This is a genomic window from Ochrobactrum chromiisoli, assembly GCF_026241335.1.
Lineage (GTDB): Bacteria > Pseudomonadota > Alphaproteobacteria > Rhizobiales > Rhizobiaceae > Brucella > Brucella chromiisoli.
Window position 1 is genome coordinate 1 of sequence record NZ_JAPHAV010000012.1, and the last position, 57,671, is coordinate 57,671.

The window sequence follows — 57,671 nt, forward strand, 5'->3', positions numbered from 1 at the left end:
ACTGGCCAAAGACTTCGAGAAAACTATCGCTTCTTCCGAAGCGTGGATATACATCGCAAATATCCGCTTCCTCACACGGCGTATCGCAAGAGCCTGATATCATTACATTCATTATGATTCAGGCTCTAAGACTTGTGAAGTCACTTTCAAATGTAGCCGCTTTTGTGGATTACTCCGAAGCTGAGGCTGTATTCTTCGGAAAAAATAAGCTGAAGCTGCCGATCAATTACTCTTCGAAAGATTTAGTGACGCTAAATACTTTTGATGTGGACGAGCTCGAACGCTTCGTACTTGAAAAAATTCATAAGGATCAAAAATCAACTATTTTGTCCTCCGTTTTATTCGAATTTTGTAAAGACATCCCGGAGGCGGATCGTTTCCGTTACATTGTTAAGAATATAAGGAGAATTCTGAATGACGCGCAAGAGGGCTATAATCTCTTTGCCTCGGAATTCTCTTATGAGAAAATTAAAAGTAAAACAGAAGAGGCAATCAGCGAATACGCCAATAAAATTCACAAAACGTTTCACGATATACAAAACCAGATACTTGGCGTTCCATTGGCAACCGTCATTGTCGCAGTTCAGTTGAAAAAAATTACGACGTGCGGAAATGAATTCTGGACCAATACAATGATCGCAATCGGAGCAACTCTTTTCGCTGCGTTTTTAACACTTGCCATTTTCAACCAGATTATGACCCTTACCAGCATCAACAGCGATCTCACGCGACAGAAAGAAAAACTTAAAGCGCAATACGCGCTTATCGCTGAACAGTTCATCTCGCTTTTTGACAAGTTGAATGGTCGGGTATTCATGCACAAGATCGTTTTGTTTTCCATTGCAGCGGTGGCTTGGATTGGCGTGGCGGCAACCTGGTACGTGCTTTATCGCTTGAATTCAGTTGATCCGATCGCATGCGTTTAGAACAGACGCATCCGCATTTTCTATTCAATCCTTGAGATATCTCAGTACATCCAAGGTCCTGTTAAACTGACCACCAACTTTTTGCGACGGAGCAATATGTATCTTATGACATATACATCGCGGATGCAGATACTCACTTTTTGGCAACTACTTCGCAATTTATCGAGCGTTTTATGATAATTAATGTGCCCACTCCTGCGAAGTTAAATGACGTCTCACTCAGACTTTATTTTTCGGCGTGGTCGTCGCTAATTGAAATCTGGTCGGATTTCTGCCGTGAGTTCGAAGGGTTCGGACCCCTGGATTCTGCAGGGTGGGATGACGAATGGATGGAGTACCTCCAAGCTTCCCAAGCGGAAATGCAATCAATATTCTCCTTGGTGCAGCATTCGAATGAGCTCGCCTTGAAGGCAATGGTCTGTGAAGTCAGTCCTTATCTGCTACTGATAGGAAACGATTTGAAACTTAGCAGTGCACTAACGCGCGATTTGGCATTTTCAGATTTTCGCACCATCGACGCAGTCGACCTCCCCGCAGCTGTAAATAATTTCTGCCCACGTAAGCTTACAGCCCGATTTGTTCAGACATATTCCGACATTCGCGCGTTTCGAAACAGGTTTGTTCACTTGGGTCTCAGTGACAGGAGCCTTGATCCTTTCGAACTACTACGATCAATGATAGCAATATATGCAGAGTTATGGCCCCAGCGGAGCTGGTTGAAAGATAGAGTTACTTTTGCTTCTCAGGAACGGATTGCATTCTTTGCTGATGGAAGGGTGTTTTCCGTTCATGAGGTTGTGATGGAAGAACAAAAATTCAACATCGAACTTTTCACAAAGTCAGAATTCAAAATAGTATTTGGAGACGCAAAATCGAAGCGCCGTTATTTTTGTTTTGATTGCGTTGATGCCGCTAAGACGAAGTGGTTTGAAAACTACGACGATTCCTCAAAGACGGCATTTATATCATCCGATAATAACGAACGGTTACGATGCGCGATGTGTTGCAAAACATTCACCATTAAGCGGCTTCCATGCGGTCACGACAGCTGCAAGGGAAACGTGATTGGCGACCACAACGATAACAACGAAGGTAGATGTCACTCGTGCGGCGAATATCAAAACGAAGGGAACGACTAAATTTAAAAACGAAACAGCACGTTCTTATAATCTATTTACTTGCGTATTTCGCCTATATTGATCGGGACTCATGTTTGCGTGCCGACGAAACATGGAAATGAACGACGAGGGAGTATTGTACCCAAGTTGCGAAGATATTTCCTGAATTGAAAAACCCTTGCGTAGAAGCATTAATGCGTTGAGAAAACGTAGTCTCTGCCTCCACTCATTAAAACCAATTCCGACAATGGCACGAAAGCGGTGTGCTAACACGCGCTCGACTGTATTGAGCCGTTCGGCCCATGCAGCCAAAGTATCACAATTTCCTGGATCTTTTTGCAATCGTCTGATCATAGGGGCAAGCAGCGGATCACTTGTTGTTGGCAGGTAACTTTGCAAAGCCCCCTCTGACTGCAATTGGTCAATCAATACGTTCATTAATCGTTGATCCCTTTCGTTAGACGGAACTGAAATGTTCCGCCTGATCAGGTCGTCAGAGATTGCCTTTACAATAGTTGGTATTCTGAGCGTGCAAGCCTCCAACGGCATGCCCTCGCAAAGTTCGGCGGCGACATGAATCGAAGCGCATCGTCCCACCGCTAGCGAACGCGAGGAGTGAATTCGTTCTGAAGGAATCCAAATACCGAATTGGGGAGGAGCCAGTAATGTATAGCCTTCGACATCAAGTTCGAGAACGCCGTTCACCGAATAACTGAACTGGCCGGAAAGATGCCGATGAGAGACGAAGCAATCGTCAGAACTGAAATCATTGGCCTCAAATTGAATGGACCAAGGCATTTCCAACGTTGCTGCGTCAGATACGAAACATTGAGACATCATCTCTTCGGTTCACCATCAACGTTTCAATGCACGGTAGCGAGCAGGTCAATCGCGTGATCTCACACACGTATCTGAATTCGAGCGTTCCGCATTAGCAATCAGGCCCAGATAGTGCTGAATACCATTGGCTGTTCGCCTCGCATGAGCATTCGCTTCTTCCGTCGTCACCAACTTAAACACGATTTTTGTCTTTGGCCGAAGTTGTGCAATCCTATCAGTGTCGGCATCGACCATCGTCGCCAATTTCGGATATCCGCCTGTGGTTTGATGATCCGCAAGCAACACGGTGGGGATGCCGTCACCAGCTATCTGTATAGAGCCCCGAACGATCGGTTCTGAAGGGATATCTAACTCACCAATTGGCTTAATAAAGGGACCTCTAAGCCTCATCCCCATCCGGTCGTACGCTGGGGTGACCTCGAAACTGCTCTCGAAAAACATCCGAATGGTTGCATCCGAGAAAAAACGATCTTGCGGCCCAAGTATGACTTGGAAAATATTTGATGGTCGAGCCGATATAGGGAAAAATATGGAACCTTCACGCGACTTACGAACTTCTGGGTTCGCGATCATCAATGCCTTACCCGTCACAATTTTCCCGCCTCCAAATCCGGATGATGCATGGGTTGCGTGGCTCTGCAGCCATGGCTCCGCTTCCATAAACCCGGCGAAAGCGAGGTAAGTCCAGTTCCCCCAAAAGCCGGGCTTTATCGCCAAGGTTTCACCTTGACGAAGAGTACTGACGATCCACGACCTCTTTCGTTCGCCTGCATGCTCGACGATGAAATCACCGCCAGCGATTGCAAAGGTCAATTCGCCCGTAACACACTCCAGTTCCAGTCCACCAGTCGAGATTTCTATGACAGGGTTGTTCTGTTCGTTTCCTAGCGCTGCATTTGCCGCAGCCGCAGATAGTCTGTCCATTGGGCCCGAACTCGGAACTCCGAAGCGCATAAATCCCGAACGACCAGCATCCTGTATGGATATAAGAGGCCCAGAGGCTTTCACGGCGATCTTTACAGAGGTCAATGATTGCTCTTCTTTTCGAAATCTGCGCGACTAATTCGTCGGAAAACGACATCGTCGCCAACGTCAAACAGAAACGGTCTATCGCCATCCTTGTCGAGAATTCTCGTAGGTGAGCGGCCAATTATCCACCAACCCGTCGGCATAGTCATTGTGGTAACAAGGCACTGGGGCCCTGCAATCAAAACACTTCCGGCTGGGATATCGCGTACGGCGGATTGTTTTCGCGGAAGTCTTATTTGTTCGGGCACTCCAGCCAGATATGCATAGCCCGGAGCGAACCCATACATGAAAACGCCATATTCCGCCGAACTGTGTGCAGCAATCACCTCGTCGCGAGAAAAACCCGTCTTCATTGCTACCGCAGAAAGATCAGGTGCGAATTCGGCATCGTAACAAACTTCGACGACACGCTTTTCTCTCGGGCGGATCGAGGGGGATGAAGATTGAATGAGCTTTCTAACGTCGTTCTCGATTATATCGTGGTCGGTTAAAAGCGGATCGAATCTCACCAGTAGGCTTGTATAAGCTGGCACCGCTTCGAAAAAACCGAAAATAGACGCAGTACTTAAGGCTTTATCGAGAGAAACGACATGCTCATGCGTTTCGTTGCAGATTACATCACCGAATTCGACCAACAGAGAATGGCTTCCTGCTGGCGAGAAATGAGGGAAAATTCGGGGCCGTGATTGGTGAAAGAACACTTCAGTCCAAGCCTTCGACCAACATGAAATCTGCCTCCGCTGCTCCTGTACGAAAAGCCTTTGCCTTTGCGTACTCTGTACTATCCCAAAACGATTTTGCTTGTGAAAAGCTATCGAACTCGAAAATAACGGTTCGGTTTTTGGGCGATCCTTCCACGACAGTTAACGTGTCTGGATTGATAATGAGCCGCGCTCCGCATCGCTTTAACAAATCGCCCGCAGCTTTGCTGTATTCAGCATACGCCTCTGGATCTGTAACAGTAACTTGAGCAATCAGATAACCCTTAGCCATTGCTGTATTTCCACCTATTAAGCCAAGAACGATTGAGTTCGGATGTTTGCGGCGGCGAGTTTGCAACGGATGTGCTTCGCCATAGTCAAAGCACTCGGACTATCACCATGAACACAGATGGAATGAGCTACCAGGTCAATTTTTCCACCCTCAATTGTGGGCATTTTTCCCTCAGCCAAAAAATCCAGAATACGATTTGCCGCCGCCTCTGGGTCGTGGATCATCGCGCCTTCCTGAGAGCGCGGTACTAACCGTCCGTTCTCCAAATATCCGCGATCCGCAAAAATCTCGCTGAAGGTTTGCAGCCCTGCATCTTTCGAAGCAAATTCAAGCTCGGTTCCAGATATTGCGAGGACTGACAACTCTCTCGATACAGCTTTCGTTGCCCGTGTAATTGCGATGGCAACCGATCGATCATCGGCCGCCCAGTTTCCCAGCGCACCGTGGGGCTTTACATAGCGAACTGGAACCCCTGCCAATGCCGCCGCCCCCATCAAAGCGCCGATTTGCGTTGCAATCAGTTGCTCTACTTCTGAAGTGGTCAATCTGATGAGACGCCTTCCGAACCCTTCACGGTCTGCGAATCCTGGATGCGCGCCAATTATCACCTGTTTAGCTTTGGCAATTAAGGCGGTCTCAAACATCGTCGTTGGATCACCAGCATGACCACCACACGCGATATTTGCGCTGCTCACCAATTCGAGCATGGCTGCATCATCGCCCATTTTCCAGGGACCGAAACTCTCACCCAGGTCTGAATTCAGATCGATGGCTGTCGGCATAGTTTAACCAGCCTTTGGTGTGGCACGCGTCAAGAGGTTTACACCTCCATCAGCGGCAGTATCATAATATGTAAATCCAGTGCCATTGGCCCGTCGTCCACGCATCAGTATCGACAATCCGTTCGACGTCGTTTCCTTTTCAGCGGCGTTCGCATCCGTTACTTCAAACCCGACGTGAAAAACGCCCTCGCCTTTTTCATCAAGAAACTTGCGCTGGGGACTTGGATTATCGTCCGGCTGGCAGAGTTGGAACTGAATGTTCGGCAAGTTGCACACCCGATAGATCAGGTTATGGAAGCCCTTCTCGTCAGGCACTTTGAGATCCGTATACTCCACGAGCGGAGGATAATCCTCCCACGGTCCAATGCCAATGGCTTCATACCATGCTTGCGAAGCATCTATATCTGACACGACGATGCAGATGTGGTGCAGTTTATCAAACGTTCCCATCTTATTTCTTCTTCTCTGGCATAACGTAGTTCAAAACGCGGCGACCGCCGTCGGGATAAATTGTCTCCCCAGTAAAATATGAAGCATCATCGCTCGCCAAAAATGCAACAACGGCCGCAATTTCATCGGCTGTTCCATATCGTCCGAGAGGAGTGCGGTCCAGAATTGCCTTATCGGTGGCACTCGAAACAAAGTCACCACGGACCATCTCTGTGTCGATCGTTCCAGGGCCAATTCCAACGACTCGAATACCGTGTGGAGCGAATGCTACAGCGGCAGTTCCGGTCACCTGATTCATTCCACCTTTGCTGATTGCATATGTGGCAACATTCGGATTAGCCAGCCCAGAGTTGATCGAGGACATATTGATTATCACGCCGCCATCGCCTTGGGCGATCATTTGACGACCAGCGGCCTGCGTCCCCCAGAAAGCGCCTTCCAGGTTAATACTCAGCACATGATCGTAATCTTTCTTGGTGATCGAAAGAAAATCTTTAACAGGTGCGATGCCCGCGTTGTTGACCATTATGTCCAACCGCCCGAATCGTTCGACGGCAGCGCTCACCAGCGCTTCAACCTCATCCTTTTTACTGACGTCGGTGATCACATAATGAAGAGTTTCAGGCGTACCGATGGCAGCTGCAGTTTCCTCAAGTCTCTTTGCGTCTATGTCCGCTATCACAACTTTGGCTCCTTCCGCCAACAATCGTATAGCGGAAGCTTTGCCAATGCCCTTCGCTGCACCGGTAACAATAGCAACCCTGTCTAAAAGCTTCATAGCCAGTTCCTTTCAATTCAAACTAATAAACAACAGTCTCATGGAGCGGTGTTCCTGCCCTAATTCGGGAATAACCAAGCGGCGACAGGTCCAGACTGCGATATTCTCCATGGGTGATTAATTCTGCAACGCCGCGTCCCGTAGCCGGGGCGTGCATCACACCATGTCCCGAGAACCCCGTTGCGAAGATCAGGTTCTTGATCTCATCGTGAGGTCCGATAATTCCATTGTGGTCCAGGGAATTCACTTCGTAGTGGCCCGCCCAGGATCGTTCCAGTCTCAGCTGTTCTAGCGCCGGAATTCTATGGGCCAACAATGGCCACAAGGAATTTTCGAGCAATTCATGTGCAGGCTCAAAGTCGTCATATGCGTCGCCATCCTCGGCTTCTGAAGGAGCAATACCGCAGATAAAGCCCTCCCCTTCTGGTCGAATCCAAGCGCCTGAGCTGTCAAAGAGCATTGGAAAATTGTGGGTTGCAAGTGGTGCCCGGATGCAGAACACGGTTCGCTTCTTCGGTGTAATCGGGAGTGCTATTCCAAGATCCTTCACAACCAGTGCTGATGTGGCACCCGCTGCGATGACGCAGGAAGTCGCTGCGATTGTCGTACCATCTGACAAGTTTACACCGGTCACTCGATATCCATCCACTTTGAGTGAGCTCACGTGACCTTTAACGTATTTGACGTTTTTTTGCCGCCCCGCTTGCCGAACGATCGACATCAGAGACCATGCGTCGAACCAACCCTCGTCCTGCAATGCTGTTGTCGCGATACCAACGTCGCTGACATTCAACCAAGGAAACCTGACTTTAGCTTCCTCAGGCGACAGGGCAACCACTTTCGCGCCTTCAGATGACTGCATTGCTATACCTGCCTGGCGCTCGGCCACAACTGCATGATCACCCAAGATAAGATATCCTCGCTCAGTAAAGCCGATGTCTGCATCTTGTCCGAAACGTTCTTTTATGGAGCGGAAGAATCCTGCGCCATACAAACTCATATGGATATTTACAGGAGTACCAAATTGCGTCCTGATTGAAGCCGCAGAAAGCGCGGTTGAACAACGCTGATAGGTTGGGTCGCGTTCGACCACAGTGATATCCCCAACGAAACCCTGATCCCGCAAAAAATAAGCTACAGAGCTACCCACAATAGCTCCGCCCACAATAACTACGCTGTCGTTCCCCGGTTTCAATTTTCCTCCTTGGGCGGCTCCGTTATTTTCATTCTTTGAAGTACGCCCATACAACGTTATCTAATCACAAATGGATTAGCGGTCTCTCCAACTGTATCAATCCAAACTGTTTTGGTCTGAAGATAAGCTTGTATCGCCTCCTGACCGCTTTCACGTCCCACTCCACTTCTCTTGTATCCTCCAAACGGAGCCATGTAGCTGACAGCACGATATGAATTCACCCATATGGTTCCCGCTTCCAGTACGGATGCACCACGAAGAGCGCGTCCGATGTCAGCTGTCCAAAGACCAGCCGCCAATCCGTAGGGGCTGTCATTGGCGATTGCATAAGCTTCGTCGTCGTCATCGAAAGGAATAACTGACAAGATCGGACCAAACACCTCTTCTCTTGCAATGCGCATCTGGTTGTTAACTCCAGTGAAAATACTGGGTTCTACAAACCAACCATCTGAGAGACGCGGGTCCTCGGGTACTCCACCACCCAGAACGCATTTAGCCCCTTCGTCGCGGGCGATATCAATGTAATCGAGCACTTTAGTGCGCTGAGCAGTGGTTGTTATCGGCCCGACTTGCGTCTCGGCAAGGGCCGGATTCCCGATCCGAGCAGTTGAAGCCAACTTCACCAAACCTTCGACCACTTCATCGTGAACTTTCCGATGAACGACCAAGCGAGATCCAGCGATGCAGGTCTGGCCGCTGGCCGCAAATATTCCCGAAATGGCCCCGTTTACGGCGCTCTTGATGTTGGCGTCTGGGAATACAAGATTTGCTGACTTGCCACCTAGTTCAAGCGTTACGGTTTTGAGCCCCTCGGCAGCCGCTTTGTAAACCGCGATACCACCAGGTTCACCACCGGTGAATGCGATCTTGGCAACGTCCGGATGGGATACAAGCGGAACGCCAACTTCCAATGGCATACCCGTAACGGTATTTACGACACCCGCAGGGAAACCAGCTGCTGTGAACAATTTCACCAGCTCTAGTGTTGAAGCGGACGTATACTCGGAAGGCTTGATGACAACAGTGTTTCCGGCAGCCAGCAGAGGTGCAAGCTTCCACGTCAGCAACATGAGTGGCGAATTCCACGGAACGATAGCTGCGATCACACCGATAGGCTCACGTTTCGTGAAGGTGAACATCCCGGGCTTGTCGATAGGAAGAACAGAACCTTCAATTTTGTCTGCAAGTCCGCCAAAATAACGATACCATTCCGGTATGTAACGCAACTGTGCGGTCATTTCCGAAATGAGCTTGCCGTTATCTCTTGTTTCAATCGCGGCTAGACGCTCCGCATTGTCCGCTATCAGATCAGCAACGCGGATCAGGAGTTTGCCGCGCGCGGAATTCGACAACCCTGACCATTCTTTCGATTTGAAGGCCTGTTTTGCGGCTGCAACGGCTTGATCAACCTCAGCTGCGTTGTTTCTGGGAATTAACGCCCACGGTTTGCCTGTAAATGGATCATAGGTTTCAAATGTTGTCCCCGATGGCAACAATTTACCAGCAACCGTGTTCTGAAATGAAATCAAAAGAGCCTCCCTAACAGGTCGCCAAACCTAGGTGCGCCCTGAATCTGTTCTTGATAAACGTTGCATCACGTGGAGGAAGCGACCGTGGCAAATTCTCCGCAGTGATTTTCAACACGAACAATCTCGGACCAATTGGCTGGCTTCTTAAACGAAGGCTCAACTGATCCACCTCTTCCAGACTTCTCAACTCAGCGGTTTCCACAAACCCGCATGCATTGGCAACTTTATCGAGTTGAATGCCGCGTCCTGTGTGGCTGGTTTGCATCCCTGTTTCACCAAAGTGTTGATTATCTAGGACAATCACGTCAAGATTCCTGGGCCTAGCCACAGCAATAGTCGCTAATGCGCCAAACGCCATCAGCTGTTCGCCATCGCCTGTAATCACCATCACTCGTTTATCAGGCTGAGCTTGAGCAAGACCAAGGCCGACAAGCGCTGCCCCACCCATTGCACCCCATAGATAATAATTATCATCGCGATCCCCCGCAGCATGGACATCGTAACTGGGCGATCCAAGACCGGTGACGACAAGAACTCCATTTCGATTTTCAAGGAGTTTGTTTACAGCCGCGCGACGGTCAAAAGTTGGAAGAGACATATCAATTACCACTTCTTTTTTCCCAGAAGACGCTGACCAATCAGCACAGCGATCTGTTGATCCGCCTCGAATGCCATTGTGGCGGCCTGCTCCACAACTTCGATCAGATCCTGCCCGGTTTCCGCCCGTAGAACCGTGACCCCTATGGCTTCCAGGGAGGCCTGCGTAGCCTGGCCCATTGGCACTTGCCATGGATTAAACTCTGCCCATTCACCTCGCATTGTCACAAGCATGAGAAGTGGAAAACGTCCCTGTACAGGTAGGGAAAGCATGTTGATGCAATTTCCGACGCCCGAAGACTGCATCAAGATCACGCTCCGCATTCCGCCGAGCCAAGCCCCTACGGAAAGTGCAATCCCTTCTTCTTCGGTCGTCAGTACGTTGGTGACGACTTCGTTGTCTTCACCGAATAACCTTATAAGCGTCGAATGTCCGGCATCGGGTACGTAGGACACCTGCCCTACATCAGCAGACTTAAGAGCATCATAAAGTTCCAGCGGCCAATCCACGGATAGATCGCGTGTCGGGCGTTTCGTCTGGGCGGATATCACATCAGCGGCGCTCAAGGCTCGCCTCCCCTGAAGAGTTATTGATAACCGCTTTATGCCTTATCAAAAATGTTTCTACATCGACCCTTTTGCACGAACAGTTATAGCGATATTGTATAGGTATGGATATATCGCAACTTCGAACATTGATTCATGTAGCTGAGCTCGGAAGCCTCTCCAAAGCCGCCGATCGGCTGCGTATTGCGCAACCAGCCCTGAGCAGACAAATTAGACTCCTGGAACAGGAATTAGGAGCACGGCTATTTGATCGTCATGGCCGTGGGATGATTGCAACCGAGAAAGGTCATGACGTTCTACGTCACGCTCAGCGAATTATGGCTGAGATGGAAGAGATCCGCGCGGTCGCCCAAGACGAAAATGCGCCGCTAAGGGGACATGTTTCAATCGGGATGCCTCCCACCGCTTCTGATATTCTATCGGAACCATTAGTGTCAGCCTTTCAAGATACCCATCCGGACGCGACATTACGCATAGTCAGCGCCTACTCCGGTTACTTGCTCGACTGGCTCCATAGAGGCGATATCGATGCCGCGATCCTGTATGATCCGAAGAATGCAAGGTCGCTTCGGATCCACCCGCTTTTGGAAGAATCGCTGTTCCTCATCGGGCCCGCAGGCTTTGATCAAAAAAGGCGTCACCACATTGCTTTTAGCGAGTTGGATGGGGAACGACTACTTTTACCCAGTATCGGGCATGGCTTGCGGTCACTTCTTGAAAAATACGCACAAGACACGGGTATTGCCCTCAACGTTAAGATTGAGGCTGACAGTTATTCAACATTGAAATCACTTGTCCAGAATAATCACGGTGTGACTGTACTTCCTTTAGCTCCGATCAGAGAGGAGCTAAATGCTGGACAACTGTGTGCAGTACCAATTGTAGACCCTATACCGGTGCGCCGCCTGATTATTTCATATCCGACGGACCGCCCTGCCTCCCGACTCGCTCGTTTCAGCGGCCAGGTAATCGCGTCCACTGTCGAAAAGCTGGTAGAAGAAGGTGTTTGGTCAGGTCGCATGCTGAAGGACATCTAATCGTTCTCTCAATGCGTAAGCTATAGCAACAGGGCATATCTGTTCTCACTTCTATTTCCTTGTCGATATGGGTGGCGAGATGTAGCTGTTGTCTCGTAATGATGAGGAGATCATGGGCATGCACGTCGCAGTCGATAATTACGCTGACATTCGCGAGGCCGTTGCGAGGCTTTGCCAACGGTTTCCGGGCGAGTATTGGCGTAAAATCGATCGCGATATGGCTTACCCTACCGAATTTGTGAATGCGCTGACCGAGGCAGGATGGCTTTCGATTCTTATTCCCGAAGAGTATGGCGGATCTGGCTTGCCACTTTCTGCGGCGGCAGCCGTGCTGGAAGAAATACAACGGACAGGGTGCAATGGCGGCGCATGTCACGCCCAGATGTATACGATGGGCACGCTTCTGAGGCACGGATCGGAAGAGCAAAAAGCACGCTATCTGCCGAAAATCGCGACTGGTGAGCTCCGCTTGCAAGCGTTCGGCGTAACCGAGCCAACCAGCGGAACGGACACTGGCGCACTTAAAACCACGGCTCGTCGGGATGGGGATGATTTTGTCATCAACGGTCAGAAAATATGGACGAGTCGCGCAGAATACTCAGATCTCATGTTGTTGCTGGCGCGAACATCGCCTCTGATTAAGGGGATGAAAAAAACTGACGGCCTTTCTGTTCTGATCGTCGATATGGCGCAAGCGAAGAATAATGGTCTGACAATCCGTCCTATTCGAACGATGATGAACCATGCCACGACTGAAGTTTTCTTCGACAATCTTCGCGTACCTGTATCGAACTTGATTGGCGAGGAAGGCAAAGGCTTTCGCTATATTCTTTCCGGAATGAACGCGGAGCGAATTCTGATAGCAGCCGAATGTATTGGCGATGCAAAATGGTTTACCGAGAAATCAGTAAATTATGCCAAAGAGCGTTCGATATTTGGACGTCCGATCGGTCAAAACCAGGGTATCCAGTTCCCAATAGCGAAAGCTTATGCAAACACAAGAGCCGCTGAACTTATGGTGCATGCTGCTCTTGCTCTGTATGAAGCGGGCCAGAATCCGGGTGCTGAGGCAAATATGGCAAAAATGCTCGCCGCCGATGCGTCATTTGAGGCCGCAAATGCCTGCATTCAAACTCATGGCGGTTTCGGATTCGCTGAAGAATACGATGTCGAACGCAAATTTCGCGAGACTCGCCTCTACCAGGTCGCACCAATCTCGACCAACCTTATCCTCTCATACTTGTCCGAGCATGTTTTGGGCATGCCTCGTTCTTATTAGGAGTAGTTTCCCTTGAACGTATTAATCGTTTACGCCCATCCTGAGACCAAATCTTTCAACGGTGCAATGAAGGACATAGCCGTTGCTACGCTTGAAGCAGAAGGGCACACTGTCACAGTAAGCGATCTGTACGCGATTGACTTTAATCCCGTGGCGGGCAAGGGCGATATTGTCGGCGATCTTACCAACAACGATTTCTTCAGTCTGCCTAAAGAACAGACCTCCGCCTACGAAAATGGCAAGCTGGCACCGGACATCCAAGCTGAAATCGAAAAAGTCAGGGCAGCAGATTTTATCATTTTCCAGTTCCCGGTGTGGTGGTTTGGAATGCCAGCGATCCTTAAGGGGTGGGCAGACAGGGTCTTTGCTCGTGGCTTCGCCTATATAGCAGGCCGGAAATACGATACTGGTATGTTCAAGGGCAAGCTCGCCATGGTGGCTGCCACGACTGGAACCTCCGCAGACACATATGCGCCTGATGGCATAGACGGCGATATCCTTACGGTGCTCTGGCCGATACACAACGGCCTTTTCAGATACAGCGGTTTTGATGTCCTTCCGCCGTTTATTGCCTACATGCCCGGACGTGTAGGCGATGACGGCAGAACCGCATATCTGGAAGCTTTTAGAAAGCGGCTCACCGAGATCGAGACAACACCTCGCTTGTTCTTCCATTCTGCCGAAGATTACGGAGCGAACGAGCGTTTGAAACCCGGAGTTCTGGCGAGATCGGGGGTACAGAGAAATGTCTGATACCAATCTGCCACTTGACGGAGTCCTCGTTGTTTCAATTGAACAAGCCGTGGCCGCTCCTCTTTGCACTCTCAAACTCGCCGACGCTGGCGCAAGAGTCATAAAAATCGAGCGTGTCGAAGGGGAAACAGCGAGACATTATGATACTACAGTTGAAGGGGTTTCGGCTTATTTCGTCTGGTTGAATCGTGGCAAGGAGAGTGCAACTTTAGACCTGAAAAATGCCGATGATTTAGCACTTCTGCATCGCATGTTGGAACACGCAGACGTCTTTGTTCAAAACCTCGCTCCGGGTGCCATCGACCGACTGGGCTTGTCGAAAACCGAACTAACTGAGCGCTATCCGACGCTGATCGCCGTGAACATTGTAGGATATGGCCAAGATACGCCTGCGGCCGAAATGCGCGCCTACGATATGCTGGTCCAAGCGGAGAGCGGGCTATGCTCTGTCACCGGTTCACCTGAGACGGCCAGTAAAGTCGGCGTATCCGTGGCAGATATCGCTACCGGTATGAACGCCCACGCGGCTATATTGGAGGCCCTTCTCCAGCGTGGTCGTACAGGACGAGGACAAGTGATAGAAATCTCGATGTTCGATGGCATGGCAGATTGGATGTCTGTGCCATTGTTGCATTACGAATATGCCGATCGGGAAACGAAGCGATACGGCCTCGCTCATGCTTCTATCTATCCGTACCGCCCGTTTAATTGCTCAGACGGCAAAGCGGTGGTGATTTCGATTCAGCAAAATAGTGAATGGTATCGGCTCTGCACCAAAGTGGTCGAACGGCCCGATCTGGTTGATGATGAACGATTCAAAACCAATTCGCTTCGGGTAGCCAACCGAGAACTTCTCGATTCAGAGTTGGAGCCCGCATTCGCTTGCCTTTCCCTTGAGGAAGCAATCTCGAAATTAAATGCAGCGCAGATCGCATGGGGTCGCGTAACGAATGTGGCTGACCTGCCAAAACATCAAGCACTGCGACGAATTGAAGTGCTGTTGCCAAGTGGCAAAATTATCTCTCTCCCCCGCCCTCCGGGTTACCGGGTTCATAAAGATGGACCTCGTCAAGTACCAGCGCTGGATCGTGATACTGCGCAAATAAGAACTGAGTTCTCCGGAGCTCTCCCCGCATAAAGGATATGAAAATGGCGGAGTTCGAGAACTGGATTGGCAAGAACACCATTGCTGTGGACTTACCAACCGAGCGTCTGGTCGCAAGTTTCAGAAGTACACTAAAACCTTATCTGTTTGATGCCGATAGCGACACAATTCCTCTTGGTTTTCATTGGTGCCTCGCCCCCGTAATTGCCGATTTGGATTCACTTGGTCGTGATGGTCACCCTGCAAAAGGCGATTTTCTCCCACCAGTTCCGTTACCCCGTCGCATGTGGGCCGCAGGAGAGCTGGCTTTTCTCAAACCACTTTGTCTTAACCAAACAGTCCAGAAACGTTCAGCGATCGAAAACATTGAAGAAAAGCAAGGTCGGACGGGAAGGCTGTGCTTCGTCACTTTAGGACACATAATATCCTCGCTCAGCGGCGAGGCCATCCGGGAAAAACAGATACTGGTATATCGCGACGATATGAATCTCGAGCGTTCCTCATCAGCGCCTACTGAAAACCACGCTTTGAATCCGATTTATCAAATCGAGATCGATATCAGCCCGCTAATGCTCTTTCGATATTCAGCTCTAACATTTAACGGTCATCGCATTCATTACGATTATCCTTATGCCAGGGATGTCGAACATTACCCGGGTCTTGTAATCCATGGTCCTCTACAAGCGACGCTTCTTCTGAATATCGCTGCCAGATTCTTTGGCCGATCTCCGCAAAGTTTCACTTTTCGAGGCATTAATCCTGCAGCAGGAGTGTCTTCATTATTGTTTCGGATCGTGGCGCAATCTGGCGACAAGATTGATCTTGAAGCTGCGACTTGCGAAGGTACGATAACAATGAGAGCGAGTGCCGCATGGTGAAATTCGCCCCGCCGATAGCGCCGCTGTTCGTACCAGGCTCGAGATCTGATCGGTTTGAAAAAGCTGATACGAGTGGCGCAGATTCAGTCATTCTGGATCTGGAAGACGCAGTAGCTCCTAAGGATAAAGATGAGGCTCGCCATGCTATCGTAGCAAAGGTAGCAGATTTTCAATCGCCCGTAATCATTCGAATTAACGCAGCCGATACTCCGTGGCACGATGCCGATGTTAGCGCAGTATCTGGACTGCATGGGGCAACGATCATGTTGCCTAAAGCCGAACGTCCCGAGACGATCCGTCAACTCGTTGGAAAGATCGGCATAGATAAGCCCGTGATTGCCCTGATAGAAACTGCAGTGGGTCTTTTAAACCTTTCCGAAATCCTGCAGACGAATGGTGTCGTATTAGCAGCATTTGGATCAGTTGACTTCGCTCTTGACGTCGGCTGTGAACATGATCGCATGGCTTTGGCATCTGCTCGCAGTGAAATCGTATGGCGTTCGCGCGCGGCGCGCCTCTTGCCGCCATTGGATGGTGTTTGTACTTCCATCAAGGACAGGGAGGCATGCGTGGATGAATGCGAATATGCTGTGAAACTTGGTTTCGGTGGCAAACTCGCCATTCATCCAAGTCAGATCGACACCATTTTCAAATCATTCAAGCCAAGCGATAGCGCTATTCGTTGGTCCAAACACGTGCTTTCACTTGAGCAGAGCGGCGGTGCCAAACAGATTGATGGCGAGATGATAGATCGACCGTTGGTGGAGCGAGCGAGGCGGGTTCTGGAGCGAGCCAAATTGTTTGAATTGAAGCGGTCTTGACTCGTAGGCATCTTTTTGCTTTCAAAATCACCGACAAAGTTGCGCAGTTTGGGAAGAACAGACGTCCGACGGCATCTATGGCCGCCGGATAATCTTTATTCATAACTCAACGTGTTTGTTCTCAGAGCCAGACATCAGAGACCTGATGCCCCCGGGGATAAGGATCCGTTGGATCTACACCATACTGGCCAACACTGGTAATCCAGGCCTGCCCCGCAATGGTGACGATCACACCCGGATATGATCCGACCTTGCTGGACGCGACGATACGACTATCAAAATGCGTACCGGTGATAGAATGATTTCTGAACAGCTCATCTTGCTTAATCTGCCCCTTCGCAGACATAACCGCCAATCGGGATGTTGTTCCAGTTCCCGTAGGAGATCGGTCCAGTCTTCCATGCAAACAAACTGTGCCATTCTTGCTTACATAAATGCCATCGCGCCGTTCGACAGGTCCCTCGAAAATAACATTTGAAACATTCCGGATTTTCTCGTTCTCGGGATGCACGACTTCGAGTTGCTCGTTGACAGCGGCTTTGATCCGCTTACCCAACAAAGACATATCTCGTGCTTCATCCGGGCGTATTTCAAAACCCAGAGCCTTTGCGTTCACGTGAGCGAAAGTCATACCGCCATAAGAAGTATCAACCAGCACTGTTCCAAGGCCCTCCACTTCGACAGGTGTATCTAGATGAAGTGCAAAAGCCGGAACATTCGTAAACTCTACTCGTGTAACCTTTCCATCCTTACAAGTGCACTTGGTTTCGATAATCCCTGCTGGCGCTTCCATTCTCAAACGTGTTTCGGGTTCCTGCATTCGAACAATACCGGTCTCCAGCGCGACCGTGGCGACACACATCGTGTTCGAACCTGACATTGGCGGATACTCAGTACTCTCGACTATCACATAGCCCAAGTCAGCTGTCTTATCACAAGCAGGTAGAATGATGTTGGCATTCACATACGGGGCACCGCGCGGCTCGAACAGGAGCAGCCCGCGAATTTCATCCATATTTTCTTCCAAGTACTCTTTTTTCTCAAACATTGTCTCGCCCGGAACATCGACTATGCCCCCGACAACAACGTTCCCTACTTCTCCTTCTGCATGACAACCTACGACTGTAAAAGTTCTGTTCCAACGCATATCAAGAGCTCCTCACCAACCAGAATATGGATCGTTCATCGACACAGGACCGAGGCGTTGAAGCATCCGAGATGCTTCAACGCCTGACGAATCCACTTATGAAATGAGCTTTCGCTTTCGTATCGCGAATGCCGCGATCAACGACAGTGCGACCGTAATCAGAACGTAGACCGCAACCGCGTGCCAGGTTCCATAGTAAGACAGCAGCCATGTTGCTATCAGAGGTGCCGTCCCACCTGCCAACGCTGCTCCGACCTGATATCCAAGTGTAACACCGGTATAGCGTACCTGCGGGCTGAAAATTTCCGATGTTAATGGCCCCAGTACCGCCGTGATGGGTGACCAAAAGATACCAAACATCAGCACGGTAGCAAGCGTTAATAAGGCGATACTTTGGCTGTTCACCATATAGAAATAGGGGAATATGAATGCTCCAACCAGGAAGGCCCCGGTGGAGAAGACAGTTTTCCGACCGATATGGTCCGACAGCCACCCCATCGTTGGTATCATCACCGAGGACACCGCCGCGCCAATCATAACTGCAGTGAGAATGCTCTCCCGTGAGTAACCTAGATTGCTGACGGCATAGCTTACAACGAAGGTGGTGAAGATATAAAACGGTGCTGTATCCACAATCTTGAGCCCAGCGGCGATCAGGACTTCCCGCCATTGCGTCTTGAGAGTCACTGCGAGCGGAAATTTAACGATGGCACCAGCGGCCTTAACTTTCTTGAATTCTGGTGTTTCGTCGATTCCAGATCGGATCCACAACCCCAGGAACACAAGCGTAGCACTTAGCAGAAAAGGAATTCTCCAACCCCAGGAGAGAAAGCTTTCTTCCGGAAGTAGCAAGAGAATTGCCGTGACGCAAAGGGTCGCCAATAACATTCCAATCGTCACCCCTGTCTGTGGAATACTACCATAAAAGCCTTTCTTATTCTTCGGTGCGTACTCCACCGCCAACAAGAGCGCACCGCCCCACTCCCCGCCAATGCCGAGCCCTTGAACCAGCCGGAGCAGAATGAGCAGTATCGGAGCCCAAATGCCGATGTGATCATAGGTAGGCAATAAACCAATCCCGATCGTAGCAATACCCATCAATGACAACGTAATGACGAGCGTCTTTTTGCGACCAATCCGGTCACCAACGTGAGAAAATATGATGCCACCGAACGGCCGGATAAAAAATGTCAACGAGAATGAAAGGTAAGACAATAGTAAAGCAACGGTTGGATCCTCTGCAGGAAAGTATAACTTATTGAAAACCAGGGCTGCTGCCGTACCGTACAAAAAATAATCGAACCATTCAATTGAGCTACCGATAAGGCTTGCAATCAATGCTTTCCTTCGTTGTGTCGACGAAGGCTGCGTTTGCGCTTGCGCGTCCATTAAATTTCCCCTTTTGAATAGAGTTGTTTACAAAGCTCATAAATCAGCCTGATTAATTCACTAGCGCCGCTGTCGAATGGAAGCGTTCACATAATTTATGCATTCATGGTTGCTTGATCCGGTGAGATCATTGCGATCAAGCTCTGCTTCAGCGTCACGCTAATTGGAATCCCCACGTCTGCCGCCTCGGTACGAAACGCAAAGCGGCGTTCTCCCGGCAAACGTTCAACACCACTGTTTCGAATAGTTTCGATGAGTTGCTGCACCCGCTGTGCAGTTGGCGGTAGGTTTCCAGCTCCGTAACGAGGATCAACGACTATTACCGTTTGCCCAGTACGAGGTGTGTGAGCCCCTGGTTGCTTTGCCAGATCACATTCAGAGGAAAACTGTCCACCCGTAAGAGCTGCACATAGAATCTCGCACATTATTGATAGAGCCGCTCCTTTATGTCCTCCGAACGGTAGAAGTGCGCCACCGTTCAGGATCGCTGACGGATCGGTAGACATTTTGCCGAATTGATCTACGCCTGCGCCTGGAGGGGCCGATCTACCGTCACGAGCAAGGACACTGAGATCTCCATGCGCCATAGACGAGGTAGCCATATCAAATAAAAAGGGAGGCTCCTCACTACGAGGAGTTGCAAAAGCTATCGGATTTGTTCCGTAAACGGGTTGTCTTCCACCCGGATGAGTGACGACCGCCATAGAATTCACCACCGACAAGGCAAGTAGCCCCTGCTCAGCATATGGTTCAACGTCCAGATAGAGAGCACCCAAATGATGGGAGTTTCTGATTGCGATAATTGCTACGCCTAACTCCTTGGCACGTTCCACTGCCAACGGCTGGACATCTGCGTGAGCAACCACTGCGAAGCCATTTTGTGCATCAACCCGGATCAGCGCTCCTCCGCAATCTTCGATCACTGGCTGAGCTCGGCCGTCAACCCACCCGCCGTTCAAGGAACTCACGTAACCAGGCATGCGAAACGTTCCGTGACTGGTACTTCCATCTCGTTCAGCACACGCGCAATTATGCGCCAGGATTTCTGCTGTATATTCCGAACAACCGTTTGATAAAAAGACAGTCGCCAACAGAGCTTTTAGCTCTGCGAAGTTCATTCGGTGCTCCACGGTTTCCCCTGTTCTCCATTGAATTTCGGATCAAACAGGTCGACCTGCATCTAGCGAATGGATGCATTGTTTCCTATTTGCTTTTTTGTTTCCGATAATGAACACCGCTTCGGAAGTGGAGTCAATTGGAAATATCAGCTATGACGTCCAACTGATGAATGCGGTATGTTACGAGCAACGCTCTGGCTATCGGCTTTATAATATCGCGGTAATACAAAGTCTTAGCGAAACATATTCGGAGCTGTAAAAGTGGTCTCCAAGGGCAAAGCACTTAATGATTGAACCAAACGACGTCGACATTTCCCCAGACGATACTGAGCTACATAAACGGATGCGCGAATTCGGTGAGCGTATCCGAGCTTTACGACAACAGAGGGGGTGGACCGTGAGAGATTTGGCGACTCGCGCTGGCCTCGCGGCCTCAACCATATCAAAAGTTGAGAACGCACGGATGTCACCTACATATGACAATATGTTGCGCTTGGCACACGGACTGAATGTGCATATCGAGGCGCTGTTTAATGACTCCGCGAGCCTGATCGGCGTTGGGCGTCGAAGCGTGGTGCGTAAAGGTGAAGGCATCCATATTCGCTCAAAGCATTATCGCTACGAAATCCTGTCTTCGGACATCGCACAAAAGAAGTTTTTTCCTGTAATTGCAAAGATTGATCCAAATATTGATGGTGACCGCTTGAAATCGTCACGTCACCCTGGAGAAGAATTCGTCTACGTCATGAGTGGCTCGGTGAATTTGGCGACCGAACACTACTCGCCCACGGTTCTAAACACCGGTGATAGTTGCTATTTTGACAGCACAATGGAACACTCGCTCACATCAACGACCGATACCCAAGCGGTCGTCCTGTGGATATCATCTTTCCCGGCTACCGGAGATGACGACAGCGACGTCATTGTTGCGCCTGAATAAAGAGGTCTCTGTTCACCAGGTGAATGGCTTGTCCAGTTCAACGCCTTCCTTGTCGACGACTCTTTTGACACTATGAGATTTGGGCCCGCTTCTCTAACCATCGGAAGCCCATCGCCATTGCGCTGATCATAAGCAGATAAATGACAGCGACAGCAAACCATATTTCTACTGCCCTGTAGTTCTCCGTCATGATTTCCTGACCCGTTCTGGTAAGTTCTGCCACCCCGATGACAATGAGAAGCGACGTATCCTTCAATCCTATTATAAACTGATTGCCTAAGGCAGGCACCATTCTACGAAATGCAATCGGAAGAATGATGAGAATCAGAACTAGACGAAACGGTAGCCCAACCGCAAAGCCTGCCTCTTTCAAACCCTTTGGAACGGATAAAAGTCCACCTCGCACAATCTCGGCGAAATAGGCGGATGAGTTGATAATCAATCCTATTATGCCCGCAGACGTTGCGCTCATTCTTACACCTGCAAGCATTGGCAGCGCAAAGTATATGAACATAATTTGCACCACCAGAGGCGTCCCTCGAATTGCTCCAATATAGGCTTGGGCAAACATGGAAATGTATCTGGGGCCGTATGTCCTGATCAGACCCATGATTGTTCCGGAAACGATCCCGGCACTCAGGGCGACCACGGCAATCCAGATGGTGTTTCCCGCACCTTTCAACAGTTCGGGTAAAGCTTGTATAATTGCGGACCATTCAAAAATCATACTGCTGTCCCGAAACTGGGATGGGCAACCAAGGTTTGCAGGATTTGGAAGTGTTGCAAGGTGCCAGGTTGCCATCCTGAATGTATAAAGCGACAGTAAGAGCGCCCAGAAAACCGATCAATCAGTTGCGCTATTTGGCGATGATCCGAACCATTTCTTGGCTATCGCATCGTACCTTCCATCGCTTCGCATGCTTTTCAGTGCCTCGTTAACCGGGCCTACAAGCTTGCTGCCCTTAGGAAAAGCGATTCCAAGTGAAACCTGATCCCCGATGGGCTGTTCCAATAGCCGGACCGTTCCCCCTGCTTCATTCTTTGCGTAATAGGCTAAAGATGGATAGTCATATAAAACTGCGTCTACTCTTCCACTTCGCAACTCTAGATATGCGTTCGCGATTGTGGGAAAGAGTACAACACTGGCATTGGGCGCGTTCTTTTTTATCCAATCTGCAGCTGCGCTACCAGTCAGGGAAGCAAGGCGTTTGCCATCTGTGTCTCCAGCAGATTTGATTGTGTCATTCTCTTTAGCAACCAATATTCCATTTGCGCTGAGATAATAGGGATCTGAGAAGTCCACTGCGGCTTGGCGCTGTGGGGTAATAAAGATGCTCGATATTGCAACATCGATGTTAGCTGTCTGCAATGCTGGAATTAGCGCGCCGAAATCCATTGCCGCCATTTCGTAATCATGGCCGATTTCCTTTGCGATCTCGCCCCAGAGATCCTGGTCGAACCCCACATTTTTACCCTTTTCTATGAAGTCAAAGGGCTTGATATCGGTAAACGTGCCAACCGTGAGTTTTTGCGAATGAGCGTACGTCGCGCTCAAAGTCAGACTTGTCCCGATCAATACTGCAATAATTGCGTGGTTCCGCATGAACTTTCCCCTTTTGTGATTAGCTTTGTGCATGCCCCATCGACATCGCGTTCAATCGCGAATGCCGGAAGTTGCAAAAAAGATTCACTGAAAGCGATTGACCCTTGTTATTTTCGATTTTTGGGGTCGCCTTACTCGTCCCATCACCAAACTATTGCTATAAAAAACCGTTTAGGATACTAGAATTCGACTATAAGAGATATACAGGATTTTTATATCTCGCCATATTGAATCGTCTGGCACAAAAAAAACGGCGATCCCAATATCGCCGCCTGGTATCTTCAATCAGCAAGTGAACGACTACATGTTCATATAGACTGGCCCTTCGCCACCTTGTGGCGGCACCCAGTTGATGTTCTGGTTCGGGTCCTTGATGTCGCACGTCTTGCAGTGCACGCAGTTCTGCGCGTTGATGACGAAACGGACGTCCTTGGCGCTTGGATCAGCAGCCGAATTTCCGTCCTTGTCCACCCACTCATAAACGCCTGCCGGGCAATAGCGCGTCGACGGGCCAGCAAAGACATCATGCTCCGAGGTCTGCTGCAGCTTCATATCAGCGACCTGCAGATGCACAGGCTCGTTTTCGTCATGGTTGGTGTTCGAAAGAAACACTGACGAAAGACGATCAAAGGTCAGCACACCATCCGGCTTCGGATAATCGATCTTCTTGTGCTTTGCTGCTGGCTCAAGGCTTTGCGCATCGTTCTTGCCATGCTTCAGCGTGCCGAAAAATGAGAAACCAAACAGCTGATTGGTCCACATATCAAGACCACCGAGAGCAACACCAACAACCGTGCCGAACTTCGACCAAAGCGGCTTCACATTACGGACCTTCTTGAGATCCTTGCCGATGGCGCTGTTACGCCAGCTGTTTTCGATTTCAATCGGCTCATCATTGGCACGACCAGCGGCCAAAGCTTCCGCAATCTTGTCGGCAGCGAGAATGCCCGACAGAACTGCGTTATGACTGCCCTTGATGCGGGGAACGTTGACGAAGCCAGCCGAACAGCCGATCAGCGCACCACCCGGGAAGGACAGTTTTGGCACTGACTGGAAGCCACCTTCGGTAATCGCGCGCGCGCCATAAGAAAGGCGTTTGCCACCCTCGAATGTATCGCGGATCGCCGGATGCGTCTTGAAGCGCTGAAATTCCTCAAACGGCGACAGATACGGGTTCTTGTAGTTGAGATGCAGCACGAAGCCGACTGCAACCATATTATCTTCAAGATGATAGAGGAACGAGCCACCGCCGGTCTTCATATCAAGCGGCCAGCCAAATGAATGCTGTACCAGACCCGGCTTATGCTTGGATGGATCTACCTGCCAGAGTTCCTTGAGGCCGATACCGAACTTGGATGGTTCACGACCTTCATCAAGCTTGAACTTCGCGATCAGTTCCTTGGCAAGCGAACCGCGCGCGCCTTCACCAATCAGCACATATTTGCCGAGCAGGGCCATACCGCGCGTGTAATTCGGACCATGTGTGCCATCGCGCTCGACGCCCATGTCGCCAGTTGCAACACCAATCACTGCGCCTTCATCGTTATAAAGCACTTCAGTTGCAGCAAAGCCTGGATAGATTTCAACACCAAATTCTTCAGCCTTAGTGCCAAGCCAGCGGCAGACATTGCCAAGCGACACAATGTAATTGCCATGATTGTTCATCAATGGCGGCATGGCGAAATTTGGCAGACGCACCGAACCCGCAGGACCAAGCAGCAGGAAATGGTCGGCGGTCACAGGGGTCTTGAGCGGATGCCCCTCTTCCTCACGCCAGCCTGGCAGAAGCTGATCGATACCACTTGGATCAACGACGGCACCCGACAGGATATGCGCGCCAACTTCCCCGCCCTTTTCAAGAACGACGACTGAAAGCTCCGGCTTGATTTGTTTGAACCGAATAGCCGCAGCAAGACCTGCAGGGCCTGCGCCGACGATCACTACGTCGAATTCCATGCTCTCGCGATCAGGCACCCCAGTATGCATAACCTAACTTTTCCTGTTGAGTAATTTGTCGCCAAAACTAAAAGCTAACCGCCTGAACAAGTCCACAATGGGGAGTTCGAAGACACGCCTAAGTAATGATTGTCAGGATAATATCCTATTATTTTTTATACAATACTGAATTTTCGTATAATATTATCTTGTGGCAAAAATGCTATCTACCTCTGCGACGCATGACACTCATCCCACCCACAATGCCCAGAATGCCAAAAGTGGTCGATTAGTCGATCTCATAGCGTGAAGGATTCCCGGCGGATTGTAGAATGATCCACCCGGACCAAGTGCAAACCATTCATTGTCAGACTGCTTGAAATGTCCTTCCGATAATACGAGGTAGGTCTCCTCGGGAAAATGAGTATGGTCAGGATATCGAACATTTGGTGCTAGCAGCGACGCGCCAATTGCAACATCAGGCCGATCTTCGAGACCTCCCGGTCCAATGACCATGCAGTTTCCGTGACCGTCAGGAAAATTTTCACTTGCTGTTGCGGCATCATATGAGAGCCTGCGTACCCAGCTCAAATCCGGTTCGAGCGCCAGGAAGCTCTTTACGAGTTCGAGGAGAGTCTGGTTGGAGGTCTCAACTTCGCTCGCATCAGATAGAAAAGCACATACCGGTAGCTTGATACAATCTTTATTGATGTGTCCGGATTCTGCATCGATCGCACCGAATATGCGATCGACAGAAACGCGCCCGCTGTCATTAGTTACAAATTCTTCGAATGCATTTCGCGCGACCTCAACAAAATGGGCCAATTCAGTGGTTCGATCAACCATCGTCATTCTCCTCAAAGGTCAAAATGCCGGGTTAGATATCTTTCACCAGTCGCAGTGCATCATAAATCGCCGCATGCGTGTTCCTGGCAGCTACTGCATCGCCGATGCGGAACAATTTGAATTTGCTGTCGTCGTCGCTCTCATCGGTTTGGGCTTGGCCATCGATAAGCTGGGCATAATTAACAGCACCCAAATTGCGAGAAAGCGGCTTTAGATCGTGATAAAGGTCATCATTCGGACGAGTGCCATGATTAACGATGATCTGATCATGACGCTGTTCTTTTCTCACCCCGCCGTAGTCGCTTCCGATTGTTGCGAATAATTGATTACCTTCTTTTCGTACACTTTCCAGAAGGTAGGTGACGGTAAACTTCACATCCCTGTTCTGAAGTGCACGCATATAGGGAACCAGATTCATCGCCATTACTTCCGGCGAGAACGATCGATCGCGCGTCATTATCTCAACCTTTGCACCTGTTTGCGCGATGATTTCCGCTGCTTGCAGCGCGACGTGATCGCCTGCGTCGTCGTAAATCAGCACATCAGTCCCTGGTTTGATATCGCCGGAAATGATGTCCCAAGCGGAGCAAACCAGTTCATTTCCTTCAACAAGTACATCAGTATGGGGCAAACCGCCCGTCGCTATGATCACGACATCCGGATCTTCGCTCAGCACCGTGTCGGAGTCCGCCCAGACATTATAGCGGATCTCTACGCCCAGCTGTTCGCACTGAGCCAGCCGCCAATCGGCTATGCCCAGCATCTCCCGTCGTCGAGGACTTTGAGCCGTTAGCAGGATCTGACCACCTGCCTTGGCAGCGGCCTCCATAACCACAACCCTATGGCCCCGTTCACCAGCAACGCGTGCGGCTTCCAAACCTGCTGGTCCCGCACCAACGATAACAACCTTCTTTTCAACATCTCCCTTCGGGACGGAGTGCGGCATGGTTTCCTCCCGGCCACTGGCGGGGTTATGGATACACAAGGCCATTCCACCTTGATAAATTCGGTCCAGACAATAGTTCGCTCCCACACAAGGACGGATATCGTGTTCCCGTTTCTCCAGGATTTTCCGTACAATATGAGGATCTGCCAGATGCGCTCTGGTCATACCGATCATATCGACTTTACCTTCTGCAATTGCATAACGGGCAGTGGCTACGTCCTGAATTCTGGTTGCGTGAAATACGGGGAACTTCGTTGTAGCCCGCACCTCTCCTGCCAGTTCAAGATGGGGTGCGCTTGCCATTCCCATGATCGGAATCTGATCCGTCAGTCCAGCATCGGTCTCGATGTGTCCTTTGGTGACGTTCAGGAAATCAATCAAGCCACTGTCTTTCAGACGGCGGGAAATTTCCAACCCTTCATCCTTGCCGTATCCTGTAGCAACATCCTCGTCAGCCACATAACGCACGCCCAGGATGAAGTCGGGTCCGACCCGCTCGCGCACGGCGGCAAGCACTTCGAGTGAAAACCGCATACGATTTTCAAGTGAGCCGCCATATTCATTGTCTAGGTGGTTGCTCATCGGCGACCAGAACTGCGACAATAAATGACCGAAGGATTCGAATTCCACCCCGTCAACATTGGCTGCCTTCATTCGTTCAGCCGCGTCAGCAAAATCCTTCTTGATCCTGTCGATATCCCATGTCTCGATCAACTTGGGAAAAGCTCTGTGGGCAGGTTCGCGCTCCAAGGTCGGCGCGACAACAGGCAACCAGTCGGCTTTATCCCAGCGTGTACGCCGCCCGAGATGCGTCAGCTGGATCATAACGGCTGCGCCATGTTCATGACATTCGTCGGTGAGTTCACGCATCCAGCGAACTACTTCATCCTTATATGCCAGTACATTATTGAAAACAGGCGGACTGTCGCGCGAAACCGCCGCCGAACCAGCCGTCATTGTTAAAGCAAGGCCCGCTTTCGCACGCTCTACATGATAAGCACGATATCTGCCTTTCGGCATCCCATCTTCTGGATAAGCAGGCTCATGAGACGTAGTCATGAGTCTGTTCCTGAGCGTCAAATGTTTGATTTTGAATGGCTGGAGGAGTGGGTCGTTCGACATCTTGTTTTCTCCGCAGTAGAACCCTCAAGCGCGTTCGTATTCGAAAATAGACATAGCTGTCAAACTTAAAAGTCACTCGACTGTCAAAACTAGACACTTATGATTATTTTTGTTGCGGCTATGTCTATTTTTCTGTTAGGAGAAGCTCATGACACAAACGATCAATGAGACCGGATGGCGTGGATCGCCTGATGTGTGGTTAACAGCAGCTTACGAAGCTCTGCTGGAATCCGGGATCGATGCGGTCAAGATTCAGCCACTCTCAAAACGTCTCAGCTTGTCCCGAGCTAGTTTCTACTGGTTCTATAAGGATCGCGACGAACTGCTGAATGCCCTCGTGTCACTCTGGCGCGAGAAGAACACGGGCAATATTGTTAAACGCTCAGAGGCCTATGCAGAGACGATAACCGAAGCGATCTTCAATGTTAGCGACTGTTGGTTTGACAGTGATCTTTTCGATCCCAAACTCGAGTTTGCGATGCGCAGTTGGGCCCTGCAATCGGACGAAATTCTTGCTGAAGTTCACACGGCTGATCAGGTCCGATTGAAAGCCCTGACTGACATGTTCTCGCGGTTCGGTATTTCAGGTCTGGCGGCAGATGTGCGCGCGCGCACGATCTATCTTCTTCAAATCGGCTACATCTCAATGCAGACCAACGAAGATCTGAAACTGCGCTTGTCAAGAATGCCCGAATACGTGCGCGTCTTCACAGGAAACAAACCAAAAAGAAAAGAGCTCGACCGCTTTTTCTCTCGCCACGGCATAGAACTGGAGGAGGATTTCTGTGACGATTAATGCTCGTCTCGGCGTCATTGGTGGTACCGGTTGGCTGGGCAAGGCGATAATTCATTCGCTTTTCAGGCGGAATCTTCTCGACCAGAGACACCTTAGCGTAGCTAGCCGAACTCTTCGCAAGGAACTCTGGCCTGCTGCCAGACATACGACCGATTGTCAGGAACTCGTCGACAACTCGGACATCGTTATCCTGTCTGTCCGCCCCGAACAATTCTCCTCGTTAAAGGCGGTTGCGACAGACACCCTGATGATTTCCGTGATGGCGGGTGTGTCGATGCAGGCCATTCAGGAAACAATGTCGTCGCAACGGGTGGTACGTGCCTTACCAAACGCCGCCGCCGCCGTTGGACAATCTTATACACCATGGATTGCAAACTCTTTGTGCTCCGAAGATGACCGCAAGCAGGTCAGGCTCATATTTGATGCATGTGGCGTCACGGATGAACTGAAGAATGAGCAAAGTCTCGATTATCTTGCGGCAGTAACTGGGACAGGACCAGCCTATCCCGCGCTATTGGCTGAAGCATTGCGGAAAGACGCGATTAAGAACGGAATTCCCCCTGAGATCGCTCAAAGAGCCATGAATGCTCTTCTTGTTGGTACAGGCCACATCATCGAAAGCACAGGCAAAAACACTTCCGAGATCGTGTCGGAATATCTGCATTACCAGGGGATGACAAGCGCGGCGTTGGAAGCAATGGAGCATGCCGCGATCGACGATCTGGTGAGAAAAGGTGTCGCGGCGGCTCTTTCCAGAGCAGTCATGTTCAGAAGCTAACCGAGGACGCTGGAAGACCGATTGGTGCGGCAGAACGGTCTTTTTTTTGGGAAGCCGCTAAATAACGAGGGAACAAAAAATGAAGTACCTGTTGGTATCTACGATTTTGCTCGCTGGGTCCATGTGCTCAGTGCCATCTGCTTTTGCAGCAGAATGCGGTTCACTTACTATTGCGAGTATGAACTGGCAAAGCGCCGAGGTGTTGTCGAACATCGACAAGATAATCCTTTCCGATGGTTATGGCTGTGACGCAGAAGTAATTATCGGTGATACGGTGCCGACGATCACGTCCATGGCGGAAAAAGGAGCGCCGGACATCGCCCCGGAAGCCTGGGTGGATATGCTACCGGATATAGTCAAGAAGGGCGTGGATGAAGGCAAACTTATTACAGCGGTAAAAGCCTTGCCTGACGGAGGAGTGAATGGCTGGTGGATCCCCAAATATCTGGCTGATGCTCATCCAGATATCAAAACAATCGGAGATGCTCTAAAGCATCCAGAGCTTTTTCTGGACCCGGAAGATCCTTCAAAAGGCGCTGTCTACAATGGCCCCCAAGGTTGGGCAGGCACGGTTATAACATCGCAACTGTATAAGGCATATAAAGCCCAGGAGGCTGGCTTCACTCTCGTCGATACGGGTTCCGCTGCAGGCCTTGATGCGTCGATTGCGAAGGCTTACGAACAGAAGAAGGGGTGGCTTGGTTTTTATTGGGCCCCCACCGCACTTCTGGGCAAATACGAGATGGTGAAGCTCGACTTTGGAGTGCCTTACGATCAGGAGGTCTGGTCTAAATGCATCACCGTCGCAGATTGTCCTAATCCGACACCAAGTGCCTGGCCTGTCGACAACGTATATACGCTGGTTTCCTCGTCCTTCTCTAAAAAAGCGAGGCCAGAGATCATGGATTATCTCAATAAGCGCGCATGGAGCAACGACACGGTCGGCAAACTCATGGCATGGATGACGGACAATCAGGCAACAGGTGAGGAAGGTGCGAGGCATTTTCTTCAGGAAAACTCTGACATCTGGACCAAATGGGTTTCGCCTGAAGCCGCCGAAAAAATCAAATCGACTCTCTGACTTAAAGCTTGCGGCGCGGAACCGCGCCGTAAACGCCCAGCTCAAGCAAGATAAAAAAAGCCAGGCTCGCTTAAAGAGAGGAACTACAATGGAATGGTTTTATAAATTTCCCCATATGAACGACGACACCCTACGAGGCCTGAAAAAGGCCATCGATGACGGATTTCGATCGTTCACTCGTGCGTATGGAGATTCGATCGAGTCTTTCTTTTCCCCATTGCAGACCTTCCTTATACAGTCTGAGCGTTTTCTAACTCAAACGCCCTGGCCAATCATAACTGTGATCATTCTCGGGATCGCATGGCTGGCCAGCAGAAACTGGAAGATCGTTGTTGGATGTCTCTTTACACTTCTGGCAATTGGTTACCTCGATATGTGGGACGACACGATGCGCACTGTGTCGATGATCTTTGTCTGCACAATACTGTCCATTGTTATCGGTCTGCCAATTGGCATTCTCATGGCACGTTCAGACAGCATCCAAAGGATCATAAATCCCATTCTTGACGTTATGCAGACCATGCCGAGCTTTGTTTATCTTATTCCTGTTGTGATGTTGCTGGGAATTGGCAAAGTTCCAGGATTAATCGCAGTCGTCATCTATGCTATTCCACCCATGATCCGCTTGACGAACCTTGGAATCCGCCTAGTTGACAGAGACGTTCTTGAGGCTGCAGATGCCTTTGGATCGTCTGACGGTCAAAAACTTCTAAAAATTCAGCTTCCTTTAGCTCTTCCTACCATCATGGCGGGTATCAATCAGACAATCATGATGGCTTTGGCGATGGTCGTCGTCGCGTCAATGATCGGCGTTCAGGGTTTGGGCCAACCCGTTCTCAAAGCGATTGCGAACCAATACTTCACATTGGGCGTATTCAATGGACTCGCAATTGTCGGCATTGCGATCATGTTTGACAGGGTAAGCCAAGCTTATGGCAAACGCCTACAAAAGCATCAGGAGATGAGCCATGGTTGATAAGAACTTTGGCGGCATTAAAATCCGCAACTTGTATAAGATCTTTGGTCCCAATGCGGCTGGATATGTCGATGCAGTATCCAAAGGACTGTCGAAAAGCGAATTAAACGAGCAACACGGACACATACTGGGGTTACGCGATATCAATCTGGATATTCCATCAGGTAGTATCCAGGTGATAATGGGCCTTTCCGGCTCAGGAAAGTCTACATTGATCAGACATATAAACCGTCTGATTGATCCGACGTTCGGCGAAGTTCTTGTGGACGGCGCTGACGTCGTAAAAATGACGTCAGCGGAGCTTCGCGAATTTCGCCGACAGAAGACCGCAATGGTCTTCCAGAAATTTGCTTTGCTTCCTCACCGCAACGTGTTGGATAATGCGATATATGGCCTCGAAATCCAGGGCATCCCACGAGGAGAATCCTTAGAAATCGCAATGAGTTGGCTTGAACGTGTTGGTTTGAAGGGTTTCGAACAAAAATATCCCAACCAACTCTCAGGTGGCATGCAACAACGCGTTGGCCTCGCGCGGGCGCTGGCAAATGATGCCCCGGTACTCCTCATGGATGAGGCGTATTCCGCGCTTGATCCGTTAATTCGAACAGATATGCAAACGGTCTTGCTGGATCTCCAAAAAGAGATCAAGAAGACTATCGTCTTCATTACTCATGATCTGGATGAAGCTTTGCGATTAGGCGATCAAATTGCAATTCTGCGCGACGGCGAAGTTATTCAGCAAGGCACCCCTCAAGATATTGTATTGAAGCCAGCAGACGATTACGTGGCAAATTTCGTTAAAGAGGTTAACCGTGGTCGCGTAATTCATGTCGATTCAGTCTTATCTCCTCTAAATGAATCAACCATTCTGACAGAGCTTCGGGTGTCTTCTGGAACAACGGTTGAAGATGCACTTAGGATACTGTCAGCTACAACAGCAACAGATACAGCAATCGTAGAAGCCAATGGGAAGCCGATTGGGTCAGTCAGCTTGGCCCAGCTTGCGGCCGCAATGGTAAATTCTGAAATCCCCTCCTTCGATACAAGAGCTATTCAATTCAGGTAACAAGATCGACACTGAACGGTTTGATCAGCTGTTCAGTGTCTTGTTAAAGCGAGGTAATGAAGTGCTTCAATGTGCGAACTACGAAGGCAACTTCGCCTCTATGTTCATTTCTTACACACATGCGAATTTCATATTCAGGAAGCTCGTCAAAGCCATCATTCGGCGCAAGCAAGCCCATTCCCGCACTTATACACCACGCAGGAACTGCAGTCACCGCAACATCAGCTGCAACTGCTGCGTAAACGGCTGATGATCCGACACCTTCTAAAGCAATTCGATATGGACGACTTACCGCCTCCAACTGCCCAATCGTTGCTTTCCGCCATATACAGTCCTCGTTGAGAACAGCCAAAGGAAGTGGTCGGCGTTCTGGAGCTTGACCATTTTTAGCTGCAGCCCAGATTAGCTTTGGTGTTTTCAAAAGTAATCCGTGGCTCTCGCTCGCGCCCACTGCGCAATTCAGAACTACGACGTCAAGTTGGCCACTCTCGAAGAGACGTAAAAGATTGGAGCCGGTGTCAATAACGGCCTCAACTGACACCTGCTCATTCTCATTTCCCGCCTTTACCAAAAATTCTGGTAAAAGCTTTGCACCAAAATCTAGGGGTGCACCGAGCTTAACAATCCCACTCACCCGTCTTGATATTATTCGCCTCGTAGCCTCTTCCGCGACGTCTAGCATTTCAAGCGCATAGCGATACATCACTGTTCCCTCTGCGGTAACCCGCACATGAGAAGGTGTACGATCCAGAAGTGTCACTCCTACGCGCTCTTCGAGCTTACGAATTTGAAATGAGACCGTAGACAACGCAAGTCCTAACTCCGCTGCCGCCTTCGTAAAACTCTGATGCTTTACAGTTTCGACAAAGGTAAGAAGAATTGGCAGATCCAGCGAAATAAATGATCCTTTACTCACTGGAATTCCTTTTTCTGGACGGATCAAAAGCCACCTGGCAGTGAACTGCACCACTTCGGTCAGAATCTTTTGTACATCCCGTAAATCCACTTGCGAAACTGCTAAATAGTATATAATAATTTTCTGATGTATACAATCCGATTGTTTTGGATATCAATCCGCAGTCTGGCAGAATGCCAAATCCGCTAAAGCGCAAAAAAACAACGGGGAATATGATGGACACGAAAGGCAGTCAGCCAGGAAATGGGCGAGAACTCGTTCAAGAATATCGTCCACTGGGAATACCAGCAGTAATCGCTGCATGTACGCTCACTTTCAAAACTTCTAAAAGCAACAAAGTTGTTACGAGCAACAGTGACCGTCGAACTCGAAAAGAGACGAATAGCGACGTAATTTTTTATCATACGGACTGATCAATGGGGCCGCTAACGTGTCTTGGCCACGTCCGGAGACGACATGCCCGCTTCGGATCCTCTTTTCCAGCTAAAAATAATCAATCGAGAAAGGACTATCCATGCCGTGGATACGAGTTGACCTCTCTACAGGTCGAACAGAAGAGCAGAAGCAGAAGACTGCAGAGGCAATTACTGAAGCGTTGGTCGAACACTGCAACTGCACACCCGAATCCGTGAGTATTGTATTTAACGATGTTGATGCTGAGAACTGGGCGATGGGCGGTACTCTTCTTTCCAGAAAAAACAAGGTCTGAGTACCATTCTGTAAGCTATCAACCTTGCATCATGGCACGTGGCACAGGACGTCATTAAATGTCAGCTCTGGGCGGCAGCCGAAAGAATATCAAGCCTGCCGCCCAAAACCACGAACAGGCAGAAATGCAGCAAGAACTGAATGCTGAACTTCACGCGCGCCCGTCGATATATTTTTCAGGCCCGGCCTTAGTGGAGCATATCGCGTTAATGCCCGTTAACGGCGAGACTCTCGAACAAGAGAATTTGGATCTTGTGGAGCAATTAGACGAAAAGGTGACTATCAGAACGCAGTTAGAATTTCACACCGAGTTCGTGACGGTCACTCGCGTAACCCCACTGGATGTTAGTCCCCCCCATTGGCCAATTGGGAACTTGTCGCTCAACGAGGCGCGGAGTCTCTCAAAACTGAAGAACGCCGAACTCGTATATCGTTCCAGTATACTGGTCCTGAACGGCATACCTCGTGAGTTGGGGGTGGTTTTAAAACAATTTGATTTTGCAGATACGGCAGCTTCGTCAGTTGGCGCTGGATCAGCTCAAGTCTGTTCAGATTTTCGCACGCATCTCAATTTCGGATCTCGTTTGCTGTTCTTTAACGAGCAATTGAATTCATACCGCCTGGGTCGAATGGTTCGAAGGCTCTACGAAATCGAAACATATCGTGCAATGGCATTGCGCTCACTTCCCATAGCGCGACGGCTTGCCCCTCTTTTGAGTAGATATGATAAGGGAATAGCAGAAGTCGCAACCAGAAATGTAGATGCGTTGCCAGAAAACCATAAGGCGCTTCTGGACCAGATAACAGCATTGTCGGCAAAGATCGTTTCGGCCTCGGCTGACACACGTACGCGGTTTGGTGCGACCATTGCATATGCGAAAATCGTAGAAGAGAGAATTCTGGAACTGCGTGAAGGACACATAGCTGGGTTTCAAAGGTTTGGCGTGTTCGTTACTCGACGGTTCAGGCCAGCTATCCGTTCATGCGAGGCAACAGCATTGCGGCTCGAGCAAATGTCTCACGCAACGATGCATCTGATTGATCTGCTCCAAACTAAAATCCAAGTTGAAGTGGAACTTCAAAACTTGGTTCAGATCAAGGAAATGTCTGAGCGGACGGCGGCACAAGTCAAGATTCAGCGTGCTGTCGAAGGTCTATCCATCATCGCAATCAGCTACTACTTTTTGAGCCTATTGAAACTCGCCATGGAGGCCCTCGATTATGCTGGTTTTCATATATGGCCGTCTATAAAACTAATGGCGATACCAATCACTATCGCCGCAGTCGTGCTTTCAATCTCAAAGGTTAGAAAAGCAATATCAAAATAGTCAGCAGATGGTCATCCGACCTACCTGACAACTGAGCGGAATTCAGGTAACTGAGGCTCAGAGCCGTCAACGAGCTGGCGCTGCCAGTTCAATAGATCGTTCTTTGGCAGCTGACACTGCTTTGTCCAACAATAACTGCAAACCGTTGGAATTGGACATCAGAACACTTAATGCAGCAGCTGTGGTTCCGTTTGGACTTGTTACAGCTTCTCTCAATTGGCCAGGACCGTTCTTGCCTTCGTGAACAAGTTTTGCAGCCCCGAAAACAGTTTGCTCGGCCAGAACCTTAGCAAGCTCTTCTTCCAATCCGGCGTTTACTCCAGCTGCAGTCAAAGCTTCGATAAAATAGAAGACATATGCTGGCCCCGATCCAGAGACGGCAGTAACAGCGTCCATTTTGTCTTCCTGCTCCAAGAAAGCCAGACGTCCTACTGCAGACAGCAGTTTTTCCGTCGTTTCCCGTCCCGCTCCGCTTACGTTACCGTTGGTACACGCGACGATCATACCCTCACCAATGGCAGCGGGTGTGTTCGGCATAGCTCGAACAATCGCCGCAGTCTGGCCCGCACGCGCTTCCATTTCAGGTATCCGCACACCTGCTGCCACGGAAATGAAGAGACCGCGCTCTGCAAGATGCCCCGAAAAGAAATCGATGATATCGCAAACAAACTGGGGCTTTGTAGCGATTACAACGACATCAAATAGCAATCCTAGCGGTAATTCTTCTCTGCTCCCAAAAGCCCTGGCCCCAACTTCTTCGGCCCTTCTCCGAAGTAGTCCATCTGGTTCTACGACCCAAAATTGATCACTGGCTTCCGTCGTCCATTTCTTCAACATGGCGTAGCCCATGTTACCAGCTCCAACGAGCAAAATATTCATCACGCCGTCCCCTGTAGCATTTGCATTTTACTGATCAGAGCCCATGCCTCTTCGTCTATTTCTAGAAATTCAGACGAAACCTGGCGGGATCGCACACGGCGATCACCGGGAATGTGCGACTGCCCTGCGTCCAGAAGCGCGCTAATCAGTGCTTCAATCCTGTTCGAGAATGAGGCACGCCCTGCATCCCCCTTGCTAGGATCAATAACGATTATTGTTTCACCTGTGCGTGCAGTTTTTGCCCCAGGCGTATCATTCCAATTAACTTCAAACGAAAAATCCGCCCCAACCAAACCTGCACATAATATCTCCACCATTAATGCGATCGATGCGCCCTTATGCCCACCGAACGTAGCAATGGCTCCTCCGTTTAGGATCTTGTTTGGATCGTCCGTGAGGTTTCCGTCTTTACAAATGCCACTTCCCCAATCCAGCTTTCTGCCTTCGATTGCGGCTAACTGAACGTCACCGTGGGACATAACGGATGCAGATTGGTCGAAAATTACTGGCGCGCCATTCGCACGAGGACAAGCAAAGGCCAGGGGATTTGTCCCATATATGCCTTTCTTGCCTCCTGGAGGACTGACAACCGGAATGCTGTTTGCCAAAGCGACAGCGATATATCCAGCCTCCGCCAATTCCTCTATGTCCAGATACAGGGATGAAAGATGATGTGAGTTCCGAATTGCTAGGATAGCAATTCCATTTTGCGTTGCTTTCCGCATCAAGGTTTGCTTAGCGGTATCCAATGCGATCTGAGCAAAGCCATTATCGGCGTTTACGCGAAGAAATCCAGGAGCAACGTCTTCAATAACAGGGGTGGGATCACCGTTCACATATCCGCTCTTAATTGTCGAAACATAGTCCCCGATACGAAACAGACCTGTACTAATGTAACCATCTCTGTGAGCTTTCACACAGTTATCAGCGAGAATACGTGCCGATTTCGCCGAATAGCCATTTGCCAAAAGCGCATTTTCAACCGCAGTTACGACTTCGCAAAACGACTTTCGAACTGTCATACGCTATAGTGCCTTCTGCAATTCAGGGATCGCTTCAAACAAGTCACCGACGAGACCATAATCGGCAACCTGGAAGATCGGCGCTTCCTCGTCCTTGTTGATCGCCACGATCACGCGGCTATCCTTCATGCCCGCCAGATGCTGGATCGCACCAGAGATTCCGACGGCGATGTAGAGATCCGGGGCAACCACCTTGCCGGTCTGGCCAACCTGCCAGTCGTTCGGCGCGTAGCCCGCATCGACTGCGGCACGGCTTGCGCCGACCGCTGCACCGAGCTTGTCAGCAACCGGCAGGATCACTTCCTGGAACTTTTCGGCAGAACCGAGCGCACGACCGCCGGAGATGATGATCTTGGCCGAGGTCAGTTCCGGACGGTCCGAATCCGACAATGCATTGCCGACGAAGCTCGACAGCGCCGGATCGGCTGCTGCATTGACGCTTTCAACTGCAGCCGAACCACCTTCGCCCGTTGCCTGGAACGACGCGGTACGCACGGTGATAACCTTCTTTGCATCGGTCGACTGGACCATCTGGATCGCATTGCCCGCATAGATCGGACGCTTGAACGTATCAGCCGACACGACTTCCATGATTTCGGACAACTGCATCACATCGAGAAGCGCTGCAACACGCGGCAGGATGTTCTTGGCCGAGGTCGTTGCCGGAGCAATGATCGTGTCGTAATTGCCTGCCAGTTCAACGATGAGAGCAGCCGTTGGCTCGGCCAGACGGTTTTCCAGTCCATCGCTTTCAGCCAGAAGAATCTTGCGCACGCCAGAAAGCTTTGCAGCCGCGTCAGCCGCAGCTTTCGCACCCTTGCCTGCAACCAGAATATCAACATCGCCACCGATCTGAACGGCGGCTGTCAGTGCCTTTGCGGTCTGATCGGAAAGGCTTGCATTGTCATGTTCGGCAATAAGAAGAATAGCCATATATCTTGTCCCTTCCGATTTCTTAGATGATGCCATCAGCTTTAAGCTTCTCGACCAGCTCGCCAACCGAGCCAACCTTGACGCCAGCCTTGCGGCCACCCGGTTCTTCGGTCTTCAGGACCTTGAGACGCGGCGCAATGTCGGCGCCGAAATCGGCAGGCGACTTCTCGTCAAGCGGCTTCTTCTTGGCCTTCATGATGTTCGGCAGCGACGCATAGCGCGGCTGGTTCAAACGAAGATCGACCGTAACGATAGCCGGAAGCTTCACGTCGATGGTCTGGAGACCACCATCAACTTCGCGCGTTACCTTAGCCGAACCGTCGCCCAGTTCCACCTTCGAGGCGAACGTCGCCTGGCTCCAATTGAGAAGGGCCGAAAGCATCTGGCCAGTCTGGTTGGAATCATCGTCGATTGCCTGCTTGCCGAGGAAGACGAGATCCGGCTTTTCCGCATCGACCACGCCCTTGAGAACCTTGGCAACGCCAAGCGGCTCAACCGTTTCGTCGGTCTTGACCAGAATGGCGCGGTCCGCACCCATGGCAAGTGCGGTACGCAGTGTTTCCTGCGCCTGTGCCGGGCCAACCGAAACAGCCACAATCTCCGTTACCTTGCCAGCTTCCTTCAGGCGGATCGCCTCTTCAACCGCAATCTCGTCGAACGGGTTCATCGACATCTTCACATTCGAAAGTTCAACGCCAGATCCGTCGCCTTTAACACGGATCTTAACATTGTAATCGACGACACGTTTTACTGCGACAAGGACTTTCACTGGATACTCCCGTGTGGTTTCTGTGATTGAGCTAAACCGGTTACTACGGCGCTCTATAGAAAGCGGCTTGCGAAGGGACCAACGGCTTCCTACCAAGAATACGGTCGGCAATTTTTTCTGCCAGCATCATTATGCTTGCGCTAAGGTTGGCAGTCACGACGCGTGGCATGATAGACGCATCCACAATCCGTATTCTTCGAACTGCTTTCAGACGCGCTTCATGATCCACAACAGCATCGGGATCGACACCCATACGGCAGGTCCCGGCAGGGTGATACGATGATGCCAAATTTGACCTGACAAATCGCTCAAGATCAGCATCAGATTGCGCCTCGGCACCAGGCGCTAATTCTTTGCCCCGGAATTTATCCCAAGCCTGCTGATGGATGAGAGTTCGAGCCAACTTGATGCCGTCTACCAGATCAATAAGATCCTGGCGTTCCGCGAGATGGTTGAATACGATTGATGGCGCATCGTTTGGATTGGCTGATCGAAGGGTAACAGCGCCTCGACTTAACGGGCGAGATAAATCCATCCAGAACTGGAAGCCAGGGATTGCAACCAGTTTTCCATTTTTCACATAACGGGTAAGCGGCAGAAACTCAAATTGCATGTTTGGAAATGCTAGGTCATCTCTTGTACGTAGAAACGCGCCTGTCTCGAAGAAATTTGTCCCACCCAACCCCTTGCGTGTGAAAAACCACTCCGCTCCGAGTTTGGCTCGCCCAAACAGATTCAGGTCCGACACCAATGAGTCTTCATATTTCGTCGTATATTGGAGATTCACCCCCGGATGGTTTTCGAGGTTCTTCCCAACTTGTCGGGCCTCTCCTTTCAGCGCGATTCCGTGACCACGAAGCTCGTCAGGATCTCCAATGCCGGACAGCATGAGTATCTTTGGAGTATTAAATGCCCCGGCACACAGAATGATCTCCCGGTCGCAGTCGAGTGTTACGACAGCTCCATTCTGAACGATTTCAACCCCAACAGCAGCGCCGTTTTCAACGACGATCTGCTTCACGGTTGCATTGGAGAGCACTTCGAGGTTTTTGCGCTCAGCGGCTGGATGAAGATAGCCTCGGGCAGTCGACCAACGTTCGCCGTTGTGAATGAAAGACTGAGCAACGTGTAAGCCCTCCTGACGATAACCATTGTGATCAGGAGTTATAGAGAACCCCGCCTGCTCCCCCCCTTTCAGAAAGGCGTCATATAATTTGTGCTCCGCCTTGCAACGACTAATACGCATCGGACCATCGCCACCGCGCCAGTCGTCTGCTCCTCCTTCAAAGGTCTCCATGCGGCGAAAATACGGTAGGCAATGGGCATAATCCCACTCCGTAAGTCCTTGCGCTGCCCATCCATCAAAATCTAGCGCATTTCCGCGATTGTAAATCATCGCGTTGATAGAAGACGAGCCGCCGATTACCTTCCCGCGCTTTTCGTCTATCATTCGATTACCCAGCTCTGGTTCAGGGCCAGATTGATAATTCCAACTGAGCTTTTTGCTTTGATAAACAAACGGGAGTGCCGCAGGCATTGAGATCATCAAACCCTTGTCTGTGCCACCAGCTTCTACCAACAGTACATTAATCGAAGGATCTTCCGTCAAGCGAGCAGCGAGAATGCAGCCCGCCGTTCCAGCACCAACAATGATATAATCGTATTTCAATTTGCGCTCCCCATCGGCTCGCTCCAACGACCTACACCGAATAGCAACTTGATATGCAGCCCGTTATCTACGGTTAGCTAAAAGCTTCTCGCTATGTGGAAACTCAATAAGAGCTCAATGACATAGGCGTCGCCTGATTGGATACGTTCGTATCATATTGTATAAATTATTGTCAAACACAATAGGAACGAAAGGAAATCAAAACGGTAAAAATTCGGGTTAGTTTGTTCTCAGGACACACAAGCTTTTACAGCGCTCCAACCCCATTCAGGATCTATGACGCTTGCTTGCTTGCACCGACTTTTTTGTTTGATCAATGTGCGTGCCCAAGAGGCTCACTGCCTTCTCCGTTTCTCCGGATCGGCAGTACTCCAGCAGCAGTTCGTGCTCTTTTTGGGGGCGCTCTTTTCCCGCAGCCATCGAGACCTGCATCCGGACAAATCTGTTCACATGACCATAGTTCGCCTCGATCATCGCCAACAATCGTGGTCGATGGCATGGTGCATAAATTGTCCAATGAAATTGCCAGTTCATCGTGGACCATGTTTCAGGATCAGGCTCTTTATTATATCCGTCGAGGATGCTCTCCGCCAAATCGAAATCTTCCTCGGCCATCTGCGGGATGGCGAGACGCAACGCATGACATTCCAAGGCGATGCGTATATCAAGCATCTCTAAAACATCATCCAACGAGAGGCTGGCAACCACAGCACCGCGATTGGGCTCGATTTTTACCAATCCCTCGGTTTCCAGTTGTCTCAGCGCCTCTCGCACAGGAATTCTGCTGGTCCCGAATTGCTCAGCGATCTGATCCTGTCGCAATTGCGCGCCCTGAGCCAATTCGCCGTTGAGAATTGCTATGCGCAGTCCGTCTCTCACCAAGTCCGGCGCAGAACGTCTCGTTTCAATCTTTGTCACAGTTCACCTTATACATTTGTAGACTATTGCATAAGTTATGGTCACTTTTTATGCAAGCCAAGCACATTCAGTGTGCAGCTCGAGCCGAAAATGCCGCAGCGCCTGCCGAAGCCAACATGATCAGGAAAATTGCCAGCCATTGCACCACCCCGAGGGACTCACTTAAAATAATCATACCGACTATGGCCGCAATCGCAGGCGCAGCGCTAAACATGATCCCGACAGTCTTGATCGACAGACGAGATAACGCCAGCATCTCCAGAAGATACGGAATAGTACTCGAAAGCGTGGCGACGCCTACACCAACGGCAAATATGTGCCAATTCAAAAAACTGCTAACACCAACCGTGAACAATCCTACAGGTACCGTTGCGATGGCAGCGATAAGCATCCCGACAGCCACTGCGCGAGACGGTCCAATTACTGACGCCCTTTTTCCTAACACGATGTAGCCGACCCAACATGTGGATGCTGCAACAGCAAATAGAAGGCCGACCGGATCCAAGCCATTGTCCGCACGCAGTGGAAGAAGCAATGAAAGCCCTCCCAGGGCGAGGAACAACCATAAGAAATCGCGACGCGTGCGCGATGAAATAAGCGTCAGCAATAATGGGCCACTCACTTCAATAGCAGTGGCTATGCCGATCGGAAGACGCGAGAACGCGTGATAGATGAATAAATTCATTAATCCCAGAGATAGGCCATATCCGACTACCCAGAACATCGAATAAGATGTGGCATTTATCGATACGGATTGCTTCCAAGGGCGCATAACAGACAATAGAATAACTGCCGATATCCCCACTCTAAGTGCCGTAACGCCGTCCGGACCAATCAAGGGAAAGATGGTTTTACTCAGACTCGCCCCGAGTGCAGAGCACACTAATGCACATAACATCGCCGCGAGTGCAGGTACATCGGCACGCGCGTTAACGGAATCCCCCACATTCAGCATAGCAGACTCCAGTAAAAAGGCGGGTCTCGTGCTTTGGTCTTAATAGATTTTTGGCACTGACGAGTTATCGATGACAGTGTTCATCAATTTTGCATCGCGGACGACATCTGTGAACTGGAATTCTCAGACAATCGCCCGCCTTTTGAAGCAATTACCGAATGTGCTGGAGGAAATTCGATAGCCGCTCACTCGGTGGGTTTGCTAGCAATTCCTGGGGTTTGCCGTCGTGCTGAATCTTTCCCTGATCCATGAACAAGAGGCGACTGCCAACATCGCGTGCAAAACCGATTTCATGTGTCACGATGACCATCGTCATTCCGTCGCTGGCAAGTTGTCTCATCACCTGCAGAACTTCATGTCGAAGCTCCGGATCTAACGCTGATGTCGGCTCATCGAAAAGCATAAGCTTCGGCTTTACCGCAAGCGATCGGGCAATAGCCACGCGTTGTTGCTGGCCTCCTGACAGCTGACTGGGATAATGATGCGCACGTTCTGCCAAACCGACTTTTGCAAGCAAATCTTTCGCTATGACTTCCGCGTCTTTTCTACTCGCATTCCGAACCTTGAGCGGCCCAAACATCACATTTTCCAGGGCGGTCAAATGGGGAAACAGATTAAACTGCTGGAACACCATACCCGCTTCAAGACGAATTTGCCTTATCTGTTTGCTAGTGCCTTTTGCACTGATGCCGTCAACAATCAGATCGCCACTTTGTATCGTCTCCAATACATTTATGCAGCGCAAGAGCGTAGACTTACCCGAACCGGACGGCCCAATCAGGAAAACAATCTCACCTGGATCAATTTTCAGATCAACTGACTTCAGAACATCTACAGGACCAAAGCTTTTAACAACTTTTCGGAATTCTACGATACTCATGACAAATGTATCCGCTTTTCCAATAATCTGAAGCCGATTGCCATGATGCTAATCATCAAGAGATAGATAATCGCGACGGCCGTCCATATCTCAACAGCACGATAATTCTCAGTCATGATTTCTTGTCCAGTACGTGTCAGTTCTGCTACGCCGATCACGATAAGGAGGGACGTATCCTTCACGCCGATTATGAACTGATTTCCCAGTGCCGGAACCATTCTGCGAAATGCCACTGGCCCGACGATATTCAAGAGCACCTTATGAAGTGGCAATCCCATAGCGAGACCCGCCTCTTGAAGCCCTTTAGGAACAGCAAGGAAACCACCACGAACAATCTCAGCAATATAGGCAGATGAGTTGACTGTTAACGCGATCACACCTGCCGTCAAAGCAGTTAGTTTCACGCCTAAGAGCATGGGCAGCGCGAAGTAAATGAACATTATTTGTACGACCATCGGCGTACCACGAATAAGTCCAATGTAAATCTGAGCGACTAGAGATATATATTTTGGCGCATAGGTTCGGATCACACCGATGATCGTTCCCAGCACCATACCTGCGATGAGGGAGACGGCGGCAACCATTACAGTTGACGCCGCTCCACGGAGCAATGCAGGTAAAGCATCGATGATTGCCGACCACTCGAAAGTCATCGTAGCTCCCTTATTTTACTACGTTATGTACAGATTCGACTTTAGTTTTGGGGAAGGCTGCCGAACCACTTTTTATAGATTTCATCGTAGCGACCATCTGCCTTGATTTTTTTCAAAGCTTCATTGGTTGGGGCGACGAGATCGCTACCCTTCGGGAAAGCAATACCAACTGGAATCCCGTCGCCGACTGGTTTGTCCAACAGCTTCACCTCGTCGCCACCCTCAGTCTTCGCGTAATAGGCAAGATAGGGATAATCGTACACGACTGCTTCTGCGCGACCCGCTCGTAGTTCCATCACCATATTCGAAAATTGCGGGAATAGAGTCACTTGTGCGGTGGGAACGTTTTCCTTCAGCCATGCCGTCGATGCCGCTCCCGTCACAGAGGCAACTTTCTTACCCGCAAGGTCACCGCCAGATTTAATCGTCGCATCATCGCTATCGATGAGAACACCGAGTGCACTGGTGAAGTAAACATCTGAGAAATCAACGACCTTCTTCCGGGCATCCGTCATAAAAATACTGGAAATAGCCAAGTCGATGTTGGCAGTCTGAAGGGCTGGGATCAACGCCCCGAAATCCATGGGATTTACCGTATACTTGAATCCAACCTCCTTAGCGATTTCTGCAAGCAGGTCTTGATCGAACCCAATATACTTTCCATCCTGAGCAAAATCGAAGGGTTTGGCTTCGATATCGGTACCAACAACAAGCGTCTTCTCTTGAGCATATGACGCCTGTGCAAAAGCAACTGTAGTCGCGACTAGCGCGGCCAAAAACATTCTTCTTTTCATTGACGCTCTCCCCTTTGGAGTAATTGGGATCGACCTGCCATGGTCGTGCCAAACTAGGCACCCCGCCGTAAACAAATGGATACAATCACAACATTTCGCATAAATCAATATCTGATTGTATATAATCTAGACAGGATAAATGGTTGAATGCTTGCACATGTCCGGTGGGGCCATTGTCTCAGCTACGCGAGCATGGGCCACGTATCAGAGAGACGATAACCACCAGGGAACGGATCGGTGGGGTCGAGAAAATGTTGCATCGTACCCGTAATCCACGCTCTGCCGGAAATCGTTGGCACAATAGCTGCGTAGTTACCCACCACGGTTTCCGTTGCGATTGAACAATGAAATTCGGTATCGATTATTGACTTGCCGACAAACTTGTCACCGACCTTCATCTGACCACGAGCGTGCAACAACGCCATACGAGCCGAGCATCCCGTCCCCGTTGGCGAGCGATCGAGCTTTCCAGGATTGCAAACCACCGTATTCTTGCCGGTCAGAACGCCGCTCTCTTTGCAGACGGGATTCGTAAATTGACAGAAAGAGATATGATCCCACGCGTTAGTCGGGTGTTTAAAGCCAAGCTGTTCGTTGGCAGCACGAATTATCTTCATCGCCATCTCGGCGATATCGCGCGCCTCATCCGGGACTATCTCGAAGCCCAGCGACTTCGCGTCAACGACTACAAAACTGTCCCCTCCCCAAGCTGTATCCACTGTCAGCGTTCCAGCGCCTGACACCTCGAGGGCAACATCAAGCTTGTCAGCAAAAGAAGGTATATTCTTTACGGTGATCTTCTCGGCCTTGCCTTCTCGGCAATGAGCTGTAACTTGGACTAATCCTGCCGGGGCTTCAATTACGAACTGGGTGATGGGTTCCTGCATCGGAATTATACCCGTGTCGAGCAGCACTGTCGCCACGCAGATTGAGTTAGAACCAGACATTGGCGGGGTGTCGTTGGGTTCCATTATTATCCAGCCAATGTCGGCATCAGGATGGACGGGAGGTACCAACAGGTTCACATGACGGAAAATACCACCACGTGGTTCATTCAGAACGAAGTTGCGCAGAGTCTGATCGGTAGCAACAAACCGTGACTGTTCCCAGATCGTCTTTCCAGGGGGCGTAGGAACGCCCCCAACGATCACATCACCAACCTCGCCTTCGGCGTGGCAACCGACAATATGCATTACTTTGGTGCTACGCATATTCTCATCTCCTTGTGAGTTTCGTCGGACTTTCGCACACACATGTCATTCAGACTCTCTTCTCCGTGATCATTTTAGTCCGCAGATAAGCTTCCAGCCCCTCAACACCGCTTTCAGCGCCATAGCCGGATTCATTTACTCCGCCAAAAGGCGTCTCTGCTTCATGAACGGAGGTGTGATTGAGACCGACTACACCTGCTTCCAACTCTTCGCCGACTGCTGAGGCAATTGCGTGATTTGTCGTAAACAGGTAAGCCGCCAACCCGAATGGAAGTGAATTGGCTCGCGCTATTACTTCGTCGACCGCCTTAAACGGTGCGAACTGAGCCAGAGGCCCGAAAGGCTCCTCGACCATAACTCTGGCATCATCTGGCACGTCGCGTAAAACGGTAGGGGCATAGAAATAGCCAGGGCCATCAAGCCTCTCACCACCGATAGCAATGGATGCACCTTTGTTAACCGCATCGCTGACAAACTCGTCCATCATGTCGAGGCGACGTGCGGTAATCAAAGGACCCATCTGAGTACCCTGTTGCAATCCGTTGCCTACAACTATCTGGCGCGTGCGTTCAATAAACCCACTGATAAACTGCTCATACACATTTTCATGAACGTAAAATCTCGTAGGAGACGTACAAACTTGGCCCGCATTGCGGAATTTAGCCGCCACGAGTACATCGAGAGCTTTTTCGATTTTTGCGTCATCAAAAACAAGTACCGGAGCATGACCACCCAGTTCCATGGTGCAACGTTTTAGACTGTCAGCCGCCAAACGCTGCAAAAGCTTACCCACCGGAGTAGAGCCAGTCAGAGAAACTTTCCGGGGAATCGGGGAGGCGATCAGGTGTTCGGAGATTGGAGCCGCAGGTCCGAATACTATGTTCAGAACGCCCGCAGGTACGCCTGCATCAACAAAGCAGCGACCAATTGCTACCGCAGTGCCTGGTGTTTCGTCGCTTGGTTTTACAATGATGCTACATCCAGCTGCCAGTGCTCCCGCAATTTTCAAAGTCACGTTTCCTGCCGGGAAATTCCATGCCGCGAAGCCCAGCGCAGGACCTACAGGCTCTTTGACAACCAACTGCCTCACATCACGTGAGCGAGCTGGCACAATGCGTCCATACGCGCGCTTACCTTCTTCGGCATACCACCGAACGGCATCTGCGCAGAATTGAAGTTCACCCTTGGCCTCGACCAATGACTTGCCATTTTCCATGGTCAACGTGCGAGCGATGCTATCTAGACGTTGCTCGATAAGATCGGCCGCCCTGCTCAATATCTGCCAACGATGATCTGCAGTGGTGTGTTTCCAATTCCTGAAAGCAATTCCAGCAGCGGATAGAGCCCGATCCAGATCTCCCGACGAAGCACGCGGAACAGCCGCTATTTCGCTGTTTTCTGCAGGATTGAACAGAGGACCCGTCGCCCCATCTTCAGCTGGTACCCATTCGCCATCAATGAGCATCTCAAGTTTTTCAGTGTACATGGCAATCCTCGGTGTCGGAGTTTGTGCAATCGCTCTTTTGTCGTTGTATAAACGATTACTATATTGTATGCAATTCTTGATTATCGCATAAACTAACACCTAGGTAGGTTCAAGTCGTCATGGCTAATCAGATTGATCAGGCGGATATCGCCATTATTGGCGCGGGCAATGTCGGGATCGCAGTCGCCTATTATCTTTCAAGGAAACACGGCTTCAAGAACGTCGTGCTTGTCGATTCACGTGATCCCATGAGCCTCACCTCTGCTCAATCGGGTGAAAACTACCGAAATTGGTGGCCTCACCCAATTATGACGCAGTTCACGAACGACGGGATCAGGCTGCTTGAGGAAATCGCCACTGAAACCGATAATCGGATTAATATGACGAGGCGTGGCTATGCATTGGTCACGCGAAACTATAAGCCTGACAATCTTATAGAAGACTTGTATCGCGGCTATGGTACAGAAGCCGAAGGATTAATACGTTTTCACGAAGGTGCTGGCGACCACCCGAGTTATCGCCCGGCCACCACTGCCGACTGGAGAGATGCTCCAGACGGAGTTGATGTACTTTGTGATAAGTCGCATATCCAACACCTCTTTCCAGCTTACGAACCCGACATTGCAACAGTGCTTCATGTCCGTCGCGGCGGTTCAATTAGCGGGCAGCAACTTGGCCAGTTCATGCTCGAATTCATTAAGGAAAATGGTGGTCGTCTGGTCCGTGGTGAAGTCACAGGCATCGAGCGCGGCAGTCAATTTGACCTAGCGATCAAAACCGAAAGCGGGGTTTCCACGCTGAAGGCAGATCGCATCGTGAACGCAGCTGGACCATTTATAGAAGATATTTCAAAACTGCTTGGTGAAGAGCTGAACGTTTCATGCATTTATCAGCAGAAGATCGCCTTTGAGGATCACTTGGGCATTGTGCCACGGAATCTCCCGTTTACTATTGACCTCGACGGACAAAAGATCGCCTGGACAGATGAAGAACGCGAGATTCTTGCAGAAGATCCAGCGACAGCCCATCTAATTGGCGACATGCCTGGCGCAATTCACTGCCGTCCGGACGGTGCCGAAAATGGTAAGTGGATCAAGCTGGGTTGGGCGATTAATCATGCGCATTCTGATCCACATGGGGCTGAGCCGATAGACCAACATTTTCCTGACATTCTTCTTCGGGCTGCAAGCCGTCTCCAGCCTGGCTTGTCAAACTACGTTGGACACCTACCTCGAAATTCGCACCACTATGGCGGCTATTATACCACCACACGTGAAAACTGGCCTTTGATCGGCCCTATGCTTAATACTCCCGGCGCATTTATCGCAGGTGCTCTATCAGGTTTTGGAACTATGGCATCGTGCATTTCGGGCTTGATATGCGCTGATCAGGTGGCGGGTGCGCCAACCGTCGAATATGCTTCCAAACTGTCGCCATCACGTTACCAAGATAAAGAAATCATGACGGAGCTCGAAGCTCTCAACAATGGTGGACATCTCTAATGGAACTTCCAGCCAGGCTTGGATTTGTCGGCACAGGAGCGATTACGGAGGCTATAATTCGTGGTCTCCTTAAATCGGACTTGAAGATCGACAGTATCGTCGTTTCCCCCCGCAATGAGGAAATAGCCAAGAACCTGGCTGCAATTTCGCAGACCGTGCGGATTGCGATCAGCAATCAGGACGTCGTTGATACAGCAGATTTAATCGTGCTCGCGGTAAGACCGCAAATTGCTCGCGAAGTGATCTCTGCGATTTCATTTCCAACGAACGCAAAAATCATCAGTTTAATAGCGACAATGACTTCGGAAGTAATTCAGAGTTTGGTGGGCAATGCAGCCGAAGTCGTACGCGCTATTCCATTACCTGCTGTAGCTGAAGGCACGGGCGTAACCGCTGTTTTTCCTGAAAGCCGCTATGCAAGTGCCCTATTCTCACCCTTGGGGAATGTCGTTAACGCGGATTCGCTTGCCGAGTTTAATATATATGCCGCTGTTAGTGGATTAATGGGCACGTATTTCGGAATGCTTGATGAGATACAAACTTGGATGGTCGAGTGTGGTGCCTCCGAGACCAGTTCTCGACAATATCTCGCAACGCTGCTCTCGGGACTGTCGCGTAAGGTCTGTGCTGATGAATATTCATTATTCGCTTTGCGCTGCTCTCACACCACTCCAAACGGCCTTAACGAACTTGCCTGGAGCGAATTCAAACATCTAGGCGGCGATAGCGCCATTCGCGGTGCTTTGGATACGGTGTTGGAACGTATTGAACAAACATTAGCTTAACACCAGAATTAATGTATCCGTTGTGTTGTAATTTTATACAATCCTGATATATCTAATACAAATATTCAGGCAGCACAATGGTGTTTGTATTATCGAATGCAACCATTAGCGAACATCTAAGGAGATAGCGTTGAAGACCGACATCGTGGTAATCGGAGGCGGAGCGATAGGTGCAGCAGTTGCCTATTACATCAGAACAATGGACTCTAGCGTCTCCGTGACTGTCGTCGAACGTGACCCGACCTACAGCCTAGCTTCAACTCCCCGTGCCTCAGGTGGTGTCCGTCGTCTATTTTCTCTTCCGGAGAATATTGCCCTTTCGAACTATAGCATCCCGTTTTTCGACCGCTTTGCGGAGACTATGGAAGTTGATGGTGTTCCAGCAGATATCGGGCTGAAAAAGAATGGCTATCTCTTCATCGTACCGCCGACCAGCCGCGATATGCTGAAAGAGAACTATGACACTGAACTGAGCATGGGTTGTAATGTCGTTTGGCTGGAACCCGATGAACTTAAGCATAAGTTTCCGTCGATGAATGTATCTGATCTCGGGGCTGCTGTTTATTCACCGGACGATGGTTGGCTCGACCCCCATAGTGTCCTGATGGGTTTCAGAAAAAAAGCGCGAGCGCTTGGTGCGACATTTGTCTCAGACGAAGTCGTCTCGATGAACCGAGACGCTAACACCGTCCAAAGTGTTACATTGAAGTCTGGTGATATTATCGATGCAGATCATTTCGTTAACGCAGCCGGGGCGTGGGCAAAAGAGATTTGTGCCATGCTCGGGTTCAATGCGCCAATCGAACCACTGCGTCGCTTTGAACACTATTTTGAATCTCAAGACCCTATTGAACCGCTACCATATCTTAAAGACCCCGAGCGATTGGCATTCCGGCCAGAAGGTAAAGGATATTCTGGCGGTGTACCGACGCTGGCTGAACCTCGTGGCTACAATTTTGAAGAAGATCACGACTATTTCGACAATGTCGTGTGGCCCGCTCTAGCTCATCGGTTCCCGCAGTTCGAGCGAACCAAATGCAAGAACACACTGCCTGGCCTTTACGATCAGAATGACTTTGACGGCAACGTTATTATCGGACCGGGTGCTGATGGTTTGACCAACTTCCACATGCTCGCTGGTTTCTCCGGCCATGGCCTGATGCACGCACCCGGTTGTGGATTGGCGATGGCAGAGCTTTTGTTAAAAGGGCGTTATGAGACCATCGATCTTACACGCTTTGGTTGGCAGCGCTTATTAGACAATCAACCGTTGCCAGAACGAGGCATCATTTAATTAATGCGGTGGCGGCTTTCCAGTCGCCACCAGCCTATCCAATGCGCATAGCTGCCCGCAATGACTTCTGAGTAGCTTCAATATGTCGTTCCAGAAGTGACACAGCTTGTTCTGTTGCTTCCTGACGGCACAATTCTAATAACGTTGTATGATCCTTTTGAGGCTTTGCCTTACCGGTTGCCGTTGAGACCTTGCGACGCGTGAAACGGTTAACGTGTCCGTAATTATCCTCAATCATCGCAAGCAATTTCGGCTTTCCGCAAGGCAGATACAGCGTCCAGTGGAATTGCCAGTTCATTTCTCCCCATTGTTCAGGGCTCACTGTCTCCTCATATTGATCGAGGATCTGCTGTGCTTTCTCAAAATCTTCGATGGCCATATTGGGGATGGCGAGCTTAAGCGCGCGGCACTCGAGAGCTATACGAATATCCAACATTTCGAGTACATCATCAATTGACAGACCTTTGACGACCGCGCCTCTATTTGCGTAGAGTTCGACCAGCCCCTCTCCTTCCAGCTGGCGAAGTGCTTCCCGGACTGGAATTCGGGATGTTCCGAACTGGACGGCAATCTCATCCTGCCTCAATTGTTGCCCTTCACCGAAATCGCCTGCCAAGATTGCTTCTCTTAGCCCATCCCGGACCACGTCTGCGGCCGACTTGCGTATTTCTGCTATTCTTTCGGTCATTTCGAATCTTCCTTGTCCATGACTTTTATTAAATCAGAATTCGTTTGTATAAAATTGTCAACGTCAAGGATTTAACTTGCATCTGTGCAATGCAAACACATTAGCCACCGACGTTGCGGATGGCAGGGTTTCGCGCCCTTGCAATATCCATAGATTTCATATTGTATACATTTTTGTAATATCGTATTCTTTATGATCTAATCGCATTCATTTCGTATACAACAATAAGGGGAATTGAATGAATTATCTCAAAATCTGCTCAGTGGCGTTTGTTCTGTGCACATCAGGGGTTACTTATGCAAAAGCGGAGTGCGGTGACGTATCCATAGCTGCCATGTCATGGCAGTCGGCCGATGCCCTGGCAAATGTCGACGCTCTTATCCTTGAAAAAGGCTTTGGCTGCACAGCAAGCGTCATCCTTGGCGACACTATCCCCACAATCACATCGATGGTTGAAAAGGAACAGCCAGATATCCTGTCTGAAGCTACAATTACGTTGTTGCCCGACGTAGCGAAACGTGGCCTGGAGGAAGGACGCGTAAAATCACTGGGCCATCCCATACCGGAGGGCACAGTCGAGGGTTGGCATATTCCCAAATATCTTGCAGATGCCCACCCGGATATCAAAACAGTGGCAGATGCTCTCCGCCATCCAGAATTATTTCCAGCACCCGAAGATCCTTCGAAAGGTGCCATTCTGAGTGGCCCCCAAAGCTGGGGTAGTACCGTAGTCGCAGCGCAGCTATTCAAAGCATTCGAAGCCGAAAAGAAAGGCTTTATCAACGTCGATGCAGGTTCCGCAGCTGGGCTAGACGGCGCAATAAGTAAGGCGTATGAGCGCAAAGAAGGATTTCTCACTTACTACTGGTCTCCAACTTCTCTTATGGGGAAATATCCTATGGTCCGCCTTGAAGGAGGAGTTCCCCGCGATGAAGAGGAGTGGGCGAGATGCACAACAGTTGCATCATGCGGCGATCCAAAACCCAATTATTGGGTTGCTGGCCCTGTAGATACCCTAGTGTCATCCAGATTTGAGAAACGTCCAGGTATCGCTCCTGTTATTGAGTATCTCACAAAACGCTCCTGGACTTCTGCCACAGTCAGTGAACTAATGGTCTGGATGACCGATAATCAGGCAACAGGCGAAGATGGTGCACGGCATTTCCTTGAAACACGCCCAGATCTTTGGCGCAAATGGGTACCGCAGGATATAGCAGAAAAAATAGTGGCTGATCTTTAACCGCTTCAGAGAATAGAAAGTGAGCTCATCACTTTCTATTCTCAATATTATTTTATCTTAGTTCTCCCGTGCACAATCGAAAATCCCGATCAACTCCGAGTGGTGTCTTTTTGTAAAATCCTCGACAGCACGGAGATGGTTTTCATCGTAGAAATGCTCTTCATGCGTCAGGTTAATTGTTCCAAGCGTTCGACCGTCGCGAACGATTGGGACGTTAATCTGGGAGCCGCCGCCCAGACTTTCTGTTAGAGCATGATCAGAAAATGCCCAACGCAGACCTTCTTTGTCCTTGGCCAAATAGTTGTGCTGCCTTTGGAGAACCAATGTTCCCCAAGGCGTCGTTTGCATTTTCTTACGACCACCAACAGGGAAATGTTCAGGTAGGTTCGAATATATCCGAGTTAACTCATCGCCATCAACGGCGAGAAGAGTCAAGAGAATAAATGGAACTTCTTTCTGCACGTTCTCAACCAAATGCTTCATGGAATTGTTCATTCTGGATCTCCCATTGTGTCCTGTATCCACGCGAACTTAAACATTACGAATGATCTCCCCACCTTTGATGATTGTTTTGATGTTCTCCGGATTCTGCAAAAGGCCGATTTCATCCAACGGGTTTTTCTCGTACACGAGAACATCTGCCTTGTAGCCTGGCTTCACTTGACCCAACGTCGAGCTACAGTTCAGTAATTGGGCTCCAATCAAGGTGGCCGACTGGAGCAACTCCAAAGGAGGAATAACTTCTGCCCTGATCTGAAACTCGTTGAGTTGATATTTGTGCATAAAGTTACCTACCAGATCGCTGCCATAAGCCATCGGTATACCTTGACTTCTTGCTAGTTCGATCGAATTGAGTCCTGCTCCCAGCAACACATTTATCTTATCGACAGTCGTTTTACTCATACCCGCCTCGAGGCCGTATTTCGATGCGGTGTGATATGCAACCAAGGTTGGAACCATGAAAGCAGCCTTTTCTTTCATTAGTTTCGCCGTCGGCTGGTCGATAAAATTACAATGTTCGATAGAGCGTACGCCGAGCCTGACGGAACGCTCGATTTGGCGAGAAGTGTAAGCATGTACCGCCGTGTAGATATTTGCCATCAGGGCTTCTTCCACGATCGCACTAATTTCCTCTTCGGAAAACTGATCAGAATCAAGACGATCTGTCGGGGATGATGCACCACCTCCTCCCATAAACTTTATGTGGTGCGCACCTCTTCTGATCTCGTCTCGAGCCGCTTTGCGAACTTCATCGATACCATTCGCAATCATGCCCAAGCCAGGCTGGGAATATCCATTATCGAAAGCGTCTCGCCCCGGTACACGCATATCCCCGTGACCACCAGATTGGGATAATGCCTTTCCGCCAAAGAATAGTCTCGGACCCACGATCAAGCCATCTTCGATAGCTTTGTGCAGGCCGAAGTCCGCGCCACCTACATCACGAACCGTTGTAAACCCGCGAAGCAACATTCCTTTCATTATGGTCGCGGCTTGAAGGGCTGTATATGTTGGAGAGGATTGCGACAGTTCCAAAAATGTCGGAGCAAATGCCGTGACGTGAACGTGACAATCGATCAGGCCCGGTATGACGGTTTGGCCTTTAAGGTCGATGACCCTTCCCTTACCTCGGGATGGCTTTGAGTTGTCTATTTCAACTATCTCGTCATTTTCTATCACGATGTAGCTATCCGCGCTTACATCGCCGTTCACAACGTCCAGAACATTAGCGTTCTCTAATATAATATAACTCACTGCTAGACTTCCTCTTTTCGGACCTATCGTTGAAAAATCGTGATCGGGACTGATCGTTTTAGTGAGATTAGGGTCTCTGCGCTCTCGGCTCAGTGCTGGCATTCCCCAACGCCAATTGCTCGATATCCTCTAATGACCTGTTCTTGGTCGGTATTCCCAAAATTAGAACCGAAAGACCGCCGATGAACAGAATGACGGTTGTCATTCCGAAAACCGCGGCAAACCCACCAAGAGGATAAACATAACCAACAAGAACAGGAGCGGCGATTCCACCGATCCGGCCCACTGCAGATGCTGTTCCAACACCTGTAGCTCGGAAGCGTGTGGGAAAGACTTCCGGTGTGTAGGCATACTCACCCGCTGCTACGCCATTGATGAAGAAGGAAAGAGCCATACTCGCGAGTATGACTTGTGTGTCCGTCTGGGCAAAAGCCAACGACAAGGCAGCAACCGATGCCAAAGCCATATAGCTCACGATCAGGTAGGGCCTGCCGATCTTTTCACAGAGCCATGCGGCGGTGAAATAGCCAGGAATCTGTGCCGCATATATGAGGATAGAGAACGAAAAACTCTGTGTAAGGGTCATTCCCCGATCAACAAGCAAACTCGGAATCCAAGTCATGAATGCGTAGACAGAAAAAGTCACAGAGAGCCACAGAAGCCAAGTCATGATAGTGATCCGACGCATGGAACGGCTCCAGAGCGCACGGAAGTTTTCTGAAAACGAAGCTTGTGAGGGCTCCACGGTATTTTTGGCGGGCTCCGGTTCAGGCAAATGAATATTGTTGCGTCGGAACTCGGCTTCGATATCTGCAATAACCGCCTCGGCCTCTCGTTGGTGACCCCGGCTTTCAAGCCATCGGGGGGATTCCCTCAATGCTCGTCGCCACCAGAGAACAAAAATTACAGGCAAGGCGGTGATGATTAACGCGTAGCGCCACCCTTCCTCAAAGTTTGGCACTACCGCGTAACCAATCAGGGCCGAGATCACGAAACCGAAGGAGAAAAAAGCAGCAAGAGAGGCTGTGAACATGCCTCGCCGTTTCGCTCCAACGAATTCAGAAAGGAATGGCGCGATAATTGCCGCCTCAGCGCCCATGCCAAATCCACCGAAAACACGAAGTGCCAGAAAATGGTGCCAATCGTTGACGAAAGCACTCACGAACGATGCGAAGCAGAATAAGACGAGCGCCCACATCATGACGCTCCGCCGTCCATATCGGTCGCCAACCGCACCAGCAATCAATGCGCCGCCCAAGAAACCTACATAGGTTCCGCTAGCTAACATACCTGTTTGGACGCTTGTAAGAGCCCACTCTTGACGAAGAGATGGCAGCAGAAACGCGATAATTCCGGCGTCAATCGCTTCAAACATGTAACCGAGGCCGCCCATTAACAAAAGCTTGTAATGGAAACCTCCAAACGGAAGGCGTTCCAATCGTTGAGCAATATTTGACATCAACCCCTCTTAGGTTGCTGAAGATCGTTAGACACAGCTATCCCTCTCCGGATTTCGTCCAGATTAAATGCAGTCCAAGTCGATCTATTTGTTTCGTTTCTTTAATGCAGGTCTTATGAATAACCGAGCTGCACATAAGGCAGCGGAGTCCTCCAATCATTTAACCGCAGGCATAATTGCATACAATTATGCAGAATGGTATAGAAATCCACATGATTGCAGAAAATATTGCAGACGGTACATTCAGATCTTCAGTCGAAGATTGGCTTAGGGCTCTGGAAAATAAGAATAATTTATCAGACGCCAGCCATCAGGTGCTACAGACGATCATCGCCGATCCGAAGTTTGCATCATATGCTGCAGCGAAAGATATTGCAGAACGGGCTCGGCTCAACGGTGCATCTGTTATCAGAACTGCACAAGCCCTGGGATACGCGGGCTGGCCCGCTCTTCGACAGGAAATACGCTCCAGATATATTGCCACACTCTCTGCTGTCGAGCTCAGCAGCGTACACGAAAACCAGGCTGCTTCTGCTGACCCGGTAGGGTATTCGCTGACCTGTCAAATCACTGAGCTCACGAATCTACGAAGGAGCTTTGACCGACGAGAGATTAGAAAACTTGCAGATTCATTTGCGTCAGCGAAGCGCCGATTGATAATCGCCTCAGGAAGTTATGCCGCATTGGGGAAAATTTTGGCCCATCATGCGACACTCGCGGGCTATCGTAGCGAGTTGGCGGATGACGCCGTAGCGATATCCAATGCAATTGGTGACCTTACTAGTGACGACATCGTAGTCGCCGTGGGATTCTGGCGGATATATAAGTCAACCATCACCGCGCTTAAGGAAGCGAAGGCACGACATTCGACTACAGCTCTGATTACTGATGTCTCCCAGCCTCATCTCCGAAACTTGGCCGATTACTATCTTATCGTGCCATCAGAAGGGACGTCTTTTTTTGTTTCTCTGGTGCCTGCGATGGCTATGATCGAATGTCTGTGCCTTGAGTTAGCGAGAATTGACAATAAAAAAACTTCTGAATCCCTTGAGTCATTTGAAAAGCAATGGAAGTCTTTCGACCACCTATTTTCCGGCGAGGGTGAATTGGGATGACAGATTAACAGATCCTGTGACCGTTCTCGGGATAGAAACCTGAAAGTCAGGTTTCCCCCGAACGTTCGACTGAGCAACTCAAATGTGTCCTGCGCAACCAGCACGCGACAGAACTCGGATCGAACGTGCGTAAATGCGGTTACGATTCGTCCTTATCGAGAGGGCCGCCCGCTGCCAAACGCTCTGAAGCCAGAGCTTCCTCTTTTTCTCCGAGAAACAAAATCTGAAAGCGCTTTCTGCCTATTTGAATAGTTCGCGGACTGTTCTTTTCTGCTTCCGACAAAAGCTGTTC

General features: G+C 49.9%; 58 protein-coding genes and 1 pseudogene (1 of these 59 running past the window's edge). 22 read left to right on the plus strand and 37 right to left on the minus strand.

The window, feature by feature from the left end:
• From OPR82_RS17550 to OPR82_RS17560, 3 genes and pseudogenes are all read left to right on the plus strand, one after another.
• A pseudogene (locus tag OPR82_RS17550) lies at window positions 1–97 on the plus strand (IS5/IS1182 family transposase); the annotation flags it as partial.
• 37 nt (window positions 98–134) lie between these two features.
• Complete coding sequence (locus OPR82_RS17555; protein ID WP_265986226.1) at window positions 135–926, plus strand: hypothetical protein; 792 nt, start codon at window positions 135–137, stop codon at window positions 924–926.
• Window positions 927–1,066: 140 nt separating this feature from the next.
• Window positions 1,067–2,065 (plus strand): hypothetical protein, encoded by a 999-nt coding sequence (locus OPR82_RS17560; protein ID WP_265986227.1) that lies wholly within the window; start codon window positions 1,067–1,069, stop codon window positions 2,063–2,065.
• Window positions 2,066–2,089: 24 nt separating this feature from the next.
• Here the strand turns inward: OPR82_RS17560 and OPR82_RS17565 are convergent, their stop codons facing one another.
• The 11 genes from OPR82_RS17565 to OPR82_RS17615 all read right to left on the minus strand — a co-directional run bounded on the left by OPR82_RS17565 (window position 2,090) and on the right by OPR82_RS17615 (window position 10,786).
• Entirely contained in the window at window positions 2,090–2,842 is a 753-nt protein-coding gene (locus OPR82_RS17565) for a helix-turn-helix transcriptional regulator (protein WP_162762590.1), read from the minus strand.
• A gap of 87 nt (window positions 2,843–2,929) precedes the next feature.
• Window positions 2,930–3,913 carry a 5-oxoprolinase subunit C family protein gene (locus tag OPR82_RS17570; RefSeq protein ID WP_265986228.1) on the minus strand — a complete coding sequence of 328 codons (984 nt, stop codon included), beginning with the start codon at window positions 3,911–3,913 and terminating at the stop codon, window positions 2,930–2,932.
• A complete protein-coding gene (locus OPR82_RS17575) occupies window positions 3,910–4,587 on the minus strand; it encodes a 5-oxoprolinase subunit B family protein (protein WP_113533497.1) in 678 nt (225 codons plus the stop codon). Before OPR82_RS17575 ends, OPR82_RS17570 begins: the two co-directional genes overlap by 4 nt.
• A 28-nt stretch (window positions 4,588–4,615) precedes the next feature.
• The gene (locus OPR82_RS17580) at window positions 4,616–4,906 is read right to left on the minus strand and encodes a DUF1330 domain-containing protein (RefSeq protein ID WP_113533351.1); all 291 of its coding nucleotides are present in this window, start codon (window positions 4,904–4,906) and stop codon (window positions 4,616–4,618) included.
• Window positions 4,907–4,923: 17 nt separating this feature from the next.
• Window positions 4,924–5,688 carry a LamB/YcsF family protein gene (locus tag OPR82_RS17585; RefSeq protein WP_113533350.1) on the minus strand — a complete coding sequence of 255 codons (765 nt, stop codon included), beginning with the start codon at window positions 5,686–5,688 and terminating at the stop codon, window positions 4,924–4,926.
• 3 nt (window positions 5,689–5,691) lie between these two features.
• Window positions 5,692–6,138 carry a VOC family protein gene (locus OPR82_RS17590; RefSeq protein WP_113533349.1) on the minus strand — a complete coding sequence of 149 codons (447 nt, stop codon included), beginning with the start codon at window positions 6,136–6,138 and terminating at the stop codon, window positions 5,692–5,694.
• A 1-nt stretch (window position 6,139) separates the two neighbouring features.
• Window positions 6,140–6,916 carry an SDR family NAD(P)-dependent oxidoreductase gene (locus tag OPR82_RS17595; protein WP_113533348.1) on the minus strand — a complete coding sequence of 259 codons (777 nt, stop codon included), beginning with the start codon at window positions 6,914–6,916 and terminating at the stop codon, window positions 6,140–6,142.
• 22 nt (window positions 6,917–6,938) lie between these two features.
• The gene (locus tag OPR82_RS17600; RefSeq protein ID WP_113533496.1) at window positions 6,939–8,111 is read right to left on the minus strand and encodes an NAD(P)/FAD-dependent oxidoreductase; all 1,173 of its coding nucleotides are present in this window, start codon (window positions 8,109–8,111) and stop codon (window positions 6,939–6,941) included.
• Between the two features lie 56 nt (window positions 8,112–8,167).
• On the minus strand, window positions 8,168–9,640 hold the full coding sequence (locus OPR82_RS17605; protein ID WP_265986229.1) for an aldehyde dehydrogenase: 1,473 nt from the start codon (window positions 9,638–9,640) through the stop codon (window positions 8,168–8,170).
• A 10-nt stretch (window positions 9,641–9,650) separates the two neighbouring features.
• Window positions 9,651–10,238 carry a thiamine pyrophosphate-dependent enzyme gene (locus OPR82_RS17610; protein WP_113533495.1) on the minus strand — a complete coding sequence of 196 codons (588 nt, stop codon included), beginning with the start codon at window positions 10,236–10,238 and terminating at the stop codon, window positions 9,651–9,653.
• Between the two features lie 5 nt (window positions 10,239–10,243).
• Window positions 10,244–10,786, minus strand: a complete 543-nt coding sequence (locus OPR82_RS17615) for a phosphonopyruvate decarboxylase (RefSeq protein ID WP_113533494.1) — start codon at window positions 10,784–10,786, stop codon at window positions 10,244–10,246.
• Window positions 10,787–10,908: 122 nt separating this feature from the next.
• Here OPR82_RS17615 and OPR82_RS17625 point away from each other — a divergent pair, with 122 nt between their 5' ends.
• From OPR82_RS17625 to OPR82_RS17650, 6 genes are all read left to right on the plus strand, one after another.
• Window positions 10,909–11,841, plus strand: a complete 933-nt coding sequence (locus OPR82_RS17625) for a LysR family transcriptional regulator (RefSeq protein WP_113533346.1) — start codon at window positions 10,909–10,911, stop codon at window positions 11,839–11,841.
• Window positions 11,842–11,959: 118 nt separating this feature from the next.
• The gene (locus OPR82_RS17630) at window positions 11,960–13,120 is read left to right on the plus strand and encodes an acyl-CoA dehydrogenase family protein (protein ID WP_265986312.1); all 1,161 of its coding nucleotides are present in this window, start codon (window positions 11,960–11,962) and stop codon (window positions 13,118–13,120) included.
• Window positions 13,121–13,132: 12 nt separating this feature from the next.
• Window positions 13,133–13,873: an NAD(P)H-dependent oxidoreductase gene (locus OPR82_RS17635; protein ID WP_113533345.1), complete on the plus strand. Its 741-nt coding sequence runs from the start codon at window positions 13,133–13,135 to the stop codon at window positions 13,871–13,873.
• On the plus strand, window positions 13,866–15,011 hold the full coding sequence (locus OPR82_RS17640; protein ID WP_113533344.1) for a CaiB/BaiF CoA transferase family protein: 1,146 nt from the start codon (window positions 13,866–13,868) through the stop codon (window positions 15,009–15,011). Before OPR82_RS17635 ends, OPR82_RS17640 begins: the two co-directional genes overlap by 8 nt.
• 11 nt (window positions 15,012–15,022) lie before the next feature.
• A complete protein-coding gene (locus tag OPR82_RS17645) occupies window positions 15,023–15,856 on the plus strand; it encodes an FAS1-like dehydratase domain-containing protein (protein WP_265986231.1) in 834 nt (277 codons plus the stop codon).
• On the plus strand, window positions 15,850–16,677 hold the full coding sequence (locus OPR82_RS17650; protein ID WP_113533342.1) for an HpcH/HpaI aldolase/citrate lyase family protein: 828 nt from the start codon (window positions 15,850–15,852) through the stop codon (window positions 16,675–16,677). The genes OPR82_RS17645 and OPR82_RS17650 overlap by 7 nt, the downstream gene beginning before the upstream one ends.
• Window positions 16,678–16,798: 121 nt before the next feature.
• Here OPR82_RS17650 and OPR82_RS17655 read toward each other — a convergent pair whose 3' ends face one another.
• The 3 genes from OPR82_RS17655 to OPR82_RS17665 all read right to left on the minus strand — a co-directional run bounded on the left by OPR82_RS17655 (window position 16,799) and on the right by OPR82_RS17665 (window position 20,331).
• Window positions 16,799–17,824 carry a proline racemase family protein gene (locus tag OPR82_RS17655; protein ID WP_113533341.1) on the minus strand — a complete coding sequence of 342 codons (1,026 nt, stop codon included), beginning with the start codon at window positions 17,822–17,824 and terminating at the stop codon, window positions 16,799–16,801.
• A 96-nt stretch (window positions 17,825–17,920) separates the two neighbouring features.
• Window positions 17,921–19,213, minus strand: a complete 1,293-nt coding sequence (locus OPR82_RS17660) for an MFS transporter (protein ID WP_113533340.1) — start codon at window positions 19,211–19,213, stop codon at window positions 17,921–17,923.
• Window positions 19,214–19,308: 95 nt separating this feature from the next.
• Entirely contained in the window at window positions 19,309–20,331 is a 1,023-nt protein-coding gene (locus OPR82_RS17665; protein WP_265986232.1) for an Ldh family oxidoreductase, read from the minus strand.
• 286 nt (window positions 20,332–20,617) lie between these two features.
• On the opposite strand from OPR82_RS17665, the gene OPR82_RS17670 reads away from it, so the two are divergent.
• Complete coding sequence (locus OPR82_RS17670) at window positions 20,618–21,271, plus strand: helix-turn-helix domain-containing protein (protein WP_113533338.1); 654 nt, start codon at window positions 20,618–20,620, stop codon at window positions 21,269–21,271.
• 70 nt (window positions 21,272–21,341) lie between these two features.
• Here OPR82_RS17670 and OPR82_RS17675 read toward each other — a convergent pair whose 3' ends face one another.
• The 5 genes from OPR82_RS17675 to OPR82_RS17695 all read right to left on the minus strand — a co-directional run bounded on the left by OPR82_RS17675 (window position 21,342) and on the right by OPR82_RS17695 (window position 27,723).
• Complete coding sequence (locus tag OPR82_RS17675; protein WP_113533337.1) at window positions 21,342–21,998, minus strand: ABC transporter permease subunit; 657 nt, start codon at window positions 21,996–21,998, stop codon at window positions 21,342–21,344.
• A 117-nt stretch (window positions 21,999–22,115) separates the two neighbouring features.
• Window positions 22,116–22,874, minus strand: a complete 759-nt coding sequence (locus OPR82_RS17680; RefSeq protein WP_113533336.1) for a transporter substrate-binding domain-containing protein — start codon at window positions 22,872–22,874, stop codon at window positions 22,116–22,118.
• Window positions 22,875–23,174: 300 nt separating this feature from the next.
• The gene (locus OPR82_RS17685; protein WP_113533335.1) at window positions 23,175–24,860 is read right to left on the minus strand and encodes an electron transfer flavoprotein-ubiquinone oxidoreductase; all 1,686 of its coding nucleotides are present in this window, start codon (window positions 24,858–24,860) and stop codon (window positions 23,175–23,177) included.
• 198 nt (window positions 24,861–25,058) lie between these two features.
• On the minus strand, window positions 25,059–25,655 hold the full coding sequence (locus OPR82_RS17690) for a dimethylsulfonioproprionate lyase family protein (protein WP_113533334.1): 597 nt from the start codon (window positions 25,653–25,655) through the stop codon (window positions 25,059–25,061).
• Between the two features lie 31 nt (window positions 25,656–25,686).
• Window positions 25,687–27,723, minus strand: coding sequence for an NADH:flavin oxidoreductase (locus tag OPR82_RS17695; RefSeq protein WP_113533333.1), 2,037 nt, complete (start codon window positions 27,721–27,723; stop codon window positions 25,687–25,689).
• Between the two features lie 148 nt (window positions 27,724–27,871).
• Between OPR82_RS17695 and OPR82_RS17700 the strand changes: the two genes are divergently transcribed.
• The 5 genes from OPR82_RS17700 (at window position 27,872) to OPR82_RS17720 (ending at window position 32,420) form a co-directional block, all read left to right on the plus strand.
• Window positions 27,872–28,519 carry a TetR/AcrR family transcriptional regulator gene (locus OPR82_RS17700; RefSeq protein WP_113533332.1) on the plus strand — a complete coding sequence of 216 codons (648 nt, stop codon included), beginning with the start codon at window positions 27,872–27,874 and terminating at the stop codon, window positions 28,517–28,519.
• A complete protein-coding gene (locus tag OPR82_RS17705) occupies window positions 28,509–29,297 on the plus strand; it encodes a pyrroline-5-carboxylate reductase family protein (protein WP_113533331.1) in 789 nt (262 codons plus the stop codon). Before OPR82_RS17700 ends, OPR82_RS17705 begins: the two co-directional genes overlap by 11 nt.
• A gap of 79 nt (window positions 29,298–29,376) precedes the next feature.
• Complete coding sequence (locus OPR82_RS17710) at window positions 29,377–30,378, plus strand: ABC transporter substrate-binding protein (RefSeq protein WP_113533330.1); 1,002 nt, start codon at window positions 29,377–29,379, stop codon at window positions 30,376–30,378.
• 88 nt (window positions 30,379–30,466) lie between these two features.
• A complete protein-coding gene (locus OPR82_RS17715) occupies window positions 30,467–31,354 on the plus strand; it encodes an ABC transporter permease (protein WP_113533329.1) in 888 nt (295 codons plus the stop codon).
• The gene (locus OPR82_RS17720; RefSeq protein WP_113533328.1) at window positions 31,347–32,420 is read left to right on the plus strand and encodes a quaternary amine ABC transporter ATP-binding protein; all 1,074 of its coding nucleotides are present in this window, start codon (window positions 31,347–31,349) and stop codon (window positions 32,418–32,420) included. The genes OPR82_RS17715 and OPR82_RS17720 overlap by 8 nt, the downstream gene beginning before the upstream one ends.
• Window positions 32,421–32,463: 43 nt before the next feature.
• On the opposite strand, the gene OPR82_RS17725 is transcribed toward OPR82_RS17720, so the two are convergent.
• Window positions 32,464–33,426 (minus strand): LysR family transcriptional regulator, encoded by a 963-nt coding sequence (locus tag OPR82_RS17725; RefSeq protein WP_113533327.1) that lies wholly within the window; start codon window positions 33,424–33,426, stop codon window positions 32,464–32,466.
• A 424-nt stretch (window positions 33,427–33,850) separates the two neighbouring features.
• On the opposite strand from OPR82_RS17725, the gene OPR82_RS17730 reads away from it, so the two are divergent.
• Both OPR82_RS17730 and OPR82_RS17735 read left to right on the plus strand, forming a co-directional pair.
• Window positions 33,851–34,045, plus strand: coding sequence for a tautomerase family protein (locus OPR82_RS17730; protein ID WP_113533326.1), 195 nt, complete (start codon window positions 33,851–33,853; stop codon window positions 34,043–34,045).
• 58 nt (window positions 34,046–34,103) lie between these two features.
• Entirely contained in the window at window positions 34,104–35,372 is a 1,269-nt protein-coding gene (locus OPR82_RS17735) for a DUF3422 domain-containing protein (protein WP_265986238.1), read from the plus strand.
• Window positions 35,373–35,438: 66 nt separating this feature from the next.
• Here OPR82_RS17735 and proC read toward each other — a convergent pair whose 3' ends face one another.
• From proC to OPR82_RS17795, 12 genes are all read right to left on the minus strand, one after another.
• Window positions 35,439–36,251, minus strand: coding sequence for a pyrroline-5-carboxylate reductase (gene proC, locus OPR82_RS17740; protein WP_113533325.1), 813 nt, complete (start codon window positions 36,249–36,251; stop codon window positions 35,439–35,441).
• Window positions 36,251–37,273 carry an Ldh family oxidoreductase gene (locus tag OPR82_RS17745; RefSeq protein ID WP_113533324.1) on the minus strand — a complete coding sequence of 341 codons (1,023 nt, stop codon included), beginning with the start codon at window positions 37,271–37,273 and terminating at the stop codon, window positions 36,251–36,253. The genes proC and OPR82_RS17745 overlap by 1 nt, the downstream gene beginning before the upstream one ends.
• Window positions 37,274–37,276: 3 nt before the next feature.
• Window positions 37,277–38,206: an electron transfer flavoprotein subunit alpha/FixB family protein gene (locus OPR82_RS17750; RefSeq protein ID WP_265986242.1), complete on the minus strand. Its 930-nt coding sequence runs from the start codon at window positions 38,204–38,206 to the stop codon at window positions 37,277–37,279.
• Between the two features lie 22 nt (window positions 38,207–38,228).
• Window positions 38,229–38,975: an electron transfer flavoprotein subunit beta/FixA family protein gene (locus OPR82_RS17755; protein WP_113533322.1), complete on the minus strand. Its 747-nt coding sequence runs from the start codon at window positions 38,973–38,975 to the stop codon at window positions 38,229–38,231.
• A gap of 43 nt (window positions 38,976–39,018) precedes the next feature.
• Window positions 39,019–40,644, minus strand: a complete 1,626-nt coding sequence (locus OPR82_RS17760) for a choline dehydrogenase (protein ID WP_113533321.1) — start codon at window positions 40,642–40,644, stop codon at window positions 39,019–39,021.
• 267 nt (window positions 40,645–40,911) lie between these two features.
• Window positions 40,912–41,562: a GntR family transcriptional regulator gene (locus OPR82_RS17765; protein WP_265986245.1), complete on the minus strand. Its 651-nt coding sequence runs from the start codon at window positions 41,560–41,562 to the stop codon at window positions 40,912–40,914.
• 67 nt (window positions 41,563–41,629) lie between these two features.
• A complete protein-coding gene (locus OPR82_RS17770) occupies window positions 41,630–42,517 on the minus strand; it encodes an EamA family transporter (protein ID WP_113533320.1) in 888 nt (295 codons plus the stop codon).
• A gap of 151 nt (window positions 42,518–42,668) precedes the next feature.
• Complete coding sequence (gene glnQ, locus OPR82_RS17775; protein WP_113533319.1) at window positions 42,669–43,397, minus strand: glutamine ABC transporter ATP-binding protein GlnQ; 729 nt, start codon at window positions 43,395–43,397, stop codon at window positions 42,669–42,671.
• Window positions 43,394–44,050 carry an ABC transporter permease subunit gene (locus tag OPR82_RS17780; RefSeq protein WP_113533318.1) on the minus strand — a complete coding sequence of 219 codons (657 nt, stop codon included), beginning with the start codon at window positions 44,048–44,050 and terminating at the stop codon, window positions 43,394–43,396. The genes glnQ and OPR82_RS17780 overlap by 4 nt, the downstream gene beginning before the upstream one ends.
• Before the next feature lie 41 nt (window positions 44,051–44,091).
• The gene (locus OPR82_RS17785; protein ID WP_113533317.1) at window positions 44,092–44,844 is read right to left on the minus strand and encodes a transporter substrate-binding domain-containing protein; all 753 of its coding nucleotides are present in this window, start codon (window positions 44,842–44,844) and stop codon (window positions 44,092–44,094) included.
• 182 nt (window positions 44,845–45,026) lie between these two features.
• Complete coding sequence (locus tag OPR82_RS17790; RefSeq protein ID WP_113533316.1) at window positions 45,027–46,055, minus strand: trans-3-hydroxy-L-proline dehydratase; 1,029 nt, start codon at window positions 46,053–46,055, stop codon at window positions 45,027–45,029.
• A gap of 49 nt (window positions 46,056–46,104) precedes the next feature.
• A complete protein-coding gene (locus OPR82_RS17795) occupies window positions 46,105–47,541 on the minus strand; it encodes an NAD-dependent succinate-semialdehyde dehydrogenase (RefSeq protein ID WP_113533315.1) in 1,437 nt (478 codons plus the stop codon).
• Window positions 47,542–47,660: 119 nt separating this feature from the next.
• Between OPR82_RS17795 and OPR82_RS17800 the strand changes: the two genes are divergently transcribed.
• The 3 genes from OPR82_RS17800 (at window position 47,661) to OPR82_RS17810 (ending at window position 51,122) form a co-directional block, all read left to right on the plus strand.
• Window positions 47,661–49,043, plus strand: coding sequence for an NAD(P)/FAD-dependent oxidoreductase (locus OPR82_RS17800; protein ID WP_113533314.1), 1,383 nt, complete (start codon window positions 47,661–47,663; stop codon window positions 49,041–49,043).
• A complete protein-coding gene (locus tag OPR82_RS17805) occupies window positions 49,043–49,828 on the plus strand; it encodes a pyrroline-5-carboxylate reductase (RefSeq protein WP_265986248.1) in 786 nt (261 codons plus the stop codon). The genes OPR82_RS17800 and OPR82_RS17805 overlap by 1 nt, the downstream gene beginning before the upstream one ends.
• A 130-nt stretch (window positions 49,829–49,958) precedes the next feature.
• Complete coding sequence (locus OPR82_RS17810; RefSeq protein WP_113533312.1) at window positions 49,959–51,122, plus strand: NAD(P)/FAD-dependent oxidoreductase; 1,164 nt, start codon at window positions 49,959–49,961, stop codon at window positions 51,120–51,122.
• A 34-nt stretch (window positions 51,123–51,156) separates the two neighbouring features.
• Here OPR82_RS17810 and OPR82_RS17815 read toward each other — a convergent pair whose 3' ends face one another.
• Window positions 51,157–51,810 carry a GntR family transcriptional regulator gene (locus OPR82_RS17815; RefSeq protein WP_113533311.1) on the minus strand — a complete coding sequence of 218 codons (654 nt, stop codon included), beginning with the start codon at window positions 51,808–51,810 and terminating at the stop codon, window positions 51,157–51,159.
• Window positions 51,811–52,048: 238 nt separating this feature from the next.
• On the opposite strand from OPR82_RS17815, the gene OPR82_RS17820 reads away from it, so the two are divergent.
• Window positions 52,049–53,050 carry a glycine betaine ABC transporter substrate-binding protein gene (locus OPR82_RS17820; protein ID WP_113533310.1) on the plus strand — a complete coding sequence of 334 codons (1,002 nt, stop codon included), beginning with the start codon at window positions 52,049–52,051 and terminating at the stop codon, window positions 53,048–53,050.
• A gap of 57 nt (window positions 53,051–53,107) precedes the next feature.
• Here the strand turns inward: OPR82_RS17820 and OPR82_RS17825 are convergent, their stop codons facing one another.
• The 3 genes from OPR82_RS17825 to OPR82_RS17835 form a co-directional block, all read right to left on the minus strand.
• Entirely contained in the window at window positions 53,108–53,545 is a 438-nt protein-coding gene (locus OPR82_RS17825; protein WP_113533309.1) for a GAF domain-containing protein, read from the minus strand.
• Between the two features lie 36 nt (window positions 53,546–53,581).
• Window positions 53,582–54,805, minus strand: a complete 1,224-nt coding sequence (locus OPR82_RS17830) for a metal-dependent hydrolase family protein (RefSeq protein ID WP_113533308.1) — start codon at window positions 54,803–54,805, stop codon at window positions 53,582–53,584.
• A gap of 67 nt (window positions 54,806–54,872) precedes the next feature.
• Window positions 54,873–56,264: an MFS transporter gene (locus OPR82_RS17835; protein ID WP_265986250.1), complete on the minus strand. Its 1,392-nt coding sequence runs from the start codon at window positions 56,262–56,264 to the stop codon at window positions 54,873–54,875.
• A 212-nt stretch (window positions 56,265–56,476) separates the two neighbouring features.
• Here OPR82_RS17835 and OPR82_RS17840 point away from each other — a divergent pair, with 212 nt between their 5' ends.
• Complete coding sequence (locus OPR82_RS17840) at window positions 56,477–57,379, plus strand: MurR/RpiR family transcriptional regulator (RefSeq protein WP_265986251.1); 903 nt, start codon at window positions 56,477–56,479, stop codon at window positions 57,377–57,379.
• 139 nt (window positions 57,380–57,518) lie between these two features.
• Here OPR82_RS17840 and OPR82_RS17845 read toward each other — a convergent pair whose 3' ends face one another.
• Window positions 57,519–57,671: the 3' portion of a hypothetical protein gene (locus OPR82_RS17845; protein ID WP_113533305.1), read on the minus strand. It continues 45 nt past the right edge of the window; 153 of the gene's 198 nt are visible here — the last part of the coding sequence; the start codon falls outside the window, past its right edge — the gene reads right to left on this strand; its stop codon occupies window positions 57,519–57,521.

Coding starts and splice junctions, on each gene's coding strand:
- OPR82_RS17745 (WP_113533324.1), bottom strand. CDS start 37,273: ATGACAGTTCGAAAGTCGTTTTGCGAAGTCGTAACTGCGGTTGAAAAT.
- OPR82_RS17790 (WP_113533316.1), bottom strand. CDS start 46,055: ATGCGTAGCACCAAAGTAATGCATATTGTCGGTTGCCACGCCGAAGGC.
- OPR82_RS17815 (WP_113533311.1), bottom strand. CDS start 51,810: ATGACCGAAAGAATAGCAGAAATACGCAAGTCGGCCGCAGACGTGGTC.
- OPR82_RS17840 (WP_265986251.1), top strand. CDS start 56,477: ATGATTGCAGAAAATATTGCAGACGGTACATTCAGATCTTCAGTCGAA.
- proC (WP_113533325.1), bottom strand. CDS start 36,251: ATGAATATTTTGCTCGTTGGAGCTGGTAACATGGGCTACGCCATGTTG.
- OPR82_RS17770 (WP_113533320.1), bottom strand. CDS start 42,517: ATGCTGAATGTGGGGGATTCCGTTAACGCGCGTGCCGATGTACCTGCA.
- OPR82_RS17825 (WP_113533309.1), bottom strand. CDS start 53,545: ATGAACAATTCCATGAAGCATTTGGTTGAGAACGTGCAGAAAGAAGTT.
- OPR82_RS17780 (WP_113533318.1), bottom strand. CDS start 44,050: ATGACTTTCGAGTGGTCGGCAATCATCGATGCTTTACCTGCATTGCTC.
- OPR82_RS17595 (WP_113533348.1), bottom strand. CDS start 6,916: ATGAAGCTTTTAGACAGGGTTGCTATTGTTACCGGTGCAGCGAAGGGC.
- OPR82_RS17710 (WP_113533330.1), top strand. CDS start 29,377: ATGAAGTACCTGTTGGTATCTACGATTTTGCTCGCTGGGTCCATGTGC.
- OPR82_RS17805 (WP_265986248.1), top strand. CDS start 49,043: ATGGAACTTCCAGCCAGGCTTGGATTTGTCGGCACAGGAGCGATTACG.
- OPR82_RS17650 (WP_113533342.1), top strand. CDS start 15,850: ATGGTGAAATTCGCCCCGCCGATAGCGCCGCTGTTCGTACCAGGCTCG.
- OPR82_RS17585 (WP_113533350.1), bottom strand. CDS start 5,688: ATGCCGACAGCCATCGATCTGAATTCAGACCTGGGTGAGAGTTTCGGT.
- OPR82_RS17680 (WP_113533336.1), bottom strand. CDS start 22,874: ATGCGGAACCACGCAATTATTGCAGTATTGATCGGGACAAGTCTGACT.
- OPR82_RS17715 (WP_113533329.1), top strand. CDS start 30,467: ATGGAATGGTTTTATAAATTTCCCCATATGAACGACGACACCCTACGA.
- OPR82_RS17800 (WP_113533314.1), top strand. CDS start 47,661: ATGGCTAATCAGATTGATCAGGCGGATATCGCCATTATTGGCGCGGGC.
- OPR82_RS17720 (WP_113533328.1), top strand. CDS start 31,347: ATGGTTGATAAGAACTTTGGCGGCATTAAAATCCGCAACTTGTATAAG.
- OPR82_RS17835 (WP_265986250.1), bottom strand. CDS start 56,264: ATGTCAAATATTGCTCAACGATTGGAACGCCTTCCGTTTGGAGGTTTC.
- OPR82_RS17690 (WP_113533334.1), bottom strand. CDS start 25,655: ATGGTTGATCGAACCACTGAATTGGCCCATTTTGTTGAGGTCGCGCGA.
- OPR82_RS17750 (WP_265986242.1), bottom strand. CDS start 38,206: ATGGCTATTCTTCTTATTGCCGAACATGACAATGCAAGCCTTTCCGAT.
- OPR82_RS17695 (WP_113533333.1), bottom strand. CDS start 27,723: ATGTCGAACGACCCACTCCTCCAGCCATTCAAAATCAAACATTTGACG.
- OPR82_RS17685 (WP_113533335.1), bottom strand. CDS start 24,860: ATGCATACTGGGGTGCCTGATCGCGAGAGCATGGAATTCGACGTAGTG.
- OPR82_RS17730 (WP_113533326.1), top strand. CDS start 33,851: ATGCCGTGGATACGAGTTGACCTCTCTACAGGTCGAACAGAAGAGCAG.
- OPR82_RS17670 (WP_113533338.1), top strand. CDS start 20,618: ATGATTGAACCAAACGACGTCGACATTTCCCCAGACGATACTGAGCTA.
- OPR82_RS17820 (WP_113533310.1), top strand. CDS start 52,049: ATGAATTATCTCAAAATCTGCTCAGTGGCGTTTGTTCTGTGCACATCA.
- OPR82_RS17675 (WP_113533337.1), bottom strand. CDS start 21,998: ATGATTTTTGAATGGTCCGCAATTATACAAGCTTTACCCGAACTGTTG.
- OPR82_RS17665 (WP_265986232.1), bottom strand. CDS start 20,331: ATGAACTTCGCAGAGCTAAAAGCTCTGTTGGCGACTGTCTTTTTATCA.
- OPR82_RS17645 (WP_265986231.1), top strand. CDS start 15,023: ATGGCGGAGTTCGAGAACTGGATTGGCAAGAACACCATTGCTGTGGAC.
- OPR82_RS17655 (WP_113533341.1), bottom strand. CDS start 17,824: ATGCGTTGGAACAGAACTTTTACAGTCGTAGGTTGTCATGCAGAAGGA.
- OPR82_RS17625 (WP_113533346.1), top strand. CDS start 10,909: ATGGATATATCGCAACTTCGAACATTGATTCATGTAGCTGAGCTCGGA.
- OPR82_RS17565 (WP_162762590.1), bottom strand. CDS start 2,842: ATGCCTTGGTCCATTCAATTTGAGGCCAATGATTTCAGTTCTGACGAT.
- OPR82_RS17640 (WP_113533344.1), top strand. CDS start 13,866: ATGTCTGATACCAATCTGCCACTTGACGGAGTCCTCGTTGTTTCAATT.
- glnQ (WP_113533319.1), bottom strand. CDS start 43,397: ATGAGTATCGTAGAATTCCGAAAAGTTGTTAAAAGCTTTGGTCCTGTA.
- OPR82_RS17660 (WP_113533340.1), bottom strand. CDS start 19,213: ATGGACGCGCAAGCGCAAACGCAGCCTTCGTCGACACAACGAAGGAAA.
- OPR82_RS17580 (WP_113533351.1), bottom strand. CDS start 4,906: ATGGCTAAGGGTTATCTGATTGCTCAAGTTACTGTTACAGATCCAGAG.
- OPR82_RS17630 (WP_265986312.1), top strand. CDS start 11,960: ATGCACGTCGCAGTCGATAATTACGCTGACATTCGCGAGGCCGTTGCG.
- OPR82_RS17735 (WP_265986238.1), top strand. CDS start 34,104: ATGTCAGCTCTGGGCGGCAGCCGAAAGAATATCAAGCCTGCCGCCCAA.
- OPR82_RS17700 (WP_113533332.1), top strand. CDS start 27,872: ATGACACAAACGATCAATGAGACCGGATGGCGTGGATCGCCTGATGTG.
- OPR82_RS17795 (WP_113533315.1), bottom strand. CDS start 47,541: ATGTACACTGAAAAACTTGAGATGCTCATTGATGGCGAATGGGTACCA.
- OPR82_RS17785 (WP_113533317.1), bottom strand. CDS start 44,844: ATGAAAAGAAGAATGTTTTTGGCCGCGCTAGTCGCGACTACAGTTGCT.
- OPR82_RS17610 (WP_113533495.1), bottom strand. CDS start 10,238: ATGTCTCTTCCAACTTTTGACCGTCGCGCGGCTGTAAACAAACTCCTT.
- OPR82_RS17590 (WP_113533349.1), bottom strand. CDS start 6,138: ATGGGAACGTTTGATAAACTGCACCACATCTGCATCGTCGTGTCAGAT.